The organism is Acinetobacter sp. CY73 (assembly GCF_059515865.1).
Window position 1 is genome coordinate 1 of sequence record NZ_JCAKMZ010000010.1, and the last position, 57,671, is coordinate 57,671.

A 57,671-nucleotide genomic window follows, 5' to 3' on the forward strand; every position below is an offset into this window, starting at 1 on the left:
GGTAGTCAACATGACATTAAATTGGCAAGAAAAACGATTGCAAAATTCAAGCATTGTGAATATGTGGTTACTGATTTAGGGTATCATGGACTAGAGGAGCGTGGATTTAAGCTATTGACTCCTATTAAGAAAAAGAAGAATTCTGCCTTATCTGATATTGAGAAAAAGTACAATAAAATCATTGGAGAAATACGAATTGTGATTGAACACATCAATCGTCAATTAAAAACATTTAGAATATTGAGTGAACGCTACCGAAATAGACGCAAGCGATTCGGTTTACGCATTAGCTTAATCGCTGCACTGGTAAACCGGATAAACTTGCAATAACGACTTTCGCAAGAGGTCTATTGTTGTTCCCATAACAAAATTCAAAATAATATTCTGAATCCTTGATTAATCTCCATTTGTTGTGAATGAGTTTTGATTTTATTTTATTCATATCACCGACACTCATTTCAGATTTTTTAATTGAAATTTCCATTGATTTAGCTTCTGCTTTTTTAAAACCATTCTCTACTAAAGGATGGTATTCACTAAAATAAAGTGTTGGGATAGATTCATGAGTATTGATGTGGTTATTATCGGGTTCTGGCCGAGGCAAAAACACAAAGTAAATAATTCCAATAGAACTCAAAAGATAAGGTAGTAAATTAAATATTTTTTTTCAGATCATAGCTAAGAGAATTTTAAATTAAATTTTAAATGTTATATTTTAACTTAATATTGATTTAAAAAGTTTTACACATCAAATTATGGAATCCGATCTCACCGAATCCGAATTACACCTTTATTCCCGCCAAATTTTACTTGATGGTTGGAATATTGAAGCTCAAGAGAAGCTAAAACTTGCCAATGTTTTGATTGTCGGGTGTGGCGGTATTGGTTGTACGACCGCAGAACTGCTTGCACGTGCAGGTGTGGGGCAAATTACCCTGATTGATGCTGATACCATCGAGATGAGTAATTTACAACGTCAAATAGCCTATGCAGAAAATGATATTGGATTTTATAAAGCTGAAATATTGGCTAAAAGATTACAGCATATTAATCCACATATTCGCTTACACAGCATAACAATAAAACTCGATGCTCAAAATGCTGAACAACTGATCGCAGAGCAAGATTTAGTTTTAGATGGATGTGATAACTTTGAAACGCGCTACTTGGTCAATCAAGTTTGTAAATTTGAAAATGTACCTTTGATTAGTGCTTCAGCCATTGGTTTCCAAGGCCAGTTGTTTATGGTTGAAGGGGATTCAGCATGTTATGAGTGCTTATTTCCTAAAGAGCAACATGCCAATGAAAGTTTACGTTGTGCTGATTCAGGTGTACTCGCCACAACACCCAATGTGATGGCGAGTTTACAAGCACATCATGCACTGATTTATTTAGGTTTAAATCTCACACCATTAAAGCAAAAACTATTGCTGTGGGATGGTTTAAGCATGAAACAACGTCTACTTGCTTACGAAACAGATAGAGATTGTCCAATCTGTCAGGCAAGACAATCCGCAAATGCAGATTAATTTGCTACACTCGAACGAATTTATTTCTATTCAGACATTATGAAAAACAATATTTGGCTAGATGGACTGCGCTCAGTTGCCCGAGTTGGGGAAACTGCAGTAATCGCGGCAAAAGCGGGTATAAAATACGCGACAGAAAAACCAAGTAACGCAAAACTCATGCGTGAAACCTTTGAGTCTTTAGGTTCAACTTATATTAAACTCGGGCAGTTTATTGCCAGTACACCGTCACTTTTTCCACGTGAATACGTTGAAGAGTTTCAGGGGTGTTTAGATCAAACGCCAAAGTTGCCTTTTAGCTATATCGAAAGTGTTTTAGCTTCAGAGTTTGCGGGTCGTGATCTCGGTGAGATTTTTGCATCGATTGATGAAACGCCGTTAGCTTCAGCTTCAATTGCACAAGTCCATGCAGCCAAATTGGTGAGTGGCGAAGATGTTGTTATTAAAGTTCAAAAACCAGGTGTAGAGACTATTCTTTATACCGATTTGAATGTTCTGCATTGGTCAACCAAAATTCTTGAAAAAGCTGTACCTAAAGTGAAGTTTGCTTCACTGGCTGATATTGTTGAAGAAATTAAAAATCGTATGGTACGTGAAGTCGATTTTATTGAAGAAGCCAAAAATATTGATGATTTCGTCAATTATTTGAATGTGACTCAAAACAATAAAGCGACTGCACCTAAGGTTTATCATCAGTATTCAACCCGTCGTGTACTGACCATGCAACGTTTTTATGGTGTGCCACTGACAGACTTTGAAGTCGTTAAAAAGCTTTCTAAAGATCCCTCCCAAGTACTGATTACAGCCATGAACACATGGTTCGGTAGCTTGATGATGTGTGAGAGCTTCCATGCAGATCTACATGCGGGCAATCTGATGTTGCTTGAAGATGGTCGAGTTGGTTTTATTGATTTTGGTATTGTGGGTCAATTAAATCCTGAGGTTTGGACGGCATGCATGGCATTTATGGATGCTTTACAAACCACGAATTATCCATTGATGGCTGAAAATATGCTGAAAATGGGCATGACTGATCAACAGGTGGATATTCAAGTCCTGGCGAAGGATATAGAACGTTTATTTAGTGGCGTGATCATGGCTGATCCACAGCAAATTCTATCAACCAATCCTGCTGATTTGAATGACATCATGATGGATGTTGTTGCAGTCGGTGAGCGTCATGGCATTCGTTTTCCGCGTGATTTTGCATTACTGTTTAAGCAAATGTTGTATTTCGATCGATTCATGCGAGTCTTAGCACCTTATACAGATATTTATGCAGATCAACGTTTGCAAATGGTTCAGACTTTAGATCCAAATACGTTACTGAAAAGTTAATCATCGTTTTAAATTTAGCCTGATTTTATAGATTGTTAGATTGAATAAAAAGCTTTCGAGTTGTATTCAATTTCGAAAGCTGATGTTTAATTTTTAAAATGAATTCTATTTTATTAGGTTTGAGTTTTTTGTAAGAGTAAAAATATGGATGCCATCATTATTGAGGGTTTGAAGGTTGAAACAGTTGTTGGCTGTTTCAATTGGGAACGCCAAATCATTCAACCCTTAATGTTGGATCTCACGATCAATACAGATTTGGAACAGGCTGCAAGCTCAGATTTATTAGCAGATACCATGAACTATGCTGAAATTTGTGAAATATCAGCAAAAGTGATTCAAGAAGCCAAGCCTGAGTTGATCGAACACGCAGCAAAACTGGTGTTAAATGCGCTTTTTGCTACCTTTCCAGCGATAGAATCTATTATGATTACCATCCGGAAGCCTGCCATTATCGCGCAAGCAAATTCAGTAGGAATTCGTCTTGAACGACACCGCAATGATGTTCGCCCTAGCACTGGCGAGTAATCAAAATCCTGAGCAACATTTTGAACGTGCTTTTCAGCAAATCAGTGGTTTAGGTGAGACACAGTTTTCACCCATTTATCAAATTCCATGTCGTGATGGTGTGGGTGCAGACTATTGGAATGCTGCGTGTATCGTAAAAAGTAATTTGACAGTCGAACAGCTACTCAAATTCCTAAACAATATGGAATTCGAATCGGGTAGAATCAGACCGTCACATCAAATTACTTTAGATGTCGATTTGATTGCATGGGGAGAGGGTTTAAGCTCAATGCAGTTTAATGCGAAAAAACTACCACTTGCAGTTGATGTCAAAATTCCACTTTATGATATTTGGGCTCATGATCAGTTCAAAGTTTCTTTGAGTTATCCTGTTGTTGAGCAATGGGTCTGAGTTTAAAATGTATGTGAATGTTTGAATCCAATAAGCAGTTTTGAGCTGTGAATTCATGATTTCACCTATTTAACTCTTTTGTTAATTGGGTTTATGATGGAGCTTAATAGTTCTTTGATATTTTGATTGTATCGGATGATACTTTTAAAATTCGTTATACTTATTTAAAGTTACTCAAGGCATTGTGTTTCACAATGTCTTTTTGCGTTGAGGTTGGATATAAATTTTGGGAAATCTGTGTGATTGAAATAGATATTAAGATTTTAAAAGTTTTCTTTTATGTCTATAAGTTTAAAAACGTGTCACTTGCAGCCAGACAAATTGACATGAGTCAGCCTGCTGTCAGTAATTTGTTAAATAAGCTCAGAAAGTACTATTCAGATCCGTTATTTATTCGCGTTGAAAATGAGATGCGACCGACAGAATTGTCGATTCAGTTGTTTCCATTGATCTCTAATCTACTTAACAATTATGAAGCGATTTGTTTGCATAAAGAAGAATTCAATCATTTTGAATCGGAAAAAATTTATAACATTGCCATGACAGATGTGGCGCATTTGGTGTTATTGCCCCAAATTTCGGCATATCTAAAAGATCATGCACCAAAAGTTCAACTGAATGTTCATTCGATTAAACCAAACAGTTTGGAACTGTTAAAAAGCGGAACGTTGGATCTGATCGTAGGTTATTACGAAAACCTAGATGATCATTTCTATCAACAAAAGTTATTTGAACAGCATTTTGTGGTGATTGCTGCGAAAGACCATCCACGATTAAAAGATTCTAAAATCACGCTCGAAGATTATTTAAATGAAAAACATATCGATGTCGAGGTCGGCGTCGGGCATTTTTCATTTGAAACGCATATCAGCAAACTCGGTTATAAGCGTAATAAAGTGATGACTTTACCGAGTTATCTTGGCGTTGGCTTAGTGGTTCAGCAGTCGGATGCGATTGCGACAGTTCCCTATTATCTGAGTGAAGTTTTGCTTGCTCGTGGCAATTTGGAAATCTATGAACTTCCTCAAGGATTTCCAACCTATTCCATTAAACAATTCTGGTATATTGCCAATCATCATAAGAAAAGCCATCAATGGATTCGTCAAGTGTTCTATGAGAACTTAAAAGATAAAGATATTCATCTTTGATTTACAGAAACCAAAAAAGACCTGAATGATTCAGATCTTTTTTATCAAGCGTTATACAAATTTAAAGTACTTAACGAATAGTATTCAAACGCATAACATTTAAATCGAGTAACAACTAAATGAATATATCGATTCTGTGATTTAAATGAAATAACTGGTTTTGGTCATCAGTTTAGAAATCGCAGTCATAGTGATTTTAATTGGGATAGGTAAATCAACACCACCGGCATTTAAGGCTGTATCACGATGATGCAATTCATCTTCATTCATCTGTACTAAAATTCGACGTGAGCGTTCATCTTGCTCAGGCAACTGACTGATATGATGTTGTAAATGCAAACTCACTTGACGCTCTGTTTCTGCAACAAAACCAAGGCTATATTTATCACCTGCAATTCCTGCGATTGCACCCATACCAAAAGATAAGCCATACCAAACAGGATTAAATAGGCTTGTATGACTGTCTAATTCTTTTAAACGTTGTTCACACCATGCCAAATGATCTTGTTCTTCGATTGCTGCAAATTCCATTTCACGACGCACATTGGGAAGTTTAGCCGTGAGTGCTTGTCCATGATAGAGCGCTTGAGCACAGACTTCACCACTATGATTGACACGCATTAAACCTGCGACATGTCGTGCCTCACTGACACCGAGTTTAGCCTCAGCTTCATTACCTGGATTTTCACGCTGGGCGGACGTCGTGCCGGGCACAAGACTGCGTAGGGCTTGATCAAATGAATGAATAAATTTGTCGAGTCCAGTGTATTGACGCATGAATTAATCCTCCAACGCGATTTTTTCAGTTTTAAGCATAGGTTTTAAACGCAATAACAGCCAAGTGGTGAATAAAGCGCTTAGGATAGCTGTGATACTAAACAATATTTTGATATCAATTTTAAGGATGCTTAAAATTAAAATTGAGAATATTGCAGAGGATACCATGAATACGGCATTCAAAATGTTATTCGCAGCGACCACTCGCGCACGGTGTGAACGAGGGGAATAGGCTTGCATCATGGCATATAAAGGAACAATGTAAAAACCTCCACTGATTCCCAAAAGTGTGACTGCAATCATGACATGATAATAGCTCATACCTGAACTAAACATATCTGTAATACCAATAAAATCCCCGGTTCGTTCAGGAACGAAATTCAAGCTGACTGCTAAGTAGAAAGCAAATAAGGTTAAGCCTACAGCACCAATCGGCACCATTTTGATATTAACTTCAGAACCACCAATCTTACGGCACAGCAGAGAACCAACCCCAATCCCGACTGAGAAGAACGTCAGCAATAAACTTACGACATTTTCATTACCATGTAGGTTCTGTTGAGTGAGTTGCGGAATCTGAGTTAAGTAGGTTGCACCATAGAACCAATACCAAGAGTTACCCAGTAAAATGGTAAAGACGAGCGGTAAGGATTTGGCATAACGAATGGTTTGAAAGCTGGTACGAAAGAAGTTCCAATCCACATTGATTTCATTTTTATTGGTTTCTTGTTTGAGAATAAAACGACTACAGATATAACCAATCACGGCAATAGTCACGACAGTAAGGCTGATCCAGAGCAGATTACCAGCTGAGCTTGAAATCACCACACCACCTAGAATCATACCGACCAAAATGGCAATGGATGTGCCAGACTGGAATAAAGCATTACCAGACATTAACTCATTCGGTTTTAAAATTTCAGGCAAAATTGCGTATTTAATCGGACCGAAGAAAGTACTATGTGTCCCCATCAGGAAGAGCGCGACGAGGAGTAACCATAAGTTACCCAGCATGAAGCCAGCACTACCAATTAACATGATCACGATTTCAAGTAATTTAATATTTCGAATCAGAAAGGAACGTTCATACTTATCCGCGATTTGTCCTGCCGTTGCAGAGAAGATAAAGTAGGGCAAGATAAACAATAGTGCAGCAAGGTTGTTTAGCGTACTGACGCTTACTGTTTGCTGTTGAATAAATCCATAGGTAATGACCAGTAACAATGATTGCTTATAAACATTGTCATTGAGTGCTCCGAAAAACTGGGTCAAAAACATTGGTAAAAAACGTCGTGATCCTAATAGGTGCTCTTTCTTTTCCATGATGGGTCATCTTATTAAAAAATTATTAAGAAATGTGATGATTTGGTAACAGTATCTGAAAATCATGTATCATACTTTTATTCTAAAAAGTTCTGAAAATTATGATAATTTGGATCAATCTAAGACCATTTTATCTCAGAATTTTCACTATAAAATATAATGTGTTCAGAGCGTGGTATGCCAGAAAAAACTCAGTTTAAAAAATCTATGCTTGCACGTTGTATGCATCATATATCTCAGACGCATGATATCAATAAAATATTATGTACTAGTGTTTTTTTAAGTGTCTTTTCTTCATCGTTGGCAATGGCTGCTGATCCTGCGACTCAGCCGAAAGAATATATTCAATTACCAACGCATCCTGACATTGAAAAGCAAAATATCGAAAGTCTGGAAAATGCAGCTCAGATCCAAGGTGTTGAACCTGATAAAATTAAGCAACTGGATGAAAAACTAGAAACGATAGATCAGATGAATCAAGTTGATAGTTTGACGATGTTGCAGCAGCAGGAACAAAATCAAATTGATCCGACGGTGTTTAATCCAATCGAATTTGAAAATTTAGAAGATTTGCCGAACGAAACCGTCGATCAGTCGATGGCAGATGAAATATTACGGGTTGCTGAAGAAGCGAAAGTTGAAGCGCAGAACTTTAGAACTGGGGTAACGAAAGCGCCTGAAGTGGAAATGCCTGTTACAACACAAACAGAACTTGCTGAAATTGCCCAAGCACCTGTTGATATAGATCAACTCATGAATAATATTGAGTCAGATAGTAAAATCTCAGTGGGTGAAAATGAATCAGGTATTTCACTTGAACAACAAAGCGTTGAAGCGAAACCTGAAATCGAAAAGCCAAACTTTTTTAAACGCATTATCTATAAAATTAGACCGCCTCGTTTAAATCAGGCAGAAAAAGTTCCTCGAATTACGGCAGAAGTCGATGGCGCGCCAAAAGAATTGGCAGACAATATTAAAGCCAAATTATCTGCCTTTACCGTTGAGTCTTTTGAAGATTTTAATTCTGCCGTACCACAACTCAGAAATTTAACCCTACAAGCCTCTCAAGCGGTTGGTTATTATGATGCTGAGTTTAAATTTGAAAAAGTGAGCACGGGTCGAGTGCGGGTAGTCGTTACGCCAAATGAGCCTGTCAAAGTGCGCGAACAGAATATTCAGTTTTCAGGCGATGGTTCAAGATTGGCACAGTTACAAGTGATTAAAGTTCTACCTGAGTTAGAGTCTGGGGATATTTTTAATCATGGTAAATATGAAGCCACTAAGTTACGAATCACTGATGCAGCTATGAATAATGGTTTCTTCGATGCTTACTGGCGTATGCATGATGTAATGTTGGCTCGACCACAAAATCTTGCCGATATTAATTTAATGTATGAAACAGGGTCACGTTATAAATTGGATGATGTTGTATTCAGAATGAGTGACCCTAGTAAACCTTTACCGATTCGTGAAGAGATACTGCGTACACTTGCCCCATGGAAAGAGGGTGCAGATTACACCGCTTGGCGCGTGAATGCCCTGGCGAATAATTTAACCAATACACGTTATTTTAACTATACCTTGGTTGATGCTGTTAAGCCTGAACCGATTGTGAAACCTTTGGAGTTAGGCCCAGATTTACAGGCTTTGGTGGATCAACAAAAAATTGAGGCTTCAGCTTTAACCCCTGTCACTCAACAAAAACCCGTATCAGCAGAATCTGCAACATCCAAAAAACAAAATGTCGCAGATGAGAATCAATTTGCGGGTGTGCAGGAAAAACAGTTAAATCGTAGTGTGTCGGATGCAGAATCTCGTGCTAAAGCCAAAGAGGAAGAAACCTTAGCTTTACAGCAACAAGCGCGTGAAACAAAACATATCCCCGTGATTGTGACTCTAAATGCTGACAAGCTAAATAGTTTGGAAGCAGGTATTGGTTATGGTACAGATACAGGCGTACGTTTACGGAGTCAGTACCGCCGTGCCATCGTCAATGATCTTGGGCATTCATTTGATGCGAACTTAGAATTATCCAGAATACGTCAATCCATCGATGGCCGTTATAACATTCCCTATAAGCATCCTCTTAATGATTATATTAGTATCGTGGGGGGGTATGAACGGGAGTTGGATGACAAAATTGGTAATGGTTTGGAAGCCGTAACTGAGTCGGCTGTGGCAGGTGTAGATCGAATTATTCGAGGGGCTCGCCGTGATTGGCAGCATGTATTTGGTCTTCGTTATCGTCTAGATCGTATGACGATTCAAGGGGATTTAAATAATGATTTTGATGAAGACTTTAATTTTGATGATATTCCAGATGCCTTCTTAGCCCCGGGTGCAAGTGATGAACAGCAATCACTATTGCTCGGCTATGAAGCAACCAAAACGATCAGTGATACTCGCGTCAACCCATCTAAAGGTTTTAGACAGAACTATAAAATTCAGTTGGGTTCAAAAAATGCTTTGTCAGATGCGGATATGGCAATCGTGAATGCGAGCTGGAAAGGTTTATATTCGCTAGGCAGCAATAATGATCATCAATTGATTGGTGGTTTAAGTTTAGGTTATATCTTTACCAATGATTTTGAACGTGTCCCATATAACTTAAGATTCTTTGCGGGTGGTGATCAAAGTATCCGTGGTTTTGACTATAAGAGTCTCTCGCCAATGCAATACGATTTCAAAGTGGGTGGTCAGGCTTCTGGTGTCGCGTCATTAGAATATAATTATCAATTTAAAGACGGTTGGCGAGCTGCAGTCTTTGGAGACTACGGTAATGCCTATGACGAAAAGTTTAGTAATGATTCTGAATATAGCTTAGGTTTAGGTATTCGTTGGGCATCACCGATTGGTCCGATTCGTTTAGATGTGGCGTCAGGGATTTCTGATCCAGGACACCCCATTCGACTGCATTTCTTTATTGGGTCTCAGCTTTAATACATGATTTTTAAAATTGAGTTTTTGATGAAATGATTTTTATCAAGTAGCTTTAAATATGTCGTTTCCTACTTTAAAAGGTTGAAACAACATAAGTTATTTGAATGATGCATGATTTTTAAATTAATGGGATATTTATGGCTGAAGAAATAGAACAGCAACAACAACCTACACCACAAGCACCTTTACCCAAAAAGCCCCGTGTACTCCGCAGTGTTTTTTTAACGCTTGTGACCTTGTTGGTTTTTTTAGTTGCTGCTTTAGCTGTGATGTTCTCAACCGATAAAGGCAGTAAATTCCTGCTTGATCGTGCTTTATCAGCGCAGAAAATGATTAAATATGAATATGAAGGTGGCAGTTTACTTCGCGGTATTATTCTTAAAAATGTTTTGGTCACACTTAAAACAGTGGATGTAAAAATCGACCGTGCAGATGTTTCATTGGGTTGGCGTGCAATATTAGACAAAGAAGTGCATTTGAGCCATGCCAATGTCAATAATGTGGTGGTGATTAACAAATCTCCTCCGAGTAATGAACCTTTCAAGTTTAGTGAAATTAAACTGCCTTTTGTTTTACGGATTGATGAAGCAAACCTTGATCAATTACAAATTAAAACCGCGACCAGCAAAGTTGATTTCAGTGATATTTATCTAAAAGATGGTTTGTGGTCAGGCACAGAGCTTCAATTTAAAGATACGCGTATGGATATGGGGTATCTCTCTGTGAGAGATGCGGCTGGAACTATGAAATTTGAAGGCAAATATCCTTTAAATGCGACAGCAATTGTACGTCTACCTTCACTTAAAGCACTAAATGTTGAAGATATACATCTGAACGCACGTGGTTCACTAGATACGATTCAGGCAGGTGTTGCAACATTGACACCAGATCTACTGACAGGTTGGGCAGTGGTTCATCCAATGCGACCAAATGTACCGATGCAAGGGGCGCTGAATTTTAAAGATTATCATTGGCCGTTGATGCTTGATCAAGAACTGCTTTCTAAACAAGGTATTGCTAAATTTAACGGTGATATTAAGCGTCTAGATTTGGATATCAACACCGATATTAGTGGTAAAAACATTCCTCAAGGTCAATATACTGCATTGGCCAATACTGACTTAGTCAATCAATTGAATATCAGTAATTTAAATGGTCAATTGATGAAAGGTGCAGTGAATGTTGCAGGCATAGTGAGCTGGAAAGACCATGTACATTGGGATGTAAAAGGTCGATTAGATAAGATCAATCCAAAAGATGACATTATTCCGCAAGTGGTGAAAGATTTTCTTCCGCCAAGTCTAGATGCCAATATTGCATCTACCGGCGCTTTAAAAGATGGCATGGCTGTCAAAGCAAATGTTGATTTTGATCAATATGAAACTTGGAATGTAGACCTTAAACAAGCTGAACAAAAAAATAAACAACCCAACCCAATGCTCATGGATGTGGCTTGGAATAATATTGATCGAGCGATGCCTTATGTGGGCTGGCTGAGTAGTGAATCTGGTCAGGTTAAATTGGCATTGGTTGAAGGCAAACAAGACATTCATGTGGCGACCGTAGTCCGTACACATGAGAAAGGAGCTTTGCCAGCAGGTCAATATCAAGCTCAGTTAAATCTTAAAGCTAATCATCTCAATGTCCCTTCGTTTAGCTATATGGCGTCCAAAGGGAGTTTGACCGGACAAGCTGTGGTTGAACTCCCTGATGAGAAGCGTCAGTTGAAATGGAGTGCGTTGGTCAATGCCAAAGATTTCAATCCGCAATCCGTTTCAGCGGCAGCGCCGATCAATTTGTTGAATGGACAAATTAAGGCAAATGGCTATGCCAAACCGAATCAGCAAATTATTCAACTCGATGCAATTAATTTAACAGGTCAATTGGCGAATCAAACTCAGCCTGAAACCGTTAAATTGACGGGCAAAAGTACTGCTGCATTATTATTTAATGATGAAAAATCAGGCGGTGGCTTTAAAGGCTTTGCTGTGAATTACGACGGATTTTTACATGCCAGTCAATTGCCACAAGGCGATGGCTCGCTCAAAATTCGGGTTGCAGGGACACCAAGCCGTATTAATATCACAGAATTTAAACACAATGGTGTTGCTGGTCAGATCACAGCGAATGGCTTAGTCAATTTAAATAATGGTATTGGATGGGATGTCAATGCATCTCTGATTCGTTTTAAACCGCACTATTTTGTATCGAGTGTGCGTGGTGAAATTTCAGGAAATGTGAAATCGCAAGGGGTTTGGTCTGATCAACTGAAGCGCGTTAATGTAGAACGGCTGAACCTTGCAGGAATGATTAATAACAAAGCTTTGCGTGCCAAAGGTAATTTGGCTTTGATCATTAATTCAAATCAGAAAGGTTTTATACCGCAACAGTTTGAAGCCAATAATTTATTTGTTTCCTACGCGCAAAACCAGATTCAAGCCTCAGGCAATGCACAGAACTTACGTATCAAAGTTAATGCACCTGCGTTGTATGAAGTCTATCCAGGCTTACGTGGTCGCGCACAAGGCTTTGTCAATTTCCAATCACAGCCACGGCTTTCTGCAACAGCCAATCTTGCGATCGATAATTTTGGGTTTAATCATCTAGTCAGTGTTAAGAAGATTACCATCAAAGGTGAATTACCTACCTCTGAAACTGTAGCAAGCGCGATGTCTGCAAAAATGGAAAATTTACGCAGTGGTAATCGTGAAATTCAACATGGTGAAATCGCGATTGCAGGCACACGTAAAGCACATATTTTAAAACTTCAAGCATGGAACTATTATTCAAAATTCTACGTTCAGTTAGCGGGTGGTTTTAATCCACAAAATGATTGGTTAGGACAAATTCAACGAGGTGAATTTGACTCTGTTCGTGTTCACCTTAAACAAGAACAAAATGCACCCATTATTTATTCGACGGCAAAAACTGAGGTCTATGTGGGGCAACATTGTTGGTCGAGTCAACAAACCAAGCTGTGTTTTGATCAACCGATTCGTGCCAGTAAAACCAAAGGGAATGTCTCTTTTGTATCAAATAACTTAGATCTCAAAGATTTTGCAGCCTTTATGCCAGAAGGTTTGGCGATTACAGGGAAGCTCAATGGTTATGCAAAAGCAGCATGGGCGCAAGGAACAGAACCAAAAATTGATGCACGTTTAGTGACACGGAATGGCGTGATTGGTCTAAGTGCTGTAGACGGTGAAGACAGCTCCACCACGATGAATTACGATGAAGCCAGCGTCATTGTTAAAAGTATCAAGGAAGGTTTGATGTTACGTACGGATCTGAAAGCGCCAACCATTGGTACAGGCTATGCGAATGTCATTATTAATCCTTATGTAGATGCTAAACCGATGCGCGGTGAAGTTGCATTCAATCAGGTGCAATTACGTGTATTGAAGCCTTTCATTGCGGATGTCCGTAAATTAGATGGCACTTTGTCTTTAGCAGGAAAAATTGGTGGGACATTAACCAAGCCTTTGTTCAATGGAGAGTTACGCGTTAAAAACGGCCAGATCAGTATGATCTCATTGCCCGTCAATTTAACGAACTTACAACTCCATTCTTCTATTCGTCAGAATGAAGCCACCATCAATGGTGCGTTTAACAGCGGACGTGGCGTTGGTAAGTTGGTCGGTGGGATCGACTGGAAGGATGACTTACAGATTAAGTTGAATCTTAAAGGCAATGATTTACTGATTCGTCAAGCACCGTTGATCACTGCAATTGTAGATACAGATATCAGTTTAGATGCACGTCCACTGTCGAAAGCGATTACGGTGAAAGGAAAGGTTGATGTGCCTCGTGCACTGATTTCAATGCCGGAATCGAGTGCTTCGGTCGTGCCATTATCCGCCGATGTTCGAGTTGTACGTGAAGGCGATAATCAACTTGCGATTTTGAAAGCTGCCAAGCCTTGGGATATTCGTGCTGACTTGGAAGTGAATCTGGGACAACAGGTCATTTTCCAAGGCTTCAATAGCCGTATTCCTTTGCTAGGTCGAATTTATCTGTCTCAACAAGGCTTAGAGACAGCGATGCGTGCTTCAGGTGCAATTGGTGTGTCTAAGAAAGTCATCATTGAAGCCTATGGGCAAAGTCTAGATCTCAATCGTGCGATTGCTCGATTTAGTGGTGCATTGTCCAATCCGACTTTGGATGTCGATGCCAACAAAACCATTTCAGGCAGTATTGTGGGCTTACGCGTGACAGGTACAGCCTCCAGCCCAAATATTCAAGTTTATAATGATGCAGGCTTGTCCGATCAAGAAGCCATGAATGCCTTAATTACTGGACGTATCAATGATGGTTCAGGGAGTTTAAGTAATGCGGAAGGGTTTAAATCGGATGTGAGTAATACCATTGCTGCGGCTGGGATCAGTTTAGGTCTGGGGGGGACGCGTGCCTTTACCAATCAGATCGGACAAACTTTCGGTTTAAGTGGTTTAGCCTTAGATGCACAAGGGACAGGTGATGATACACAAGTGAGTTTGACGGGTTATCTAACACCTGACTTATATATCCGTTACGGTGTGGGTGTATTTACGCCAATCAATAAACTGACTTTGCGTTATCAAATGAATCAACGTATGTATCTAGAGGCGAGTCAATCATTAGAACGAGCAATTGATTTGTTCTATAACTGGCGATTCTAATATTTCTAATGGAAATATGGATCAAACTCTTACTTGATCTATATTTTCAATACAGATTAGTTAATGCTGATTAAAAGCTTACTTTTTTGTATAGATGGATTAGAACTCAATATTTCTAGGAAGGATATCGCTATGAAAAGAATGATCGCGATAGCAGGTTTAAGTATTTTAATGAGCGCTTGTGCGACAAGCTCTCAAATAACTGCCGAGACACCAAAAATTGGACTTGCAAACCCAGCCAGTACCCACTGTGTCAATAAAGGCGGAAGAATAGAACTGCGTACTGAAAGTGCAGGTCAAGTGGGGTATTGTCATTTACCTGATGGTCAAGTGATTGAAGAGTGGACGTTGATGCGTTCTGAACAATTAGAATGTATTGCTGAAGAAGCCAAAAAACTGATTGGGCAAGCTGATTTGACCGATGAACAAATCAAACAATTAACTCAATCATCAACTGTTAGAACAGTGTTGCCAAATCAAGCTGTGACTCAAGATTATCGATCTGATCGTATTACGATAGTTATTGATCCAACCAGCAAAGTGATTCGTTCAGCAAACTGTGGTTAATTTTTGCAAGGTGGATCACGACTGTGATGATGATATTTCTTATTTGTACTCAGTTTGATTATGATATGCAAATGAGGAGATTTTTATGAACAAATTTTTAGTGTTAAGTGGTGTATTGGGGACAGCAATGATGATCAGTGCTTGTGCTGAAAAGAAACCACTTACGCCAGAAGAGCAGTGGCAAGGTTACTGTAAAAGTATTGGTAATGCTGCACGTTCGATTATTCTTGATCGTCAAAATGGTATTTTGCATAAAGAAGCTTTGGAATATGCCAATAAAGTGACAGATCCCACCACTAAAAAGTTTGTTTTAGAGCAAGTGGCTAAAGCTTACGCATATCCAGCGGATCAGTTAGAAGTGGATAGTAATGGTCTACAAGTTCAGTTTAGAGACGAAGCCGAAAGGCAGTGTTTAGAAACGCCATTTGATGCCAAGGCATTGCCTGACTATAAACCGTTCTAAGGAACGGTTTTTTTATGTATTTAAAGACTGAACAAACAAAGGTTGTTCAAATTTAATTATAAATATATATTTGTATTGTTAATAAAAAATCAAATGTAGATATTAAGGTTAATATGAAATTTAAAAATATAAAACGATGTTGTTATGCGCTTGGATTTGCTTTTATTTGTACCTTAAGCCATTCAAGCTTTGCGGAAGAAAAATTAACGACTAAAGATATTAAAGTACTGAATCAAAAGGCAGATCAAGGGGATTTACAAGCAATTCAAGCCTTAATCATGATGTATGGAGAAGGTAAGCAAGTTACGCAAGATAGTAAAATGGCAATGGAATATGCGCAGAAAGGCATGGCATTGGGGGATTTAAAATCTAAATATACTGCTAGTATGATGTATTTACATGGTGTTGGTAATATACAAAAAGATTCGATAAAAGCAGAAAAATTGTTAACTGAGCTTGCAGAAATAGGTAATGTGCAAGCCCAGATTGCTCTGGGGAGTCATTATTTGACAGGTGATCTTTTACCTAAAAATCAAGTGTTGGGTCTGAAGTGGACGGAAGCTGCGGCCAAGCAAAATAATGGTTTGGCACTCAATAACTTAGGCTGGTTATATTATAAGGGTACAGGTGTAAAGCAGGATTATAAGAAGGCGGTTGCTTATCTTGAACAAGGTACTCAACAAAATAATGCTTTGGCCTACGGTAATCTAGCGACTTTATATGGTCGTGGGCATGGTGTAAAACAAAGTGATCAGAAGGCTTTTGAATTACTTAAAAAATCTGCCGAGCTTGGTCAAGCGAGTGCTAAATTTAATTTGGCATTGGCATACTACCAAGGTACAGGCACGAAAGTTGATCAGCAAAAAGCTTATGAATTGATGCAAGAAGCCGCGCAAGCTGGTGTGCCACAAGCGATTGAAGCTTTGCAAAATCAAGCATCTGATCAGCAAGGATGCAGAGAGGTTCAGAGTGTGGTGAACGGAGAAACATATACAGCGATTGAGTGTCCGATTATTTAAATCGATAGAATTAATATATTTAGAAAGCCAATGTGTATTTACATATTGGCTTTATTATTTTGAGTCTATTATTTGAGTAATCATTTCAGAAAAAATAATTAGCATAAAAACAGAAAAGCATATATACATAAATGATAAAGAGTAAAAAATCAGGAGCGAAACGATGGAAGTGGTCGCGTATATGAACAATGCCGATTTATTGCTTGAAGATGAGCAAGGCGTTGCTGTGATTAATGGGAGTCATTATGTGCTGAGTTTGGGAGATCGCGTTATCATTAAAGAAGTGATCAATCAACACGCCAAAATTTATCGAGTACAAATCAGTTTTGCCTATGCAGATCACAGTATGTTACACGATGATGAGATTTTAATCCGATTTGAAGGAACTCGTGACACATTAAAAGAATATTTGCTTAAAACCACTGTACACTAAGGTGTAATGTTCAAATTCAGATAAAAAGAGCAACATACAGTTGCTTTTTTTTCGGCTTTAGAGCCTTAAGTTCAGTTTCGAATGATTTGTTGTGCAAATAGACCGAAGAATTCATTTTTAAATCTAATCATTAAGAATTCTGATATTTATCTATGAAATAATGGTCATCACGAATAAATACGGGACTTGCATTAACTTTTGGCCCGAATTTTAGTAAAATTTGATAGTCCATATTATCTTTGATGCTTTAAATAAGCAGGAATTCAAAGATAATTTTTTAAAAAGAGGAATTACACCGTGCTAGAAGCTTACCGCCAACACGTTGCAGAACGTGCCGCACTCGGAGTCCCACCGAAGCCACTTGATGATGCTCAAACAGCTGCATTAGTTGAATTATTAAAAAATCCACCAGCTGGCGAAGAAGCGTTTCTAGTTGATTTACTAGAAAACCGTGTTCCAGCGGGTGTTGACCAAGCTGCTTACGTTAAAGCTGCTTTCTTGGCTGCTTTGGCAAATGGCGAAGCGACTTCACCATTAGTAACTAAAGAACGTGCGGTTTATTTACTAGGTACTATGCTTGGTGGTTACAACGTAGCGCCTTTAGTTGCACTTCTTGATAACGCTGAACTTGCTGAATTAGCGGCTGAAGCATTGAAGAAAACTCTTCTTGTATTTGATGCGTTCCATGACGTTGCTGATAAAGCACGTGCGGGCAATGCAAATGCAAAAGCTGTTATGCAATCTTGGGCTGATGCTGAATGGTTCACATCACGTCCAGACGTTCCATCTGAAATCAAATTGACTGTTTTCAAAGTCACTGGCGAAACAAACACAGACGACTTGTCACCTGCACAAGACGCTTGGAGCCGTCCAGATATTCCATTGCATGCAAATGCAATGTTGAAAAACGTTCGTGATGGTATCAACCCAGAAGTTCCGGGTGAAGTTGGTCCATTAAACCAAATTAAAGATTTAATCGCGAAGGGTAACCAAGTTGCTTACGTGGGTGACGTTGTTGGTACAGGTTCATCTCGTAAATCTGCAACGAACTCTGTTCTTTGGTTCTTTGGTGATGACATCGCTCACATCCCGAACAAAAAAGACGGTGGTTACTGCTTAGGTTCTAAAATCGCTCCGATTTTCTTCAACACAATGGAAGATGCTGGTGCATTGCCAATCGAAATTGATGTTGCAAACATGAACATGGGCGATGAAATCGTTCTGAACATCGATCACGCTGCTGCAAAAGTAACTGCATCTAAAGATGGCGCTGTTATTGCTGAAGCTGAACTTAAAACGCCTGTACTTCTTGATGAAGTTCGTGCGGGTGGTCGTATCAACTTAATCGTTGGTCGTGGTTTAACTACTAAAGCGCGTGAAGAATTAGGTCTTGCTCCATCGACTTTATTCCGTGTTCCAGTTCAGCCTGCTGCTACTGGTAAAGGCTTCACTCAAGCTCAAAAAATGGTGGGTCGCGCTTGTGGTCTTCCTGAAGGTCAAGGTGTACTTCCAGGTACTTACTGCGAACCTAAGATGACAACTGTTGGTTCTCAAGATACAACAGGTCCAATGACTCGTGACGAATTGAAAGACTTGGCTTGCCTAGGTTTCTCTGCTGACCTCGTTATGCAATCTTTCTGTCATACCGCTGCGTATCCAAAACCAGTTGACGTTCAAATGCAACATACGCTTCCTGATTTCATCATGAACCGTGGTGGTGTGTCTTTACGCCCAGGTGACGGTATTATTCACTCTTGGTTAAACCGTATGCTTCTTCCAGATACTGTTGGTACTGGTGGTGACTCGCATACTCGTTTCCCAATTGGTATTTCGTTCCCAGCGGGTTCTGGTCTTGTAGCGTTTGCTGCAGCAACAGGTGTTATGCCACTGGATATGCCTGAGTCTGTACTTGTTAAGTTCAAAGGTAAAATGCAACCTGGTATCACACTACGTGACCTCGTACATGCCATTCCTTACGTTGCGATTCAGCAAGGTGACTTAACTGTAGAGAAGAAAGGTAAGAAAAACATCTTCTCTGGTCGTATCCTTGAAATCGACTTAACAGAAATGGAAACTGACTTAACTGTTGAGCAAGCGTTCGAACTTTCTGATGCTTCTGCTGAACGTTCAGCTGCTGGTTGTTCGATCACGCTTTCTGAAGAGAAAGTTGCTGAATACCTTCGTTCAAACATCACTATGCTTAAGTGGATGATTTCTGAAGGTTATGGCGATGCGCGTACGATGGCTCGTCGTGTTGAGAACATGGAAAAATGGTTGGCTAACCCATCACTTCTTAAAGCGGATCCAGATGCTGAATACACGAAAGTGTATGAAATTGACCTTGCTACAATCACTGAGCCAGTGCTTTGCTGTCCAAACGATCCAGATGATGCGAAATTGTTATCTGACGTTCAAGGTGTGAAAATTGACGAAGTATTCGTTGGTTCATGTATGACGAACATCGGTCATTTCCGTGCAACTGGTAAGTTACTTGAAAAAGTTCCTGGTGGCGTTTTGAATACTCGTTTGTGGATTGCTCCTCCAACGCGTATGGATGAACATCAGTTGATGGAAGAAGGTTTCTATAACATCTATGGTAAAGCTGGCGCGCGTACTGAAATGCCAGGTTGTTCATTATGTATGGGTAACCAAGCACGTGTAGCTCCGAACACGACTTGTGTATCGACTTCTACTCGTAACTTCCCGAACCGTTTAGGTCAAGGCGCGAACGTTTACTTAGCTTCTGCTGAACTTGCTTCTGTTGCTGCTGTACTTGGTAAATTACCAACTCCAGAAGAATACCAACAATATGCGGCTCAAATTGATAGCATGTCTGCTGACATCTACCAATACTTAAGCTTCGACAAAATGAGCGACTATACAGACGCTGCTAAAGACGTTGATACGAAGAAAATTGCTGCTGCTCAATTAACTTAATTGTTGATTAAAAAGTAGTTTACAATAAGGGCTGATTAATCAGCCCTTATTTTTTGAATGTAGTTTGAGTTTGTATAAATATGAAACAAAAGTGGGACTTTGAAGAATCCATAGAGTGTTTTAAAACTATTGATACGTGTTTACGTTGTATTTATAGCGGTGAAAAGCATATGTATCGACCCTTATCTGTACAATTGAGAATATTGTTATGCGATAAAAGTAATAATTCTAAACCTTTATTGTTACGCTTAATGTCTAATTTTGAACTTCAAGAGTTAAGAGCAGTACGGAAATTTTGTAGCAAGGAATCTGTAAATGACTGGAATAATAAACTATCAATGCCGTTTGAGATAAGAAGATATTCTAATGGTATAGAGGATTGTTTTCCTTTATTAGGAAACAATTTAATTTCTTTGGAAGAGTGGGTGAATCAGATTATCACCTTATATCCAGAAGAAATAACTGTAGATAAACTAATTAAAAAGGTTGCTAATCGTGGAGGTGGTGCGCATGTGCATACTTCAGCTGATCCATTTATTAGTAATTTGAGAAAAATAATTTTATTTGATTCTAGTTTGGATGAATTGTTATTACTTGCTATTGCTAAAGTAATGCAACAAATAGGCTTTTCTATTGTACAAATGTATGAAAAAGAAGAATATTCTCTGCCCTTAAAAAACTATGATCATTCGCATCCTACAATTGTTAATGCAATTAGAATTCAAGAAAGATTTTTAAGTTATCCATATCAGGTGGCAAACCTTTTAATATGACATTCTTATTTAATAGCTGACAACTTTAACACTCCAATAAATAAGTCGGTTTAATCCCTACATTAAAAGATGATTTAGCATGTTGATGTAAGAAGGGCAAAGTAATCCCGATTCCTGTGTATTGGCGGTTTGCTTAATGGAACACAGGTGAAAGACCAAGGCGATAATTTTGTCTGTGTTGAAAGTAGAGTTATTTTATTTAGTTTTAGACTTACAAAAATTTAAGTTTGAAAGTGATTTTCTAACATCTCATTAGATTCAAATTTTATAAAATCATTTCAATAATAGAGGTGATTTTTATGAAACTAATGTTTGGATTGCTATGCGTAGTACTTATTCTCTCAGCATGTTCAGGTGTCGAAATCAGAAAATATGATGAAGGCAAGGATCCTTATCTAAAGACAAAGCGAGATACCGTTAATATGTCTGAGTATGACCGACAACGCTATTACGATCAAAATGGCATGGGTTTAATTAAGCCTTATGATCAAAAGATACCAAGAAGATAGGTAGAGTCTGAATACTACTTTACAGTTCATTCAATGCATCGTTTAATCCACGCATTGATAAGTGAAGATAAGTTGAAGTAAACGAAATGGCAAAACAATCCCGATTCCTCTGTATTGGTGGTTTCCTCAACGGAACTCAAGTCAAAGACCAAGGCGATAGCTTTGTCTGTGTCGAAAAAGGTAAGAATGTGAATTACATCAAGAAGGAAATTTTCCATCCAGATGCTTGGGATCATGACTACTATGTCTGTGAAACCACTACAGATAAACAAGCTTATAATTGGGTGTACGACATCAAAAAATAAGTTGTTTCTATGAATTAAAAATGAGCCATGACGTAGAACGTGATGGCTTTTTTTTATGCATACATATATTTCAAAATAAAAATATAGAATAAGGGTTACACTTTTCTAGCTGAAGAAAATCCATAATCTTGCTAAAAAGTGAACAAAATAATATGGATAGCAAACTATGCATTTCGAAGTAGACGCTTTTGGCACTATCGTCATTGCTGTATTTTTTCTATTTATTGGACGTTATTTGGTCAATAGAATACAATTTTTTAAGAACTACAATTTACCTGAACCTGTCATTGGTGGTTTGGTTGCGGCTATTACAGCATTTGTACTTTATAAGTTTTTTAATATCAGTACCACTTTTGACGCACAAATCCAAACCATCTTAATGCTGATGTTCTTCACCTCGGTGGGTCTAGGTGCGGATTTTGTCAAACTCAAAGAAGGTGGAAAATCACTTTTAGTCTTTCTCCTCTGTGTGATCATGTTTGTACTGGTGCAAAATGCAGTCGGCATGAGTTTAGCTTCGGTACTGGGGCTTGACCCACTGATCGGCTTAATTGTGGGTTCAATTACACTGACAGGTGGTCATGGCACAGCAGGGGCTTGGGGTGCAGTCTTAGAAAACCAACATGGTATACAAGGTGCAATCGTACTCGGTATGGCCAGTGCCACGTTTGGCTTAATTATTGGTGGTGTAGTGGGGGGTCCAGTCGCTAAATTTTTAATTAAGCGTCATCAACTCGCTGAAAAATCTACAGAGGATTTAAACCAGCAACAACTTGATGAGACAAGCAACACAGCTCCTTTTGAACATCCAAAGAAAACCCGACTCATTACAGCAACCGATGCAGTCACTACACTTGGCATGTTTGCTCTGTGTATTTATTTTGCCAACGTAATGACTGATTTTAGTCAGGGTCAATGGTTTGAGTTGCCTACATTTGTATGGGCATTAGGGGCAGGTGTAGTGGTTAGAAATATGCTGGAGCATGTATTTAAAGTCAATATCTTTGACCGAGCGATTGATGTTTTTGGAAATGCATCTCTATCCTTATATTTATCCATGGCATTGCTCTCACTGCAACTTTGGCTACTCGCAGATTTGGCAGGACCACTCATTACGATTTTAATTGTTCAAACATTAGTTCTGATTCTATTTACTGCATTTGTTACTTTTAAAATTATGGGTAAAAATTACGATGCAGCCGTATTGGCAGCAGGGCACTGTGGCTTTGGTATGGGGGCGACTCCCACAGCAATTGCCAATATTCAAGCCGTGACCAATACCTATGGACCATCACATAAAGCATTCTTAATCATTCCACTTTGTGGAGCTTTCTTTATTGATATAGTCAATGCTGTGGTGATTCAAACCATCATTGGTTTTTTTGGATAATATCGTATTTAATCTTCTATTGTGAATACAGCTGATCTATTTACTTGTATATGATTAATTTTTAGAGCGATCATCAAGCACCTTAGGGTGCTTTTTTATTTTTAGGCAATAAAAAGCCCCATGGTTAGGGGCTAGTCGTATATGAGTCAAGCTCACATACTGTAAGAGGCTCATCTCACACTGAGGGTATTAAAACATATTTAATAAGATTTAGGTAAAAATAAAGAATATAAGTCAAAAGCTGAATCTAACTGATTTGAATGTTAATATATCGATAGCTATATGATTTATAAAAGTAAAAATTTTCTTATTAACAATTAATATTTGAAGTGACTGTTTAAACAATGAAATTTATAAAACTTACCATTTTTACGACACTATTGTGTTTACAAACAATATCAAATGCACAATCAATTGATCAGAAGATAATTGAATTAGATCAAAGGGCACAATCTGGAGATGATCAAGCTCAGTTACAGTTGGCAGCAATGTACTGGTCAGGAAAAGATATTCCAAGAGATGCAAATAAAATGCTTAATTATATGCAGATGGCTGCGAGTTCGGGCAATGCTTCTGCATACTATAACTTGGGGAAGCTTTATTCTGAAGGACTTGATGTCCCAAAAAATATAGCATTAGCAATAGAAAATTATTCTAAAGCAATTGAATTAGAGCACCCTAAAGCAGCTTACAATTTAGGATTAATTTATCTTAGGCATCCAGAGTTGGATAACAGTCATGACCAAGCTTTTAGGTATTTCAACAAAGCAGAGGAAATGAAAGATGAGAGTGCTCAAATTTATTTGGCTTATATGTACCGTGAGGGCTTGGGCGTACAGGTGAATTTAGAAAAATCGCGTAAATATGCGAGCCTACTCGCTAAAAAAGGGAACCCTCATGCAATCTTAGAGTTAGCGAAAATAGAATATAAAGACGAAAACTATATAAAAGCCACTCAATTATTTGAGTCTTTAGGTAAAGACTTTGATCAGGAGAAAGCGCCCTATCTAGCATATATCTATATGGGTGGATATGGAATTCCTGAAAATTTACAGATTGCAAAAAAGTGGCTGAGCATTGGTGCTGAAGAAAATAACGACGCTTTTGCTCAGTATTATTTGGCTCAACTATATGAAAAAAACGATAACCATAAAGACTTAGAAAAGGCCTATCAGTGGTATTTAAAATCAGCAGAACAAGATCATGCTGAGTCAATTATTGCATTAGCAAAATTTTATAGTGAAGGAATATATGTTGAAAAAGATCAAACTAAAGCTTTGCAATGGTTGGAAAAAGGTCTAAGTAAAAATGACCCTGATGTTCAATTTGAAATGGGATGGTGGTATTTCATTGGTCATGTGGTTGAAGAAGATCGGATTAAAGCAAAGGAATGGTATGAAAAAGCAGCGGATCAAAATCATATCAATGCAATGCTTAATCTCGCCGAATACTATAATGGAGGGCTCCTTGAAGCACCTTATTATAAACAATCATATAAAATTTATCAGAAAGCTGCAGAATTAGATAATGCAGTAGCTCAACATTCTTTGGGGGTATTGTACGAAAAAGGATTGGGAGTCGAGTCAAATTTAGAAAATGCAATTTCTTGGTATAAAAAAGCGATTCACAATGGTAATACAAACTCTGAAGTAAATTTAGCTTTGGTTTATATCAAATTGGAGCAATATGATTTGGCTAAAGCATTATTAGAAAATGCCTTAAAGTCCAATCACGCACATGCATATTTAAATTATGGAATATTATATTTCCATGGTTGGGGTGTCGTGCAAAATCAAGAAAAAGCACTTGAATATTTCAAAATTGCTGCGAAGTCAGATATTGCAGAGGCACAATTTAATATCGCAATGATTCTCATTAGTCAGAGCTGCGCTTGTGGACAAGAAGATGAGGAGAAACCGGTTTTCCATTGGATGCATAAAGCAGCGCAAAACAATTTCCCATTGGCACAATACCATTTAGGTTTAATGTACAGTAATGGTGACTTTGTAAAACAAAATAAGGAGTTGGCTGGATATTGGCTGAAATTGGCAGGTGATCAAGGGGTAAAAGAAGCTGTCGATTTTTTGCATAATATAGAGCAATAGTGCTTCATTACGGTCTAATAAGTAGCATAGTCCAATCACATTTTACCAATAAGTAGGGAGAGAATACCTGCTGCAATCAGCGGTCCTACTGGTACTCCACGTAGGATCGCAACACCAGCCACCGTACCAATCAATAAACCTGCGACAATATTAGGCTGATTTGCCATTAAAGCCACACCGCGACCACCTAGCCATGCGACGAGTAAACCAATACCAATGGCAAGAATGGAGTTTAAGCTCATAAATGATTTTAAAATGTCTTTACCTGGAATAGCACCACTGGCAATCGGCGTTAATACACCAATCGTAAGGATAATAATCCCGATATTTAAACCGTGCTGTTGAAGCAGGGGGAAATATTCATTGAGCGGTGTGATTCTAAATACAATTAAAACGGCGACAGCGATAGTCACAGCAGTATTTTGGCTAAAGATGCCACAAGCCAAAAGAATGATCAGAACGATTAAATTAAGATCTAATTGCGACATATATCGTGTCCGAGGCTTATCAGTTAAATGCGAGAAAGTTATAATAGTTTAACTGATTCGCTGATGAAGTGCTGTACACAAAAAAGATGTGCAATATTTTGGAAGTTTTCTAAGTTCACACAGGTTTTAGGTAAATATCATGATTTTAGAAAAAATGTTGCAATCACAAGGTTTTGGTTCGCGTAAACACTGTCAAAATCTCATTAAAAATGGTGCAGTTCAAATTCAAGGTGAAATTGTTTCAGATCCAAAATTAAAATTAAAGCTCGATCAGTTAAAGTTCAGCGTATCTGGGCAAAGTTATCAATATCGTGAAAAAGTCTATATTGCACTCAATAAACCAGTGGACTATGAGTGTTCGCACCAGGCCACGCATCATTTTAGTGTATTCGATTTATTTGATTCTATGCTGTTAGAGCGAGGGCTACAGTGTGTTGGTCGTCTCGATCAAGATACGACAGGCTTACTTTTATTGACAGACGATGGTCATTTTTTACAATCACTGACGCATCCTAAAAAGCATGTACCTAAAGTCTACCGAATGCAGACTGCTGATCCTGTAACAGATGAGCAATTGTTGCAATTAAAACATGGTGTAGAACTGCGAAATGAAAAAGCGGTATTTGCAGCGACGGATGTTAAGCGAATTAATCAACATGAAATGCAAATGGCCATTCATCAAGGGGTTTATCATCAAGTAAAACGCATGTTGGCAGCAGTCGGCAACAAGGTCGAACAGCTACATCGTCAACAAATCGGCTTGCTTAAACTGCAAGATTTGGCAGAAGGTGAGTGGGTTTATCTAACTGAAAGCCAAATTCAAGCCGCAAAAAATCAAGTTTCAGATGCCAATGAGACCGTGTTGAACATCTAAATTAAATATATAAGGTGATATTTACTTTGATCTTACATAATTAAAGCTTATAGGAAGCAGTGGTAAGTTTGAAACTCATCATCCTTCACAAATCCCATTTCTTCGTAAAGTTGATGGGATTGATAGTTGTTTTTTTGAGTTTCAAGGCTGATACGAATCGCTTTCTCGTGGCGTGCAAATAAGATCGCAGTATCAATCAGTTGTTTTGCAGAACCTTGACGTCTGAAACGTGGACTGACATAGACATCATCTAAAATGTAATAGCTTGAACAAGCCACTGAATTGAAGCCTAAATACAAAATCACAAAGCCTGTGATCACATCATCTTTAATATGAATGAAGATGACACTTTGTTGATTGCTAAAGCGCTGGGTCAAAAAATTTAAAGATTGTTGAAGGTTGGAAGAAGTTCCATAGAACTGACGATATTCATCAAAAAGTACAGCAAGTTTCTCTAAATCTTCAGAAGTGGCACGTCTAACAATCACTGTCTAGCTCCTTACACATAAACTTATGCACATGAGCTAATCATAAATTGAAGAATAGAAGGAAAATAAATTGTTTAAAAATACGACACTGTTAAGTTTTGTCTTTGTAGTCTAGTGAAATTGATAAATTAAAAAATATATTTCATGCACAATTTCAAATCTATTTTTGATCACTTTCACCTAAGATTGCGTTTAGTTCAGCAAAGAAATCATCTTCATCCAGATCAGATGTAGACGTTGTCGCTGTACCATCCTGATCTTGCTTTAATTTTTTAAGCTTAAGTAGTTGATCCATATTGATACTTTGATTTTCAATCGCGAAGGGGATTGATTTAGTGAGTACAACCTGTTTAAAAAACAAACGAACGGCTTGAGCCGGTGTAATCCCCAATTGCTTAAATACAGCAAAAGCATGTTTCTTTTCTAGAGAGTCAAGTCGAACTTGATAAACTTCTGTTTTTCTCATGAATACAACCAATCGACTTAAATGCTTAAGATGCTATTTTAATCAAAGTTTTCTGAATTTCAATGTTTTATCATAAAAAAGTGATGAATTGTCATTACAATGAAATTATAACGTCAGTACCAAGCCAGAGAAAAAGTGCATCGCTGTAGAATTCACAGGATCTATAAAGTAAACTTCTTTGGCTAATAGTTGTAAAGGTTGTGAAAAATCATCTTCTGCTTTATGTGCAACTTCGGGATAAAATGAATCGTTTTTGATTGGTATGCCTACATGGTTCAGGTGAACACGAAGTTGATGTTGCTTACCGGTTAAAGGCTTCAACTGATACAGTGCCCATTTTTGATCATATTCTAGTAGTTCAATCGTCGTTTCACTGTTTGGCGTACCTTGTACAACGTGCATGGTATAAAATGGTTCGCCTTTATCCATTCGCAATTGGATCGTTTGAGGGAACTGTAAATCCTCTCGGAAAGGTGCAATGGCATGATAAATTTTTTGTACTTTTTTATCCGCGAATAATTGTTGGTAAAGTCCGCGCGTTTCAATTCTTTTTGAAAAAAGAACTACACCTGCAGTTTCACGATCTAAACGATGAATTGGCGTCAGATCAGGGTTACCAGTGGTTTTTTTTAAACGCACCAAGAGCGTTTCTTGAACATATTGTCCAGTGGGGCTGATGGTGAGAAAGTGAGGTTTATCGACAACCAAGAGATCTTCATTTTCAAATAGAATTTTTTCAGTAAAAGGAACACGTGTTTCATTTGCCAAAAAACGATAATAATAAATATGTTGTCCTGATAAATAGGGCGTATCTAAATTCAGTGCATGTCCTTGGCTATCGATAATTAAATGATCTTCAAATCTTTGTCTCCATTCTTCTTTATTGATGTGTTGAAAATGTTCACATAAATAATCAAAGAGGGACTTAAGTGGCTCAGCAGATTTAGGAATAAAAACTTTGCTCGCAGTTACTCCATCGATCATGGGTGGTTTGTAGATATTTAAACTGTTCAAAAGAGGATGCTTTGAATGGATTGGAGTAGACATGAGCAAATGTTTCAAAAGAAGAGTGAGACTTAAACAGAATTTAAGTTTGGATGATATTTCAGTGAATAGTAAACATGATGCAATGAGCACATAGGCTTTAAACGCACGAAATGTTATTATACGCGATCAATTGAATTATGTTGTGAACGTGATGCCGTATTCATTTAAATTAGACCTAAATAGTGAACTCGATACCCAGAAGCTTGCGGTTTTCTTGGGGCAAAATATTGCACAAGGTGTGGTTTATTTGATTGGTGATTTAGGTGCAGGAAAAACGACACTAACGCGCTATTGGCTACAGAATTTAGGTCATCAAGGTGCTGTCAAAAGTCCAACCTATACCTTGGTTGAGCCGTATAAAATTAATCAAAAAGACGTATTTCATTTCGACTTATATCGCCTCAATGATCCCTACGAGCTTGAACTCATGGGTATTCGTGATTATTTAGACATCGATGGGGCATTATTTTTATTTGAATGGCCATCTAAAGGTGGTGACGAAATTCCTAAAGCGGATGTCATTATCAATATTCAACGCTCAGGCGAAGACGATCTTCGCAAAGTGACGATTGAAATGAATTCTATGGAGTTCTTTGAAGCATTAGAAGCTTACTACGCAGGTTGATTGTATGCAGGATGAGCAACTCAGTTTAAGGCGCATTCATCACTTAGATCCAGCACTCGCTAACCAAATTGCTGCGGGTGAAGTGATTGAGCGTCCGTCATCTGTCGTTAAAGAATTAATGGAAAATTCGATTGATGCAGGCTCGACAGAGCTGATTATTCGTGTTGAACAGGGTGGTAGCACCCTAATTGAAATTATTGATAATGGTCGTGGCATACATGCAGAAGATTTGCCTCTTGCGGTTATGCGACATGCGACCAGTAAGATTAAAACCTCTGAAGATTTGCACTCGATTGTCAGTTTAGGCTTTCGTGGTGAAGCTTTAGCATCCATCGCTGCTGTATCACGTCTCACCTTGACCAGCAGTCGCGATGACTCAGGTGTGGGGTATCAAGTAGAAGTCAATGGCACGGCATTTGATCATCAAGAGATTCAACCTGTCGCGATGCAACAAGGAACACATATACGCGTACAAGATCTGTTCTTTAATGTTCCTGCACGACGTAAATTTTTAAAAAAGCCCACCACAGAATTTGGTCATATTGAAGAAATTGTTCGTCGCTTGGCTCTCACACATTTTGATATTCGTTTTGTGCTTGAGCATAATGGCAATATTCGGCTGAATTTACCTGTTGCCGATAGTGGTGAACTACGATTCCAACGTGTACAGCAATTATTGGGTCGTTCTTTTACTGAAAATGCGTATTGGATGGATGCTGACAGTATCAATATGCGTTTGTCGGGATGGTTAGGTCATCCATCCGATGCACGTGGGCAGAGCGATTTACAGTATGTCTATGTGAATGGCCGAATTGTTAAAGATAAAACGATTTCGCATGCCTTGCGTATGGCTTATGACGGCATTTTGCATGGACATCAGCATGCAGCATATTTATTGTTTTTGGAAGTTGATCCTGAAAATATTGATGTCAACGTGCATCCCACGAAACATGAAATTCGTTTTTTGAATCAACGCGAAGTGCATGAGTTTGTACGTCATTTTGCAAAGGAGACTTTGTCTCAATTTCAGACGGCTTCAGCAGATTTAGCAGATGCAATGAAACTGGATATGCAAAATGCTGAAACTGGTACTGTGATTGCTCAACCACGTTACCAAGAACAATTCCAACTGCATAAGAACAATCAGCAACGGGGTGTAAATGAAGACTTAAGTCAGCGAATAACAGGGCAAGGATCATTTCAACCGACTTCAAAAAATGGTGATGCGCTTCTTACAGACTTTGGTTCTTCAGAGCCTCAATCGATTCAATATCGTTCGCCATCTTCAGCGTCGGGCTATCAAGGCTCAGCGCAACTGAATAATGCCTTAAAAACATATTTATCACCCTTAAAAACCCATCAAAATAATGAACAAAGTGAAGATGATCAAACTGAGCAAAAATCTGACTATGTCGTTAAGGTCGATGAATTCCCTTTAGGAATTGCAATCGCGCAATTACATGGGATTTACATTCTAGCTCAAAATACTGAAGGCTTGATCATTGTTGATATGCATGCTGCACATGAGCGTATTTTATTACAGCAAATGAAACAGGCATGGGATAAACCTGACTTTTGGATTTCTCAACAATTATTGATTCCAAAAGTTATTTCTATTACACGTATGCAAGCCACGCGTATTGAAGACTTAAAACCACAACTGGAACGGTTAGGTTTGGATATTGATCAATATGGGGATGATCAGGTGATTGTTCGCGGGGTACCTGCAATTCTACTCAAAGCAGATTTAAATGCTTTAGTTGCCGATTTGCTCAATGATTTAGATCCAAATGATCAAGCTCAAGCTTTGCAACAGAAGCGAGACCAAATCTTGGCAGGTATGGCGTGCCATGGTGCAGTAAGAGCTCATCGCTTGCTCGGGCTGTCTGAAATGAACGCTTTACTCCGCCAAATGGAACAAACTGAGTTTGCCAGTCAATGTAATCACGGTCGACCAACTTGGCGTGCATTTCCATTGTCACAATTAGATAAATTATTTGCTCGAGGAGAGTAGTTGTACATGTCGAACCATCAGCCTGTTATCAATTTAATGGGACCTACAGCCAGTGGGAAAACAGCTTTGGCATGTGAGCTTTACGAACGTGGTGGATTTGAAATCATTTCCGTGGATTCTGCCTTAATTTATCAAGAGATGGATATTGGTTCTGCAAAACCAACGAAACAAGAGCAAGCACTCTATCCGCATCATTTGATTGATATTATTACGCCTTTGGAAGTCTATTCTGCTGCACAATTTGTAGAAGATTCAACACGACTCATTGATCAAATTCATGAAAATAGCAAAACCCCAATTTTAGTTGGTGGTACGATGTTGTATTTTAAAGCTCTACTTGAAGGTCTAGCGAATAACCTACCTACTGCCGATGAGTCGATCCGACAAGAAATAGAACAGCAGGCAGCCCGAAATGGGTGGGAATCGGTCTATGAAGAGCTCAAAAGCGTTGATCCTCTAGCGGGTGAGCGATTTAAAATTTCAGATCGGCAACGTATTATCCGTGCACTTGAAGTTTATCGATTAACGGGTCGTCCAATTACACAATTACAAGCAGAACAGCCAAAACAAACAGCATATCGTTACAATTTTCATAACTATGCATTGATGCCAGATCGGTTAGAATTGCATAAACGAATTGAACTTCGTTTGCAAAAAATGTGGGAAATCGGTTTTTTAAATGAAGTTGAGTATTTAATAGGAAAATACAATTTAAGTGATAATTTGCCGTCAGGAAGATCAGTCGGTTATCGTCAAGCTTTAGAATTTCTTAAAAATAGTGATAAAGGTCACAATAATAAACTCGAAATGGAGGACAAATGCTTGTTTGCAACACGACAACTTGCAAAACGTCAATACACATGGTTACGTTCTTTGCAAGAAGCGCACAGTTTTAAAACTTATTTATCAATTAAGCAAGCTCAAGAAGACTTGCGAAACTTATATGGATAAAGCAAAATTTACGCACTGTCTTTTTTATAAATTTTAATTGAAAAATAAAGATAGTTTTTGCGCTGATTTTAAATTTTTTGGAGTATAAAATGTCTAAAGGTCAAACTTTACAAGATCCGTTCTTAAATTCTCTCCGTAAAGAACGTATTCCTGTTTCTATTTTCTTAGTTAACGGTATTAAATTACAAGGTCATATTGAATCTTTTGACCAATATGTTGTTCTTTTGAAAAATACTGTAAGCCAAATGGTTTACAAACATGCGATTTCTACAGTTGTGCCTGCACGTAACCCACGTCCTGCTGGTGCTCCTGCTGGCGCTCCTGCTGCTGGCCAAGGTGGCTTCGGTGGTCAAGGTGGCTTTGGTGGTCAAGGTGGCTTCGGTCAAGGTGGCTTCGGCGGTCAAGGCGGTGGTTTCGGTGGTCAACCAGGTGGCTTCGGCGGTCAAGGTGGCTTCGGTGGTCAAGGCGGCTTCGGTGGTCAAGGTGGCTTCGGCGGTCAACAAGGTGGCTTTGGTGGTCAACAAGGTGGTTTCGGTGCACCTGCAACCCCTGGTTTCGATGCAGAAACTAAATTCGATGACACTCAAGAAGATGACAATAATCGTTAATTGATTGTTATAAAAAAAGAAGACGCCTTTATGGCGTCTTTTTTTATGAAGATTAAATGATGAAACGATATGTAAATAGCCCGAAATTATCGGGCTTTTTTAAATACTCAAAGAGCAATATTTAAACCAATCAAACCAGCTAATTTAAAATTTAATATGGTCTATAAATTAATCTAGTTTTGCTGAGTACCTTTAATTTCAACATAGGTATTACTGCGTAGTTCACGTAACCAGCTATCTAGTTCAGCATCAAATTGACGCTCACCTAAAATTTGTCGTGCCATACGTGATTGTGTTTCTTTCGTCATGTCTTGTTGACGTTTGTCAGTGACTAGCAGAATATGCCATCCAAACTGGGTTTGGAAAGGTTGGCTTACTTTACCTACCTCAGCACTTTGCATTATTTTGTCAAATTCAGGAACCATCATGCCTGGGCTAACCCAACCTAAACTACCACCATCACGTGCCGAACCAGGGTCATTCGAATAAGTGGATGCAAGGGTCGCAAAATCATTTCCAGATTGAATACGGCTATAAATACTATCAATCATTTGCTTCGCATTTTCAGGGCTCACCACTTCTGATGTTTTAATCAGAATATGACGAGTTTGAAACTGTGGCACAATGATTTTTTGATCATTTGATTTGCGATCGATGAGCTTTAGCACATGTAAGCCGTCTTTGGCTTGAATAATTTCAGTGGTTTGACCATCGTTAAGTGGGGTTACACGTGCAGCAAGTTCAGATGGAATATCTGAAAATGAACGGTAACCCATATCAGCACCATTCACCTTGATAGTCGCGGTACCGTATTTCTTTTCAACAGCTTTTACGTCATTAGTATTCGCTAGATCTGCTTTAAGCTGGTTGGCAACTTGCGTAATTTCTTCTGCAGAACCTGTCCCTGAAACTCTGAAGTGGAGCACATGGGCTTGACCACCAACAGCAGCTTGCCCTTCTGGCGATTTCAAGAAATTCTCTACATCTTGATCGCTGATCTTAATTCGAGACATGACTTGTTGCTGACGTAAACGTTGGATTAACAAGTCATCAGCTACACGTTCACGTAAGGTCTCATATGTGCCCGGTGCAACTTTATCAAGCTTTTGCTGGAATTCTTCTAGGTTCTTCGAGCCAGATTGAGCAGCGACTTTCATAACTGCTTCATTTAAACTTTTTTCATCTGCTTGAATCGCATAACGCTTGACTTGCTCGAGTTGAGCTTGGTGCATAATCAATTGATTCAGGATTTGTGCCTCAAGAACATTGCGCGGTGGTACTTCTTTTTTTTGCGCCTGAAGTTGATGTTGTGCTTCAGCAATACCTTGATTCAAATCGCTTTGCAAAATAGCACTTTTACCCACAATCGCGATAACTTGATCGCTAGGTGCGGCAAATGTTTGCATTGATGAAGAAATAATAAGTGCCAATGCTGTTGTCTTAAAAATTTGTTTTAAATTTTGCATCTTCATTAATGGTTCCAATTTTGTTTAACTTTATCAAAACCTAAAATACGGTTTTCAAGTAAAGAGCTTAATTTACTATTTAAGCCACCAAGTCCTTTGAGTGTGAACTCCGCCATAATAGCGCGTTTTTCTTTGGTTGTTGAAAGAGAAACATCGTCTAAGTCATTGAAATAAGAACGACCATAGACAGAAACACCCCAACAGCATGATTCATAATTGACACCGAGTAAATATTCACGAGCCACACTATTATCTAGATCATATTGTACATGACCCATAATTCGCCAATTGTCTTTCACGGGTTGAATAAATGATGCAGTCACCTGATCGTATTTCTCTTGACGATCTAAGAGCTTACTACGATTGAAGTATCCAAAGTTATAAAGATTACCTTTATTACCTGTGTAATACACTTGGAAATCACGTTGCGCATTGTCACCATTCGACATCCACATCGAATTCGCGTTCACACTGAAATTTTGTGAAAGTTGACTGGCAATGCTGATCACAGGGCCTGTTTGACGTTCTGTGTTAAATGGATCGTCTTGGCTGTTATTGAGGGTAACTTTACGGTCATCGAAATAAAAACTTTGACCAATGCTGGTTCTGAGTTTTTCCAACCCCGTTGTACTAAAGAGACTATAGCTTAGGCCGAGTGACAAGAAGTTATTGTCTTCTAAGCGATCGTGACCATAAAAACGTTTTGGATTAAACAATTGATCGTAGTTTAATGAGGCAGCAGTTGAATCAAAGTTAGGATAATCATCTTGATTTTGATGTGGAGCATAAGCATAGAAAGCGCGAGGAGAGAGCGTTTGTAGGTATTTACCTTCACGCTCAAATGTTAAACCTGTGTCTAAAGTAAATTGTGGCACAACAACAGATTTATCTTCTGAGTTCGATCTAAAGTTCGCATTTTCAACAGTATCTTGATCATAGAAATTATTTAAGCTACGCACAGACACTTCAGGGACAACAAAGCCCCAAGGTTGTTTTAGATTATATCGAAGCGCCATTTCATTATAAATACGGGTACCATTAGGCTCTGCTTGATCTTCAAAATTACGGATATTCTTTTTAAAATAAGCGGTGTCGTTATTAAATTCGAATTCTAGCCCCTGAACGTCACCCTTAGTGTAATTGACTAAAAGTTGCGGTAATCTCGCATAAGGGCGATCAATATCGGCTAAATTAGGATCAAGTGTCTGGAAATCTTCGACACGCAATTGAGCTTGGAGTCCCGGAATACCATTGCCATAATTGAGCTGCCATGCCCGTCTTTGGTTGAGTTCAGTTCGGGTATTGGGGTCGTTATCCAAATCTGCAAAAAAGTCTTTATCAGAGACATAGTTGTATTCAAGATTTGTAGACCACTGATCATCAATCTTCCAACTATGGAGGTAGTGTAGATCTTTACGATCCTCATTATTGTAGTCTTTGTCAGAAGGTAAATATCCACCCCAAATTCGACCACCACCAAAGTCTTGTGTTAAATATCTAAATTCGCCTTCGGCCATCAAGCCACGACTACCAATATAGCGTGGGGTAATAGTTGCATCGTAGTTCGGTGCAAGGTTTAAATAAACGGGTGCAGCAAGCTCAACGCCACCATCATTCGTGAAACCAAAGCTTGGGGTTAAAAGACCTGTGGTTCTTCGATCATCAATCGGGAAGTTAAAATAGGGCACTGCCAGTACAGGGGTGTTTTTAATATAAAGTTTAGTGCCTTTGGTTACGCCACGCCCAGTATCTTGATTAATTTCAATCTGATTGGCTTGTAATTTCCAAGTCGGGTTTTGTTCAGGTGGACAAGTGCTATAGGTTGCATTTTGCATCACCATTACATTGGGAGAAGTGCGTTCTATATGCTCTGCATGACCATGTCCGTGGGTTGCTTCTGAAATATAGAAGCTATTGTTGAGCTCGCCAGTTTGATCTTTAAGGTTGTAGTCAATCTGATCACTTTGAGCAAGAAGGCCAGATTGTGCCATTTGCACATTGCCTTTGGCTTGAGCAAAAGTTTGTGTTTTATCAATGGTAATAGAGTCGGCACGAATCATGCGACCTTGCTGATCAATAACAACATTCCCATCTAGTGTTGAGTCACCGTTTGGATTGTAATAACCGTGATCAGCTGTAATGACTGAAGTAGCTTCAGCGGCATCAACAGCTTTGGTCTCTGGACTAATCGGGGTGAGCCAAGTGTTGTTACAGAATTTTGCAGATGTCGCAAGTGTACTTCTAGCCTGAGCTTCAGGAGAGTCTTTACTGACATAATATTGTTCAAAGAAATTTTGCCCAGGATACGTTTCCTTAATCGCTGAATTAAGTTTTTGATTGTCTATCTCTGAAGCTAAATCATTGGATTCAGCATAACTTGATACATTGCTTCCGCAAAGTAAGGTCAATATAGCAGTCGCTAAAGGATTGAATTTAAACTGATGCTTCATTTGTCTCATTAACCAAGTATGCTAATCGCAATTAATTATTGTCGCATCATAGAGAAAAATCTGATAAGTGGCTACACTTAGCACTTCAAATATTCAGCCTGTACTAGAATTTATAGCAAATGAATACACAACGTGAACAATTGATACAAACATGGATTTCAACCGTTCTACAATCAGATCAAGCAGAAATCAATTTTTTAGCAGGCGATGCAAGTTTTCGTCGTTATGCACGAATTACTTTGAATAATAAAACATTTATGTTGATGGATGCACCTCCTGAAAAAGAAGATTGTGTGCCTTTTGTGACCATTGACGAATTCTTTGACCAAAATGGTGTTCGTGTTCCACATATTATTGCCAAAGATTTAGAGAATGGTTTTTTATTACTTGAAGATTTTGGTGATGTCGTACTTTCAACATTACTGAATGAAGAAACTGTTGATGAACACTATGCACAAAGCTTTAAACAGCTTGTTCATTTGCAATCGATCAATGGTGAAGGGTTTTTACCGACGTATTCTTATGAAAAACTCATCAGTGAAATGGAGTTGCTCACAGATTGGTTATTGCCCTCATTGGATATTCAACTGACCAAAGAAGAATCGGCATTAATTAAACGCACTTTTGCAATTTTAGCCAATGCAGCAGTAGCGCAGCCTCAAGTGATTGTACATCGTGATTTTCACAGTCGTAATCTCATGCAAATTGCAGGTGAAACTGAGCAAGGTGTAATTGATTTTCAGGATGCAGTCATCGGTGCGGACACCTATGATTTGATCTCGATCACACGTGATGCCTATGTGCAGTGGAATGCAGATCGTGTCTATGGTTGGTTTAAGACTTTCTATGATCTATTACCTGAAACAGCGAAAGTAGACCGTGATTTTGAACAATTCAAGCGTGATGCGGACCTTATGGCGATTCAACGTCATATTAAGATCTTAGGTATATTTGTTCGTTTGTTTGAGCGCGATGGTAAGTCGGGCTATTTAAAAGATTTACCCCGTGTGATGTGGTATTTACTTGAAGAAAGTAAGCCATACCCAGAATTACAACCATTTATGCAGTTTATTGAAACACGAGTATTGGCTAAATTTGAGCAAAAATTTGGTCAATATGAGGTGGTTGCATAATGAAAGCGATGATTCTAGCCGCAGGATTGGGGAGTCGTATGCGTCCCTTGACACTGTATACGCCAAAACCTCTGCTGGAAGTGGGAGGCAAACCTCTCATCGTTTGGCATATCGAAAAGCTCAAAAAAATGGGTGTGACTGAAATTGTGATTAACTCTGCTTGGTTGGCAGATAAACTCATTGGCACACTGGGTGATGGCGCTCAGTTTGGTGTTCGAATTTTGTGGACGCGTGAAGATGAGGGTTTAGAAACTGCGGGCGGTATCATCAATGCTTTGCCATTATTAGGTGATAAGCCCTTTATCTTGGTCAATGGTGATGTTTGGACGACCATGGACTTTGAGCCACTTCGGCATGTAAAGCTGGGTGCTGATCTTGCACATTTGGTTTTTGTAGATAATCCGAAGCAACATCTTGAAGGTGATTTCACGTTATTGAATGGTCGTGCGTTTAGCTTTGATCAAAAAATCGAAGGTGAGAATCTCACGTTTAGTGGCATTTCAGTGATTCATCCGCAATTGTTTCAAGGTTTAGAGGTAGATAAGCGTCCATTAGCACCACTGCTCAAGCAAGCAATGTTAGATGGGCAGGTTTCAGCTGAAAAGTTGCAAGGGGCCTGGGTAGATGTAGGAACGCCAGAACGTTTAATGGAACTCGATTTGCAAATTCGTGATGGCTTCTATGCTTAACTGTGTAATCCCTAATCGTTAAATAGTGTTCCACGATGCATAAATGGGTATACTTTGTTTTAAATTTTACTTAGATGTTATCTGTTTATGCATCCTTTTTTTCAAGAGTTACAGCAGGGTAGTCAAAAATTAGGTTTGTCGTTAAGCGATGAAGCTTTGGCATTGTTGTTGAAGTATCAAGACGCATTGGTGCTTTGGAATAAGGCTTATAATTTAACTGCGATTCGTGATCCTAAAGAAATGCTGGTGAAGCATTTATTGGATAGTTTAAGTATTTTGAATGATTTACCTGAGGGTCGCTTGTTGGATGTTGGAACAGGTGGAGGTATGCCGGGGATGATCATTGCCCTTTGTCAGCCAGAACGCCAATGTGTCCTGTTAGATTCAAATGGTAAAAAAATTCGGTTTCTTAAACAGTTTATTGCAGACTTAAAATTAAAAAATGTAGTTGCAGTTCAAACGCGTGTTGAAAATGAAGAGAGCATTAACGAGTTAGGTCAATTCGATGTGATTACCAGTCGCGCATTTGCATCTTTAACTGATTTTATTACTGCATCACGTCCGTTTATGCATGAAAAAAGTATCATTGCTTCGATGAAGGGTTTAATTCCTGTCGATGAAATTGAATTGCATAAAAACGAGTTTAGTTGTGACATCATCGAATTAAAAGTTCCACGATTAGATGAACAGCGCCATTTACTTTTATTAAAACAGATTTAAAAAATTCTAGGGATTGGGGTTAACATGGCTCAAATTATTGCTATTGCGAACCAAAAAGGTGGCGTAGGTAAAACGACAACTGCGGTGAATTTAGCTGCTTCATTGGCCGTATTAAAAAAACGTGTGTTATTGGTGGACATGGATTCTCAAGGGAATGCCACCATGGGCTCAGGCATTCAAAAGAACGACATGCTTTACTCAATAACCGATGTGTTATTGGGGGAAGTGCCTATTGAAACTGCCATCATCAAAGCGGATGTGGGTTATCGTGTTTTAGGTGCAAACCGTGATTTGGCTGGTGTTGAGCTTGCGATTGCTGATCAAGAGGGTCGCGAGTTTATTTTACGTGAAGCCTTAAAATCCATTCAACAAAACTATGATTATATTGTCGTAGATTGTGCGCCAAGTTTAAGTTTAATCACGATTAATGCCTTGGCGGCAGTGGATGGTGTCATGATTCCGATGCAGTGTGAATATTATGCGTTGGAAGGTTTAGCTGACTTAACTCAAACCATTGATCGTATTCAACAAGCGCTCAATCCTGATCTGCAAATCGTGGGTGTTCTACGGACCATGTATGATGCGCGAAATGCATTAACACGTGATGTATCGGATGAATTAGAACAATATTTTGGTAAAAAATTATACGATACGGTGATTCCACGTAACGTTCGTTTAGCCGAAGCTCCAGCACATGGCTTGCCGATTATTTATTTTGAAAAAAGTTCAAAGGGTGCGGTTGCTTACTTAAATTTAGCAGCTGAAATGTTAAAAAAAAGCAAAGTGAAAAAAGGAAGTAAAGCATGACCGTAAAAAAAAGAGGCTTGGCTAAAGGTCGTGGTTTAGATGCGTTACTCGGTTCTATTCAAAAAGAAAAATTACAATTAGAAGTCCAAGCGCTCGACCATGGTCAACTCAAACAAATTCATGTCAAAGATTTAAAACGGGGTAATTATCAGCCACGCCGTTTTATTCATGAAGAAGATTTACAAGAGTTAGCGGCTTCGATTAAAAAACATGGTGTCATGCAACCGATTGTGATTCGTCCCATCGAGGATGATGTTCATCAATACGAAATTATCGCAGGTGAACGTCGCTGGCGTGCGGCACAAATTGCGGGATTAACTGAAGTTCCTGCAATTGTACGTGACTTATCGGATCAAGTTGCGATTGCGTTGGCATTGATTGAAAACATTCAGCGTCAAGATTTAAACCCTATTGATCAAGCAATGGCACTTCAGCGTTTCCATGAAGAGTTTGGTTTGAGTCATCAAGAAATTGCAGAAACTGTCGGTAAAGCGCGTACTACAGTCAGTAACTTACTTCGTTTACTGAGTTTGGCTGATCCAATTAAAGATCATATTCAACGTGGTCAATTGGATATGGGGCATGCGCGTGCAATTTTGACCTTGAAAGAAAAAGATCAAATTCAAATTGCGAAAATCGTGATTGAAAAAAGTTTATCTGTACGTCAAACCGAACAATTGGTGCGCGATTTGAATGCACCGAAGCAAGATAAACCGAAGCCTCGAGTATCTTCTGATCTAGAACAATTGACCCAAAAACTCTCAGAACGTTTTAGTGCGGATGTGAAAATTGATCATAATCAGCAAGGTAAAGGGAAGTTGGTTATTCACTATCATTCTTTAGATGAGTTAGATGGAATCTTAAATATTTGCTTATCTGACAAGGCTTAAAAATATTCACTTTTTTTTAATTTTGGGGAATTAAAAATGTGGGAATTAGTAAAAGCGGGTGGTTGGCTCATGCTACCACTCATTCTTTGTTCTATTTTTATGGTCGCTATTGCGATTGAGCGCTTTATTCGTTTAAAGCGTAATTTGGTTTTACCAGAACATTTGATGATGTCTAAAGCGACTGATTTAAATCTGGTGACTAAAGATTTAGATAATCCACATATGGCGCGCACCAGTTTATCGACTATTTTAAAGGCTGGGTTAGATTCTGCCCCTCAAGGAGAGGCATATGCTCGCGCACAAATGGAAGCAACAGCATCTAAAGAAGTGATGTATCTCGAAAAAAATGTCAATTTTCTGGGTACGATTAGTGCTGTAGCCCCTTTGCTTGGGTTACTTGGAACTGTGGTCGGTATCATTGAGTCATTTCTAATGCTTGACGTCAATGTTGGATCCAATCCAACAATGATGATTCCAGGTCTGTCAAAAGCATTGATTACAACGGCTGCGGGGATGGTGGTTGCAATTCCAGCATTATTCGCATTCCGTTATTTTCAAAGACTAGTGCAAGAATATATTGCAGAGTTGGAGCAGCAATCGACGTTATTTCATGCCGCTTTATTTTATCAAAATCATACTGAAGCCGATCAGCAAAAGTAGGATAATGTAAAGGGAAGTGCGATGAAATTTAAACGTCGTGAAGTTGAAGATATTACGATCAATTTGACACCGATGATTGACTGTATTCTGTTCATCTTGGTAATTTTATTATTAACAACGACTTTTCAACAGCAAAGTCGATTAAATTTAAGCTTACCAGATGCACAAGGTGTACCACCTAAAGACTTTAATCATAAGGTTGAGGTGATGGTGGATTCATCTGGACATTATTCTGTCAATGGTCAGGCAATTTCTTCAAAAGAAGTTCCTGATTTGAGCGCTGCGATTCGTCAAGCATCGAATGATCGTAAAGATATGATGTTTGTCATTGCGGCTGACTCTGCTGCAACACATCAAGACGTGATCCGAGTGATGGATGTTGCAGGACAACTTGGCTTTGTAAATATTAATATTAGTACTAAAGTACCCACTAGAGGCTATTAGTGAATCAAGATTTTAAAGTATATTTGCGTCTACTTAGTTACTTAAAACAGTACTGGGGAATTGCATTAATTGTGGTATTTGGTTTTATACTCAATGCTGCTACAGAAGTGTCAGTTGCCAAGCTTCTTGAGCACATCATTAATGCCATTCAAAATAAAGATCAAAGCTTTACAAATCTGTTTCCGTTTCTAGTAGTGCTGCTCATGTTCTTTCGAGGACTGGGCTTGTTTTTAGGTGGATATTACACTTCTGTCATTTCCAGAAATCTGATTTTTAATATTCGCCAAGAAGTCTTCGCTAAACTGATGCGTTTGCCTTCGCAGTATTATCTGGACAATACCAGTGGTCATATCACTGCAAAGATTATGTATAACGTTGAGCAGCTCACTGCTGCAACGACAGAATCGCTCAGAACATTGTTACAACAAGGCTTGATCACCATTGGTCTGTTGGGCTATTTGTTTTACTCAAACTGGCGTTTAACGCTGTGTATTTTGATCTTTACCCCTTTAATTGGGTTGCTGATTCGAAAAGCGGCGACTCGTATGCGTAAGCTTTCCAATCAAGTACAAGACACCATGGGGGATGTGAACCATGTGGTTCAGGAAACTGTAAATGGACACTTGGTTGTTAAAGGTTTTGGTGGTCAGGAACATGAGCAAGCCCGCTTTCGTGAAAGCTCTTTAGAGAACTTGAAGCGCGGTTTGAAAATGGTGGCGGTGCAACAATTAAACAGCCCAATTGTACAGTTCATCATGTCATTGGCATTGAGTATTGTAATTTGGATTGCGTTGCGTCCAGAAATTATGCAAGACACTTCAGCAGGGCAATTCGTGGCGTATATTACGGCTGCGGGTATGTTAAGTAAGCCGATTAAAGCGTTGACTGATATTAATGAAAAATTACAGCGCGGGATGGCGGCAGCTCACTCAGTATTTGAATTACTGGATTTACCTGAAGAGCTGAACGCAGGCACTTTAAAGCCGACTCTTCAGGGTAATATTGAGCTCAAAAATGTTGATCTCATCTATTCAGATGGTTTTCATGCCATTCAGAACTTTAACTTAAAAGTAAATGCCGGTGAAACCGTTGCATTAGTTGGACGTTCTGGAGCAGGTAAGTCTTCACTGGTCAATCTGTTGGTGCGCTATCAAGAATCAAGTTCAGGTTCGATTCTATTTGATGATATTGATATTCGTGAGATTGAGGCAACAGCGTTGAGGTCTCAAATATCAATGGTCAATCAACAAGTTGTACTCTTTAATCGTACTGTGCGTGAAAATATTGCGTATGGTCAGCTTGAGGGTTCAAGTGATGAGCAAATCATTGCAGCGGCCAAAGCTGCCTATGCACATGATTTTATTATGTCATTACCTCAAGGTTATGACACGCCATTGGGCGCACAAGGTTTAAATTTATCGGGTGGACAGCGTCAACGTATTGCAATTGCTCGCGCCATTTTGAAAAATGCACCGATTTTGATTTTAGATGAAGCAACCAGCGCTTTAGATAACGAATCTGAATATTTCATTCAGCGCGCTTTTGATGCTGCAATGCAAGGTCGAACCACGATTGTGATTGCACATCGTTTATCGACAATTGAAAATGCAGATCGAATCGTGGTAATGGATCAAGGGAAAATTGTAGAGCAAGGAACTCATGCAGAACTATTGGCGATGCATGGCGCTTATCATCAATTACATCAAAGAAATTTTGAGGAATAAGCCCGATGTCACTTGCGCAAAACATTCAAAATGCTTGGAATAAACAGGCGAAATGGTTGGTTGTGTTGCGCCCATTGTCATGGCTTTATCATTCGGGTTTTACTTTAAATAAGAAAATGTTTAAAGCGGGTCTAAAAGAGGTTTATACCGCACCGATCCCTCTGATGGTGATTGGAAATATTACGGTGGGTGGTAGTGGTAAAACCCCTTTATTGATTCAATTGGTCAAATATCTTCAGCTTAAGAATGTACGTGTTGGTGTCATTAGTCGAGGTTATGGCGCTAAAGGTCCTTTTCCAGCTCAAGTGAATCTTCATTCGATTCCTTCAGAAGTCGGTGATGAACCTTGTCTGATTGTTCAGTCCACTGAGGTGCCGATGGTGGTCGGTTCAAATCGCAAAGAAAGTATTGAGTTACTATTGGCACATCATCAATTGGACTTAATCATTAGTGATGATGGCTTGCAGCATTGGGCGCTAGATCGCCAAATTGAGTGGATTGTTTTAGATCAAAATCGTGGATTAGGAAACCAAAAATTATTGCCTGAAGGTTTTTTACGTGAACCAGTGGAACGCTTGAATGAAGGGACTGTGATCGAACACGCTCAAAATTCGACAAGTCCATTGAATATGTATTTGGAAGTGGCACAACCTTATTTATTGAATGGAAGTTCAGACCAGGCTGAATTGTTTGATATTCATCAAGATTTTTATGCGGTGGTGGGTATCGGTTTCCCTCAACGCTTTTATCAAACCCTTAAATCGATTGGTTTGACCCGTTTTCAGTGTCATGAGTTTCCTGATCATCACGATTATGAAATTGAAGATTTACAATTTGAAGATTCAAATCCGATTATTACCACGGAAAAAGATGCAGTAAAGCTATTACCTTTGCTTAAACAGCACCCTGATTTTAATCGTGAAATATGGGTAGTGCCCGTTGAGGCTGTACTTTCACAAGCATGTTATGATTTATTGGATGAGCAACTGATAGCGCTCGGTATTGATATTTCTTAGGATTATTCATGAAGCACATTGTTATCCCTGCGCGTTTCTCAAGTTCTCGTTTACCCGGTAAACCTCTATTGAAAATTCATGACCGCGAAATGATTTTGCGTGTTGTCGATCAAGCTCGAAAAGTGGATGGCTTTGATAGTTTATGTGTGGCGACAGATGATAAACGTATTGCACAGATTTGTCATGATGCTGGGGTAGATGTGGTGATCACAGATCCCAATCATCCATCTGGAACTGATCGTTTGAGCGAAGTTGCTCGAATTAAAGGTTGGGCGGCAGACGATATTATTGTCAATGTGCAAGGTGATGAGCCACTTTTACCTGCTCAATTGGTTCAACAAGTGGCGGATCTATTGATTCAAAAACCACAATGTTCAATGTCAACTTTGTGCGAGCCGATTCATCAGTTGGATGAATTTCAACGAGACAGTATTGTCAAAGTGGTGATGACCCAATTCAATGAGGCACTCTATTTTAGTCGTGCCACGATCCCTTATGATCGTGATGGGGCAAAGCTTGAAACACCTCAATTACATCAACATGCATTCAGACATTTGGGGTTATACGCATATCGTGTTCAATTGCTTCAAGAATATGTGAAGTGGGATATGGGGCAACTCGAACAGCTAGAGAGTCTGGAGCAGCTTCGTGTACTTGAAAATGGTCATCGCATTGCCATTGATATTGCTCAAGTTAATTTACCGCCGGGTGTAGATACTCAAGATGATTTAGATCGTTTAAATGCGCTCGATATTAGTCATTTTGCGACAGTGGATTGATTTGATTGATGTCTAAACAATTTGAGTCACAGATTTTTCCTTGGCAAAATCAAGTTTGGAAAACCTTAACACAACGATTTCCTCAAATTGGTCATGGATTATTGTTCTATGGCAAAAATGGCAGTGGGAAACAGCAGTTTACACAGCATTTTGTGGCTTGGTTGCTGTGCTTAAATAAGCAATCACATGCAGCATGTGGTGAATGTAGCAGTTGTTTGTGGTTGAAATCGGATACACATCCGAACTATGTTCGAATCACCACAGATGAAGACAATAAAAAACAAAACGCTAAAATTAAAATTGAAAAAATTCGTGATTTACAGCCTTTTGTGCAACAAACTGTAGATGGTTGGCGAGTGATTGTCATTGAGCCCGCTGAAGCATTAAATATTGCTTCGTCTAATGCGTTGCTTAAAACATTGGAAGAGCCGGGCGATCGCGTTATTATTATTCTCTTGGCTGATCACTATTTGAAATTGCCTGCGACGATTCGTAGTCGTTTGCAACATTACGCTTTAGATCGGGTGAGTTTGGGACAATCTCAAATTTATCTCGAAAGTCATTTAGAGAAAGAGTTTCACGCTAAAATTCCCTTATTAATGTCATTGTCGAATGATATGCCATTGCAGGCTATTGCGGTGTCTCAATCTGAGTGGTTTAAAAAACGTCATGATTTTTTACAAGATTGGCAAAAGGTGGTGATACACAAAAGTATGCCTATACAGCATGCAACGAAATGGAATAAGGAGTTAGCATTTTCAGATCTCATCACCTTATTTGAGTATTTGTTGTCTGATATTATTTGTGTCAAACTCAATCAAAATGTGAAAAATAGCGATCTCGATTTCGAGCAGATTTCACAACAATATAGTTTGGAACAATTGTTTGATTTAAATAGTGATATTCAAAACTTTAAACAGTTGGTTGAGCAAAACGTGCAAACGAATCTAGTCATAGATCAGCTTTTCATAAAATTAATGAATGTTATATAACCAAACACTGCATTAGCAAAAAGAATTAGGGGAATTCATTATGCAACCACCACGTATGGGCGGACTTATCCAAGCCAATATTAGCGATAGAGCAACACTTCAAGCCAGTTATATGCCTTATATTCAAGGTGGCGGATTATTTGTTGCTTCAAAACAAGAAGTAAAAATGGGTGAAGAAGTATTCGTTTTAGCATCGCTACCGAATCAATCGCAAAAGATTCCATTAACGGGTAAAGTGATTTGGATTTCTTATAAACATACTGGTCTAAAGCCACAAGGCTTTGCAATTCAGTTGTCTGGTGAAAAAGGCGTCTATTATCGTATGGAAGCTGAGAAGTTTTTAGCTGGAAGTATGTCTGCTGACCTTCCTAGCTTTACAATGTAAATTCTGATTTAAAATAAAAGGTGTTGTTGTGTTTGTAGATACACATTGTCATTTGACTATGCTCAATCTGGAACCTTATGACGGGGATCTGGATGCAGCGATTCAACAAGCACGCGATGCTGGCGTATCGAAAATGATGGGCATTTCAGTGGATCTGGATGACCATATTGCATTGTCTAAAATCGCTGAACGTCATGCAGATGTAGGTTATAGCGTTGGTGTTCATCCCTGTGAAGATCAAGCCGTGATGCAACGAGCAACTGTAGACACTTTGGTTGATTTGGCACAGTCCGATAAGGTTTGGGCGATTGGTGAAACAGGCTTAGATTATTTTCATAGTACAGAGTTTGTCACGGAACAAAAAGCTTGCTTTGCGCGTCATATTCAGGCCTCTCAAATCGTTAAGAAACCTGTGGTTGTACATACCCGATCATCTAAAACAGATACGATTGATATTATTCGTGCTGAGAATTCAACACATGGTATTTTGCACTGTTTTACTGAAGATTGGGAAACGGCAAAAGCTGTCCTCGATTGTGGTTACTACATCTCATTTTCAGGTATTGTGTCGTTTAAAAATGCACAAGATTTGAGGGATGTGGCGAAGCAAGTGCCTCTTGATCGTTTGTTGATAGAAACTGATAGTCCCTATTTGGCACCAATGCCCTATAGAGGAAAGTCTAATGAGCCAAAGTATGTTCCCTATGTAGCCAAAGCCTTGAGTGATGTATATCATAAGTCACTTGAGGAGATTGCGATGATTACAACGCAAAATTTTGAAAATCTCCTTAAAATGAAATAGTTGTTTTATAACGAATAGAATAGTAAGAAGAGAGTTTATAGCGTGAAGATGGATCGTCAGGCTCAGTTTCGAGCAAGAGAAGCATTAATATTTCAAGTGGCCGAGCAACTCCTTTTAGAAAATGGAGAAGCAGGCATGACCTTGGATGCACTTGCTGCAGAATTAGATCTAGCCAAAGGAACGCTATATAAGCATTTTCAAAGTAAAGATGAATTGTATATGTTGCTCATTATTCGTAATGAGCACATGCTGCTTGAAATGATTCAAGATGCGGACAAGGTCTTTGCAGAGCATTTAGCTTTTTTTATGTTGCATCATTTGCATCATCCTGAAAGAACAGTGTTATTTCATCAAATTGAAGAACGTTTATCGACCACAGGTCAGGGTATTAACCATCTTTTCAATGAGCTCTATCAAGTCCGAAAAAGCCGTTTGCGTGTGATCATTCGTATGACTGAAAACTATTTAATGGAAATCGGAAGTAGCATGTCTTCTCGTGATTATTTGGCTTCCATTTGGTCGATCACGTATGGTGGAGCAGCGATCCTCAATTCGAGTTTTTATCAGCGATATTTGGGGAGTCGAGATACATTACGCGTTGCATTGATTGATCAAGCGCTCATGCTACCTAAGCAATCCACTCCATCAGCGCAAGTTGCATAGCAAGCTGATATGAAATTCCCATCATCGAAACAAAAGGGCTTTACCCTCATTGAATTGATGGTGGTGATTGTGATCATTGGTATTATTGCATCACTGATCGTTTTCAATATTGATGGTGTTGATCAGCGCAAAGCCATGCAGGCGCGAGAGTTACTGATTTTAGATTTGAAGAAAATGAATCGCGAGTCTGTGGATCAATCACGGATTTATGCACTTGTGATTCAGCCTCAAACAGATGTTACACGTTTTAGCTACAGATTTGATGAATACCTGCCTCAAGGTTCACAAAATCAAGATTCAATCAATCGAATGAATCATTCCAATACTTTAAATAAGACCAATAATAGTCAGAAAAAATGGTTAGAAGCCGATGTACGTTCTGTACGTGAACTTCCAAATCGGGTGTCTTTCACTGTGGAGAGTCAAGATCACGAATTTAAACAAGCTCAGAATACAGATTTACTAGGTAATAACGCGCCAAAACTGATTTGGCTCGGAAATGGCGAAGTTAAACCAGTCAGTATTCAAATTTATTATGATCATAAGCCTGTGGGAAATCTGATTCAAATTGATTATTTGGGGAAGATTGATGACGCGTCCTAAAGGTTTTACATTGATTGAGGTGGTTGTCGCCTTAGCCATTTTTGCAGTTGCAGCAATGGCACTCACCAAAATTGCGATGCAATATACCCAATCGACAGCCAATTCTATACTTCGAACCAAAGCTCAATTTGTTTCTCAAAATGAAATTGCCCAAATGGAAATCAATAGTGAATGGTTAGAGGGGACTCAATCGAAACAGGTGACATCGCAGGGTGAAACATGGCAGATTGATAAACGCTCGGAATCGACCATTAGCCCAAAAGTACAGAAAATAGAAGTGCAAGTCAGTTTATATAATACAAGTTTGGGAAAAGTAGAAGCAGGAGTCAATCATACCGTTTTCTATAACTATCCTAATCAGATCCAGCAGAATCAGCCATGATGAAGCTTTCAATGAGTTTTCCATTTAAGCAAAAAGCGTTCACTTTAGTGGAGCTATTGGTTTCGATTGCAATTTTTGCAGTGTTATCAGCATTAGGTTGGAAGGTGTTTGATTATTTGATTAAAGTTAAAGACCGAAATATGATGCATGAGCAAAACTTAGGTCAACTGCAAGATGCTTATTTGCAAATGCACCGAGATACGTTGCAAATCGTTCCATTGACATCGAATATCTCAGGCAAGCTACAACCGTCATTGATTTTGAATAACCAAAGTTTAAGCTTTAATAAAGCAGGTGTGACTGATCCGCTAAAACAAGGCTTATCGCCTTATGAGCGAATTGAAATACAATACAATCCACAAGATAAAAAAATTTACCGACTCAAATATGCCAATCTGAATGTCAATCAAACGGCGCAACCACTGTCGAGTGTGATATTAACTGATGTCGACCAATTTAAGGTGGTGGTGCTGAATCCAAACGAATTAGAACAATGGCCTGAAAATGGTGTAGATCTTGCTGATCCAAAAGCCATTCGTGTATTGCCTAAAGGTTTACGAATGACTTTTATGATTAAGGATGTCGAATATGAATGGATTTTTAGTCTGTTAAATACGGCTTCTTTGCTTGAAAAGAAAGATGGGATTTAATTTATGCATAATGATCATCAGCAGAATCCACAAAAGCTGAACATGGCTGAAAAGGGATTATCCTCTTGAAAAAGCATCAGCAGGGTATCGCTCTGATTACAATTTTGATGTTGGTCGCGCTAGCAACGATTATTGCGGCGACCATTGCAAAGCGTCAATCCTATACCAATGACTCAACGGCATATATGATGAGACAGAGTCAGTCTTTGTATTATGCAAAAAGTGCAGAAGCTTTCTTTTCAGAAATATTGGTGCAAGATGCAGAGTCAGACTCTAAAGCTGATTATTTGCAGGAGACATGGGCAAAACCGATGCCTGCTTTTCCCATCGATGGGGGGTATGTATCAGGAACGATTATTGATGAATCAGGGAAATTTAATCTCAATGCTTTGCTGAAAGATGATGGAACCCCAAACGAACAAGCACAACAATTTTTTCAAGGTTTACTCAAGCGTGTTGGATTACCTGCTGAAATCAGTCAAGCGGTGATTGATTGGCAAGATCCAGATGATTTAACCATTGGCGCAATGGGTGCGGAAAGTAATTATTACAGTGGTTTATCAAACCCACATCTCGCTGCTAATGCATTATTTCAAAGTGCTGAAGAACTAAAACAGGTTAGGGGGTTTGAAGGTCAAAACTATGACTTGATCGCACCTTACGTGACAGCAGCACCGAATAATATCTCCAAGATTAATATCAATACTGCTTCCGCGGTTGTGCTCGCTTCGTTAGATGAAAAAATAGATATCAATACCATTGATCAGCTTTTAAAACAAAAAAATGCCAGCATGGAATATTTTTCGAATATTGATGAGTTATGGCAGTTAGCACCATTTGCACAAGTTGACCCTCAAAAACGTGCGATTGCAGTTCAAGTCTTTGATGTGAATTCAAATTTCTTTAAGGCTCAAATTGAAGTGGTGCTGTCTGAACGTAAAAGACAATTCAGTAGTTATTTGTGGCGTAAAGATAAGCATGTTTCTGTGTTTTCGAGAAGCCTTGCACCATTTTAAACGAGCTGTTTTGAGTCTTTGATTTTTATTTATAACGTTATACCTTTTGCCTATTGTCAATAACGTTAAAATTAATGAAGTGTTGATCATATTTGAACTATAATCAGAATTCTCAAGATTTTGTTTACAGCTTTAGCATATGTTAATTCGTAAATTATTTAAGTTTGAAAATGCGCATATTGTGCGTAACTGTACCTCAGATCGTTGTAAACGCTCTATTCATGGTCACAGCTATAAAGTGGAATTATTGCTCAAAGCATCAAAACTTGATCATGGTCAAATGGTTTATGATTTTGGCTTGTTGAAAGGGGTCATTAAAGACCTTTATGACAGTTTTGATCATGCGATTTGTTTTTGGCAAGATGACAGTCCTGAATATATTCAAGCATGTAAAACCTTTAGTGCACGTTGGGTTTCATTGCCTGTTTCGCCATCTGCAGAACAGTTTTCACGTATTTTCTTCTATTTGGCTCAACAGGTATTGCAGTCGACTGTTACCCAAAATGGTGAAGGTGATGTAGAGGTGTATTCTGTGATTGTGCATGAAACTGATACAGGCTATGCGCAAAGCTTTGCGGAAGATATTAGCAACGAGCAGATGGGACTTTTATCTTTGGATCAAATTGTATTTTCAGAGCAAGTGATTTCTGAATGGAGTGATCCACAAATGTATCAAAATTTGAAACAAGGCTTTAAGTTCCAAAACCCTGAAGTGGCATTACAAGTTCAGGTTTAATATATGCAATGATCAATTCCATATTGGTCATGCTTTAAATGACATTAGATTTTAGGAAGAAACGCAATGCAATTATCTGAACAGGACATGACGAAGTTAAATCAAGTTCGGTTAGAAGAAGGCTGGAAATATAGCTTAGCTGAGTTTTTGTTGTGTCAGCGTATGGATGAATTGCGTGATTTTCTAAAGTCTGAAATGCAACAAGATAAAATCATTTATCCACCGAGTTCGCACATTTTTAATGCGTTCAATACTACGCCCTTATCACAAGTAAAAGCGGTTATTTTGGGTCAAGATCCATATCATGGACCCAATCAAGCCAATGGTTTAAGCTTTTCGGTGCAAAAGGGACTTGCATTACCTCCATCTTTGCGTAATATCTTTCACGAGCTCAACACAGATTTAAATATTCCGCCATCGAAACATGGAGACTTGAGTCAGTGGGCGCAAGAAGGTGTTTTACTTTTAAATAGTGTACTGACTGTTGAAGCAGGACAACCCACTTCCCATCAAAAACGTGGCTGGGAAGATTTTACTGATGCTGTGATCGATGTTTTAAATGAACAGCGAGAACATGTGGTATTTATCTTGTGGGGCGCTTATGCGCAACGTAAAGGACAACGTATCGATCAGAATAAACATTTGGTTCTTAAGGCTGCGCATCCATCTCCTTTAGCAGCGAACAGAGGCGGTTTTTTTGGTTGTAAAGTTTTTTCAAAAACTAATAATTATCTTAAACAAAATGGCATTGAGCCTATTAATTGGCAGCTGGACGCATGACATCAACTGAGAGCAATACATATCATCCTGACCTAATTGTTGAAGAAGCTAAAAATGGCTGGCGTATCATTCGCCTAAATCGACCTAAATCTTTACATGCATTAGATGAGTCTATCGTGACTGCCTTGCTGCAAGTATTTCAAGATTTTCATCAATATGATGCAGTTCGAGCAATTTGGTTAGACTCAACAACACCTAAGGCATTCTGTGCGGGTGGAGATGTACGTAAACTACGTCAATTGGTCATCAACAATGAAGTGGATCAAGCCAATGAATTCTTTGAACAAGAATATGCGTTAGATTTACTACTTCATGATTATGCTAAACCGATTGTGGTTTGGGGTGAAGGCTATGTGATGGGTGGTGGTCTTGGTTTGTTTATGGCTGCGCCGTTTAGATTGGTCACGCCATACTCACGCTTAGCGATGCCTGAAGTGAACATCGGTCTTTATCCAGACGTCGGCGCAAGTCGCTTCCTCGCAGATCGAGGACCGGTGGGATTATTCACAGGGTTAACCGGTTCGATTATGACTGCTGCAGGTGCCTACGGTATTGGTTGGGCGACACATATTTGTGATGCGCAGAGAGATGTTGTACTTCAGAAATTAGTGGACATAGATTGGGATCATTATCCAGCAGGCGACTTCCGCGCATTGGACGATACCCTTAATAGTTTGCATCGTCCTGTCTCTCCAGGTCCACTTCAGATTTCATTAGATGTGATCCATAGCGTGTGTCGTGGTTCGAATTTTGAACATGATTATGAGGCGATTATAGGCTTAAGCGATGCACGTAGTGATTGGTTGCGTCAAGCCAGTGAAAATTTAGCTAAAGGTTCGCCAAGTACCGCTGCAATCACATGGTTGTTATGGCAGTGGGGTCGTCAAGTCCATCCTTGGCAAGAAGTTTTTGCACTTGAGACGCAGATTTCGGATTGGAAAATTCGTCATCCTGATTTTGTAGAAGGTGTACGTGCGCGTTTAGTGGATAAAGATTTATCACCTGAATGGCAAATGGTCGAATCCATGTCACTCAAGAATATTTTGGGCACTAATCCTCCTGTGACCAATATTGAAAGTTGGAATAATTTATTGAAACAATATGGAATTATTTAATTTTTAATGACTTTTGTGAAAAATGCATTTGATTTAGATGATTTAAATCAAGTTAAAGATGAAAAATGGATGCAGCTTGCCTATGAGCAGGCTGCGCTTGCGGCTGAAATCGGTGAAATACCCGTGGGTGCGGTGATTGTGAGTCAGGGAAAGTTAATCGGACAGGGTTATAATCACCCGATTACGCTCAATGATCCTACCGCACATGCAGAAATTATTGCGATTCGTCAAGCTTGCCAAAATATTAATAATTATCGATTGCCTGATGATGCTACGCTTTATGTGACGCTTGAGCCTTGTACGATGTGTGTCGGAGCTCTCATTCATTCTAGAATTAAACGCGTCGTGTTTTCAGCAACTGAACCCAAGGCAGGTTCACTCATCAGTGCACGACAATTGCTCGATAATGACGGTTATTACAATCATCGTTTTGAATTTATGGGTGGTTGCTTGCAAGAACAATGCTCAAAACAGTTATCGGATTTTTTTAAAATGCGCCGAGAGCAAAAAAGGCAATTGCGATTACAACAAAAATTAGAAAATGGTTAAAGCTGAAATAAATAAGTGTAAAATGGTTTGACATGAACTATTGTCAGTTCGAAACTTGTTCTTTAAGGCTTAATATTAAAAACAAAAGGAATTAAAAATGAATTCAATCACGATCACCCAAGAGTTTAATACTTCATTAAGTTCTATCTTTGAATTGCTTTCTAAACATGCGACCTATAACCAAGTATTTGCACCCGTTCAAGTGGTTCGTATTAAGGATTCAGCAGACCTACAACGTCCAGATGGTGTTGGTTCTGTACGTAAAATGGGTTTAGGCCCAATTCAACCGATTCAAGAAGAAATCACTGTCGTTGAAGTGAATCAACGTATTGAATATAAAATTATTAAGAACCCTTTAATTAAACATCATTTAGGTATCATTCAATTTAAAGAATTGAGTGCCAATAAAACACAAGTGACTTATACGATCGAATTGCAGGCAAGAGCTCCATTTGTGAGTAAACTTATACTTGCACAGCTTAAACTAGCCATTACACTGGGCTTTAAGAAATTGGCAAAGACCTTCGTTTAACTTTGGAAATATGATGACAGTTCAAATTATTACTATTGATGGGCCAAGCGGTTCGGGTAAAGGAACATTGGCAGCAAAACTCGCTGCACACTATCAGTTTCATTTATTGGATTCAGGTGCAATCTATCGACTGTTAGGATTGTCATTATTTAAACAAAATTTATTAGATCAAATCGATCAGCAAAATATCCTCTTACAATGTCAACAGATTGCTACAAAATTGGATATTCGGTTTGAAACTGGGTTGAATGGGATTCAGATTTATCTGGATAACGAAGATGTATCAGAGATCATTCGTACCGAGCAGGTCGGTGAATATGCATCAAAAGTCGCTGCAATTCCTGTACTTAGAACAGCACTTTTTCAAAGGCAACGTGATTTTGCTCAATTGCCAGGTCTCGTTGCCGATGGGCGAGATATGGCAACGACGGTGTTTCCAGAGGCTCAGGCGAAGATATATTTGACGGCATCTGCTGAATCTCGCGCTGAACGACGAGTAAAGCAGTTGCAGGGTATGGGGCTAGATGCTAAAATAAACGACATTTTAGCCAATATCCAAGCACGTGATAAGCGTGATATGGAGAGAACTGTCGCGCCGTTGAAGCCAGCAGAAGATGCTTATGTAATTGATAGTTCAGATTTGAACATCGAAAACGTATTCAAGTTGATGACTGACTACATTGATGCACAATTGACTAAATAACCTTATATCAGTGGAAGCATAGCCTGATCAGTTTATATGGACTATGCGGAAACTTAATTAAACCGGCCTTGTCTGATCCAAGACCGCTGACTTTTCTAGGTATATCATGACCGAATCTTTTGCAGCCCTCTTTGAAGCAAGCGAATTAAACTTAAACGTTGAGAAGGGTGCAGTCATCCAAGGTATCGTTGTTAGCATCGATTCTGATTGGGTAACTGTAGATACTGGCCTTAAATCTGAAGGTGTTGTATCTCGTTCTGAATTTTTAAACGAACAACGCGAGCTTGAAGTAAACGTTGGCGATACAGTTGACGTTGTTGTTGAAGCGCTTGACAACGGTATGGGCCAAACAGTTCTTTCTCGTGAAAAAGCGAAACGTGCTGAAACTTGGACTAAACTTGAAAAAATCTTTGAAGACGGCGAAATCGTTACTGGTGTTATCTCTGGTAAGGTTAAAGGCGGTTTCACTGTTGACATCGGTCCAGTACGTGCGTTCCTTCCAGGTTCATTGGTAGACACTCGTCCTATCCGTGATACAACTCACCTTGAAGGTAAAGAGTTAGAATTCAAAGTTATCAAACTTGATGCTAAACGTAATAACGTTGTTGTATCTCGTCGTGCTGTTATGGAAGCTGAATCTTCAGCTGACCGTGAAGCTCTTCTTTCTCAATTGGAAGAAGGTCAAACAGTTACTGGTACGATCAAGAATCTTACTGACTACGGCGCATTCGTTGACCTTGGTGGTATTGATGGTCTTCTTCACATTACTGACATGGCTTGGAAACGCATCAAGCACCCATCAGAAGTGGTTGAAGTTGGTCAAGAAGTTACTGTTAAAGTACTTAAATTTGACAAAGAACGTAACCGCGTATCTTTAGGTCTTAAGCAATTAGGCGAAGATCCATGGTTAGCGATTATGAACCGTTACCCTAAAGGTTCTATCGTTAAAGCTCGCGTAACTAACTTAACTGACTACGGCTGTTTCGCAGAAATCGCTGAAGGCGTTGAAGGTTTAGTACACGTATCAGAAATGGACCACACGAACAAAAACATCCACCCATCTAAAGTAGTTCAGATTGGTGACGAAGTTGATGTTATGGTTCTTGAAGTTGATGAAGAGCGTCGTCGTATTTCTTTGGGTATCAAACAAACTCGTGCTAATCCATGGGAAGAGTTTGCTAAGGATCACGACAAAGGTGAAAAAGTTTCTGGTACGATCAAATCTATCACTGACTTCGGTATCTTCATCGGTTTACCAGGTGGTATCGACGGTTTAGTTCACTTGTCTGATATTTCTTGGAACGAACAAGGCGAAGAAGCGATTCGTCGTTATAAGAAAGGCGACACTGTAGAAGCTGTTATCCTTTCTGTTGACGCTGAAGGCAACCGTATCAGCCTTGGTATCAAACAAATGAACAACGATCCGTTCAATGATTTCTTAGCTGCGAACGAACGTGGTGCTTTGGTTAAAGGTACTGTAACTGCTGTTGATGCTCGTGGCGCAACTGTTAAGTTAGCTGACGAAGTTGAAGCTTCTTTGAAAGCTTCAGAAATCAACCGCGATCGCGTTGAAGATGCAACTAAATTCTTAGAAGTTGGTCAAGAAGTTGAAGCGAAGATCATCAACGTTGATCGTAAATCACGCGCAATCAACTTGTCTATCAAAGCGAAAGACGAGGCTGAAGAGAAAGAAGCTGTTGCTACTTTGAATAAAACTGCAACTCCTGGTCAAGACAATGGTCCAAAAACTATTGGTGATTTGATCAAAGCTCAAATGGGTAGCTAAGATCTCTGTGTGAATGTATTGTTAATGTAATTTAACTAATACTTTTTACACAAATACTGTAAACGGTAGCGTAGTATTAACTTATTACGCTACCGTTTTGTATTTAAACAGGTTATTATCTTGCTATCTACTAAAGTAGCTTGATAATTAAAGAGGTCGTAGATGACTACTGAAGCACTTAATAAGTCTGACTTAATAGAGCGAATTTCTATTAAAAATCCACATTTGGCTGAACCATTAGTCGAAGAAGCTGTTAAAATTATGATTGATCAGATGATTGCTGCATTATCTTCTGATGATCGTATTGAAATTCGTGGATTTGGCAGTTTTGCACTACATCATCGTGAACCGCGTGTTGGTCGTAATCCTAAAACAGGTAAATCTGTAGAAGTTGCAGCGAAAGCTGTACCGCATTTTAAACCTGGTAAAGCATTACGTGATGCAGTGAACGAAACAGCTAAATAATAAAAATATGGGGTGTTTATGCGTTACGTTCTCGTTGCTATAT

At 38.9% G+C, this 57,671-nt stretch carries 58 protein-coding genes (1 of these 58 running past the window's edge); 49 read left to right on the forward strand and 9 right to left on the reverse strand.

Annotated features, from left to right (window positions below; genetic code table 11):
- The coding region (locus AC5YD2_RS06590; protein WP_496125492.1) for a transposase family protein at positions 1–330 on the forward strand (330 nt) is incomplete at its 5' end.
- Here AC5YD2_RS06590 and AC5YD2_RS06595 read toward each other — a convergent pair.
- Entirely contained in the window at positions 287–610 is a 324-nt protein-coding gene (locus tag AC5YD2_RS06595; protein ID WP_496125564.1) for a hypothetical protein, read from the reverse strand. The genes AC5YD2_RS06590 and AC5YD2_RS06595 overlap by 44 nt on opposite strands.
- Before the next feature lie 145 nt (positions 611–755).
- Here AC5YD2_RS06595 and AC5YD2_RS06600 point away from each other — a divergent pair, with 145 nt between their 5' ends.
- The 5 genes from AC5YD2_RS06600 (at position 756) to AC5YD2_RS06620 (ending at position 4,931) form a co-directional block, all read left to right on the forward strand.
- On the forward strand, positions 756–1,529 hold the full coding sequence (locus AC5YD2_RS06600) for a HesA/MoeB/ThiF family protein (protein WP_496125565.1): 774 nt from the start codon (positions 756–758) through the stop codon (positions 1,527–1,529).
- Positions 1,530–1,568: 39 nt separating this feature from the next.
- On the forward strand, positions 1,569–2,867 hold the full coding sequence (locus tag AC5YD2_RS06605) for an ABC1 kinase family protein (RefSeq protein WP_496125566.1): 1,299 nt from the start codon (positions 1,569–1,571) through the stop codon (positions 2,865–2,867).
- Between the two features lie 144 nt (positions 2,868–3,011).
- Entirely contained in the window at positions 3,012–3,392 is a 381-nt protein-coding gene (gene folB / locus AC5YD2_RS06610) for a dihydroneopterin aldolase (RefSeq protein WP_496125567.1), read from the forward strand.
- Entirely contained in the window at positions 3,349–3,783 is a 435-nt protein-coding gene (locus AC5YD2_RS06615; RefSeq protein WP_496125568.1) for a 2-amino-4-hydroxy-6-hydroxymethyldihydropteridine diphosphokinase, read from the forward strand. The genes folB and AC5YD2_RS06615 overlap by 44 nt, the downstream gene beginning before the upstream one ends.
- A 239-nt stretch (positions 3,784–4,022) precedes the next feature.
- Positions 4,023–4,931, forward strand: coding sequence for a LysR family transcriptional regulator (locus tag AC5YD2_RS06620; protein WP_496125639.1), 909 nt, complete (start codon positions 4,023–4,025; stop codon positions 4,929–4,931).
- 141 nt (positions 4,932–5,072) lie between these two features.
- On the opposite strand, the gene coq7 is transcribed toward AC5YD2_RS06620, so the two are convergent.
- Together coq7 and AC5YD2_RS06630 are read right to left on the reverse strand one after the other, a co-directional pair.
- Positions 5,073–5,708, reverse strand: coding sequence for a 2-polyprenyl-3-methyl-6-methoxy-1,4-benzoquinone monooxygenase (gene coq7 / locus AC5YD2_RS06625; protein ID WP_496125569.1), 636 nt, complete (start codon positions 5,706–5,708; stop codon positions 5,073–5,075).
- Positions 5,709–5,711: 3 nt separating this feature from the next.
- Positions 5,712–7,034: an MFS transporter gene (locus AC5YD2_RS06630; RefSeq protein WP_496125640.1), complete on the reverse strand. Its 1,323-nt coding sequence runs from the start codon at positions 7,032–7,034 to the stop codon at positions 5,712–5,714.
- Between the two features lie 174 nt (positions 7,035–7,208).
- On the opposite strand from AC5YD2_RS06630, the gene AC5YD2_RS06635 reads away from it, so the two are divergent.
- The 11 genes from AC5YD2_RS06635 to AC5YD2_RS06685 all read left to right on the forward strand — a co-directional run bounded on the left by AC5YD2_RS06635 (position 7,209) and on the right by AC5YD2_RS06685 (position 25,130).
- Entirely contained in the window at positions 7,209–9,971 is a 2,763-nt protein-coding gene (locus AC5YD2_RS06635) for an autotransporter assembly complex protein TamA (protein ID WP_496125570.1), read from the forward strand.
- A gap of 137 nt (positions 9,972–10,108) precedes the next feature.
- Positions 10,109–14,629 (forward strand): translocation/assembly module TamB domain-containing protein, encoded by a 4,521-nt coding sequence (locus AC5YD2_RS06640; protein WP_496125571.1) that lies wholly within the window; start codon positions 10,109–10,111, stop codon positions 14,627–14,629.
- 132 nt (positions 14,630–14,761) lie between these two features.
- Positions 14,762–15,196, forward strand: a complete 435-nt coding sequence (locus tag AC5YD2_RS06645; protein WP_496125572.1) for a putative hemolysin — start codon at positions 14,762–14,764, stop codon at positions 15,194–15,196.
- A gap of 85 nt (positions 15,197–15,281) precedes the next feature.
- Positions 15,282–15,659: a hypothetical protein gene (locus tag AC5YD2_RS06650; protein WP_496125573.1), complete on the forward strand. Its 378-nt coding sequence runs from the start codon at positions 15,282–15,284 to the stop codon at positions 15,657–15,659.
- A 113-nt stretch (positions 15,660–15,772) separates the two neighbouring features.
- Positions 15,773–16,678: a tetratricopeptide repeat protein gene (locus tag AC5YD2_RS06655; protein WP_496125574.1), complete on the forward strand. Its 906-nt coding sequence runs from the start codon at positions 15,773–15,775 to the stop codon at positions 16,676–16,678.
- Positions 16,679–16,841: 163 nt separating this feature from the next.
- Positions 16,842–17,111 carry a hypothetical protein gene (locus tag AC5YD2_RS06660; RefSeq protein ID WP_496125575.1) on the forward strand — a complete coding sequence of 90 codons (270 nt, stop codon included), beginning with the start codon at positions 16,842–16,844 and terminating at the stop codon, positions 17,109–17,111.
- A gap of 297 nt (positions 17,112–17,408) precedes the next feature.
- On the forward strand, positions 17,409–20,048 hold the full coding sequence (locus AC5YD2_RS06665; RefSeq protein WP_496125576.1) for a bifunctional aconitate hydratase 2/2-methylisocitrate dehydratase: 2,640 nt from the start codon (positions 17,409–17,411) through the stop codon (positions 20,046–20,048).
- Between the two features lie 80 nt (positions 20,049–20,128).
- Complete coding sequence (locus AC5YD2_RS06670; protein ID WP_496125577.1) at positions 20,129–20,821, forward strand: hypothetical protein; 693 nt, start codon at positions 20,129–20,131, stop codon at positions 20,819–20,821.
- 595 nt (positions 20,822–21,416) lie between these two features.
- A complete protein-coding gene (locus AC5YD2_RS06675; RefSeq protein WP_496125578.1) occupies positions 21,417–21,635 on the forward strand; it encodes a hypothetical protein in 219 nt (72 codons plus the stop codon).
- 166 nt (positions 21,636–21,801) lie between these two features.
- Positions 21,802–23,025 carry a sodium/glutamate symporter gene (gene gltS, locus AC5YD2_RS06680; protein ID WP_496125579.1) on the forward strand — a complete coding sequence of 408 codons (1,224 nt, stop codon included), beginning with the start codon at positions 21,802–21,804 and terminating at the stop codon, positions 23,023–23,025.
- 344 nt (positions 23,026–23,369) lie between these two features.
- Positions 23,370–25,130 carry an SEL1-like repeat protein gene (locus AC5YD2_RS06685; RefSeq protein WP_496125580.1) on the forward strand — a complete coding sequence of 587 codons (1,761 nt, stop codon included), beginning with the start codon at positions 23,370–23,372 and terminating at the stop codon, positions 25,128–25,130.
- A gap of 35 nt (positions 25,131–25,165) precedes the next feature.
- Here AC5YD2_RS06685 and AC5YD2_RS06690 read toward each other — a convergent pair whose 3' ends face one another.
- On the reverse strand, positions 25,166–25,618 hold the full coding sequence (locus AC5YD2_RS06690; RefSeq protein WP_496125581.1) for a DUF441 domain-containing protein: 453 nt from the start codon (positions 25,616–25,618) through the stop codon (positions 25,166–25,168).
- A gap of 139 nt (positions 25,619–25,757) precedes the next feature.
- On the opposite strand from AC5YD2_RS06690, the gene AC5YD2_RS06695 reads away from it, so the two are divergent.
- Positions 25,758–26,492 carry a pseudouridine synthase gene (locus AC5YD2_RS06695; RefSeq protein ID WP_496125582.1) on the forward strand — a complete coding sequence of 245 codons (735 nt, stop codon included), beginning with the start codon at positions 25,758–25,760 and terminating at the stop codon, positions 26,490–26,492.
- 47 nt (positions 26,493–26,539) lie between these two features.
- On the opposite strand, the gene AC5YD2_RS06700 is transcribed toward AC5YD2_RS06695, so the two are convergent.
- The 3 genes from AC5YD2_RS06700 to AC5YD2_RS06710 all read right to left on the reverse strand — a co-directional run bounded on the left by AC5YD2_RS06700 (position 26,540) and on the right by AC5YD2_RS06710 (position 28,493).
- Positions 26,540–26,980 carry a GNAT family N-acetyltransferase gene (locus AC5YD2_RS06700; protein ID WP_496125583.1) on the reverse strand — a complete coding sequence of 147 codons (441 nt, stop codon included), beginning with the start codon at positions 26,978–26,980 and terminating at the stop codon, positions 26,540–26,542.
- 160 nt (positions 26,981–27,140) lie between these two features.
- Entirely contained in the window at positions 27,141–27,446 is a 306-nt protein-coding gene (locus tag AC5YD2_RS06705) for a type II toxin-antitoxin system RelB/DinJ family antitoxin (protein WP_496125584.1), read from the reverse strand.
- A 105-nt stretch (positions 27,447–27,551) separates the two neighbouring features.
- Positions 27,552–28,493, reverse strand: a complete 942-nt coding sequence (locus tag AC5YD2_RS06710) for a pseudouridine synthase (RefSeq protein WP_496125585.1) — start codon at positions 28,491–28,493, stop codon at positions 27,552–27,554.
- 151 nt (positions 28,494–28,644) lie between these two features.
- On the opposite strand from AC5YD2_RS06710, the gene tsaE reads away from it, so the two are divergent.
- The 4 genes from tsaE to hfq all read left to right on the forward strand — a co-directional run bounded on the left by tsaE (position 28,645) and on the right by hfq (position 32,691).
- A complete protein-coding gene (gene tsaE, locus AC5YD2_RS06715; RefSeq protein WP_496125641.1) occupies positions 28,645–29,118 on the forward strand; it encodes a tRNA (adenosine(37)-N6)-threonylcarbamoyltransferase complex ATPase subunit type 1 TsaE in 474 nt (157 codons plus the stop codon).
- A gap of 4 nt (positions 29,119–29,122) precedes the next feature.
- The gene (mutL, locus tag AC5YD2_RS06720; RefSeq protein WP_496125586.1) at positions 29,123–31,132 is read left to right on the forward strand and encodes a DNA mismatch repair endonuclease MutL; all 2,010 of its coding nucleotides are present in this window, start codon (positions 29,123–29,125) and stop codon (positions 31,130–31,132) included.
- Positions 31,133–31,138: 6 nt separating this feature from the next.
- Entirely contained in the window at positions 31,139–32,083 is a 945-nt protein-coding gene (gene miaA / locus AC5YD2_RS06725) for a tRNA (adenosine(37)-N6)-dimethylallyltransferase MiaA (RefSeq protein ID WP_496125587.1), read from the forward strand.
- An 89-nt stretch (positions 32,084–32,172) separates the two neighbouring features.
- The gene (gene hfq, locus AC5YD2_RS06730) at positions 32,173–32,691 is read left to right on the forward strand and encodes an RNA chaperone Hfq (protein ID WP_496125588.1); all 519 of its coding nucleotides are present in this window, start codon (positions 32,173–32,175) and stop codon (positions 32,689–32,691) included.
- Positions 32,692–32,864: 173 nt separating this feature from the next.
- On the opposite strand, the gene AC5YD2_RS06735 is transcribed toward hfq, so the two are convergent.
- Both AC5YD2_RS06735 and AC5YD2_RS06740 read right to left on the reverse strand, forming a co-directional pair.
- Complete coding sequence (locus AC5YD2_RS06735) at positions 32,865–34,163, reverse strand: peptidylprolyl isomerase (protein ID WP_496125589.1); 1,299 nt, start codon at positions 34,161–34,163, stop codon at positions 32,865–32,867.
- Positions 34,163–36,607 (reverse strand): LPS-assembly protein LptD, encoded by a 2,445-nt coding sequence (locus AC5YD2_RS06740; RefSeq protein ID WP_496125590.1) that lies wholly within the window; start codon positions 36,605–36,607, stop codon positions 34,163–34,165. Before AC5YD2_RS06740 ends, AC5YD2_RS06735 begins: the two co-directional genes overlap by 1 nt.
- A 119-nt stretch (positions 36,608–36,726) precedes the next feature.
- On the opposite strand from AC5YD2_RS06740, the gene AC5YD2_RS06745 reads away from it, so the two are divergent.
- The 27 genes from AC5YD2_RS06745 to AC5YD2_RS06875 all read left to right on the forward strand — a co-directional run.
- Positions 36,727–37,740 carry an aminoglycoside phosphotransferase family protein gene (locus AC5YD2_RS06745; RefSeq protein ID WP_496125591.1) on the forward strand — a complete coding sequence of 338 codons (1,014 nt, stop codon included), beginning with the start codon at positions 36,727–36,729 and terminating at the stop codon, positions 37,738–37,740.
- Positions 37,740–38,429 carry an N-acetylmuramate alpha-1-phosphate uridylyltransferase MurU gene (murU, locus tag AC5YD2_RS06750; protein WP_496125592.1) on the forward strand — a complete coding sequence of 230 codons (690 nt, stop codon included), beginning with the start codon at positions 37,740–37,742 and terminating at the stop codon, positions 38,427–38,429. The genes AC5YD2_RS06745 and murU overlap by 1 nt, the downstream gene beginning before the upstream one ends.
- 87 nt (positions 38,430–38,516) lie before the next feature.
- The gene (gene rsmG, locus AC5YD2_RS06755; protein ID WP_496125593.1) at positions 38,517–39,149 is read left to right on the forward strand and encodes a 16S rRNA (guanine(527)-N(7))-methyltransferase RsmG; all 633 of its coding nucleotides are present in this window, start codon (positions 38,517–38,519) and stop codon (positions 39,147–39,149) included.
- 24 nt (positions 39,150–39,173) lie between these two features.
- A complete protein-coding gene (locus tag AC5YD2_RS06760; protein ID WP_496125594.1) occupies positions 39,174–39,956 on the forward strand; it encodes a ParA family protein in 783 nt (260 codons plus the stop codon).
- Positions 39,953–40,846: a ParB/RepB/Spo0J family partition protein gene (locus AC5YD2_RS06765; RefSeq protein ID WP_496125595.1), complete on the forward strand. Its 894-nt coding sequence runs from the start codon at positions 39,953–39,955 to the stop codon at positions 40,844–40,846. Before AC5YD2_RS06760 ends, AC5YD2_RS06765 begins: the two co-directional genes overlap by 4 nt.
- 36 nt (positions 40,847–40,882) lie before the next feature.
- On the forward strand, positions 40,883–41,506 hold the full coding sequence (locus AC5YD2_RS06770; protein ID WP_496125596.1) for a MotA/TolQ/ExbB proton channel family protein: 624 nt from the start codon (positions 40,883–40,885) through the stop codon (positions 41,504–41,506).
- A 21-nt stretch (positions 41,507–41,527) separates the two neighbouring features.
- Complete coding sequence (locus AC5YD2_RS06775; RefSeq protein WP_496125597.1) at positions 41,528–41,950, forward strand: ExbD/TolR family protein; 423 nt, start codon at positions 41,528–41,530, stop codon at positions 41,948–41,950.
- Positions 41,950–43,674 carry a lipid A export permease/ATP-binding protein MsbA gene (gene msbA / locus AC5YD2_RS06780; RefSeq protein WP_496125598.1) on the forward strand — a complete coding sequence of 575 codons (1,725 nt, stop codon included), beginning with the start codon at positions 41,950–41,952 and terminating at the stop codon, positions 43,672–43,674. The genes AC5YD2_RS06775 and msbA overlap by 1 nt, the downstream gene beginning before the upstream one ends.
- A 5-nt stretch (positions 43,675–43,679) precedes the next feature.
- Positions 43,680–44,690, forward strand: coding sequence for a tetraacyldisaccharide 4'-kinase (gene lpxK, locus AC5YD2_RS06785; protein ID WP_496125599.1), 1,011 nt, complete (start codon positions 43,680–43,682; stop codon positions 44,688–44,690).
- 8 nt (positions 44,691–44,698) lie between these two features.
- Positions 44,699–45,469 (forward strand): 3-deoxy-manno-octulosonate cytidylyltransferase, encoded by a 771-nt coding sequence (gene kdsB, locus AC5YD2_RS06790; protein ID WP_496125600.1) that lies wholly within the window; start codon positions 44,699–44,701, stop codon positions 45,467–45,469.
- A gap of 8 nt (positions 45,470–45,477) precedes the next feature.
- Positions 45,478–46,461, forward strand: a complete 984-nt coding sequence (locus tag AC5YD2_RS06795) for a DNA polymerase III delta subunit-related protein (RefSeq protein ID WP_496125601.1) — start codon at positions 45,478–45,480, stop codon at positions 46,459–46,461.
- Between the two features lie 40 nt (positions 46,462–46,501).
- Positions 46,502–46,846 carry a PilZ domain-containing protein gene (locus tag AC5YD2_RS06800; RefSeq protein WP_496125602.1) on the forward strand — a complete coding sequence of 115 codons (345 nt, stop codon included), beginning with the start codon at positions 46,502–46,504 and terminating at the stop codon, positions 46,844–46,846.
- A gap of 28 nt (positions 46,847–46,874) precedes the next feature.
- A complete protein-coding gene (locus AC5YD2_RS06805) occupies positions 46,875–47,648 on the forward strand; it encodes a TatD family hydrolase (protein ID WP_496125603.1) in 774 nt (257 codons plus the stop codon).
- Between the two features lie 48 nt (positions 47,649–47,696).
- Positions 47,697–48,311, forward strand: coding sequence for a TetR/AcrR family transcriptional regulator (locus AC5YD2_RS06810; RefSeq protein WP_496125642.1), 615 nt, complete (start codon positions 47,697–47,699; stop codon positions 48,309–48,311).
- A gap of 9 nt (positions 48,312–48,320) precedes the next feature.
- The gene (locus tag AC5YD2_RS06815; protein WP_496125604.1) at positions 48,321–48,914 is read left to right on the forward strand and encodes a pilus assembly FimT family protein; all 594 of its coding nucleotides are present in this window, start codon (positions 48,321–48,323) and stop codon (positions 48,912–48,914) included.
- On the forward strand, positions 48,901–49,296 hold the full coding sequence (gene gspI / locus AC5YD2_RS06820) for a type II secretion system minor pseudopilin GspI (protein ID WP_496125605.1): 396 nt from the start codon (positions 48,901–48,903) through the stop codon (positions 49,294–49,296). The genes AC5YD2_RS06815 and gspI overlap by 14 nt, the downstream gene beginning before the upstream one ends.
- 11 nt (positions 49,297–49,307) lie before the next feature.
- Complete coding sequence (gspJ, locus tag AC5YD2_RS06825; RefSeq protein WP_496125606.1) at positions 49,308–49,946, forward strand: type II secretion system minor pseudopilin GspJ; 639 nt, start codon at positions 49,308–49,310, stop codon at positions 49,944–49,946.
- Between the two features lie 59 nt (positions 49,947–50,005).
- Positions 50,006–50,962: a type II secretion system minor pseudopilin GspK gene (gspK, locus tag AC5YD2_RS06830; RefSeq protein ID WP_496125643.1), complete on the forward strand. Its 957-nt coding sequence runs from the start codon at positions 50,006–50,008 to the stop codon at positions 50,960–50,962.
- Between the two features lie 139 nt (positions 50,963–51,101).
- Positions 51,102–51,698: a 6-pyruvoyl trahydropterin synthase family protein gene (locus tag AC5YD2_RS06835; protein WP_496125607.1), complete on the forward strand. Its 597-nt coding sequence runs from the start codon at positions 51,102–51,104 to the stop codon at positions 51,696–51,698.
- A 66-nt stretch (positions 51,699–51,764) separates the two neighbouring features.
- Positions 51,765–52,478, forward strand: coding sequence for a uracil-DNA glycosylase (gene ung / locus AC5YD2_RS06840; protein ID WP_496125608.1), 714 nt, complete (start codon positions 51,765–51,767; stop codon positions 52,476–52,478).
- On the forward strand, positions 52,475–53,593 hold the full coding sequence (locus AC5YD2_RS06845; RefSeq protein ID WP_496125609.1) for an enoyl-CoA hydratase/isomerase family protein: 1,119 nt from the start codon (positions 52,475–52,477) through the stop codon (positions 53,591–53,593). The genes ung and AC5YD2_RS06845 overlap by 4 nt, the downstream gene beginning before the upstream one ends.
- Before the next feature lie 15 nt (positions 53,594–53,608).
- On the forward strand, positions 53,609–54,142 hold the full coding sequence (gene tadA / locus AC5YD2_RS06850; protein WP_496125610.1) for a tRNA adenosine(34) deaminase TadA: 534 nt from the start codon (positions 53,609–53,611) through the stop codon (positions 54,140–54,142).
- Positions 54,143–54,239: 97 nt separating this feature from the next.
- Entirely contained in the window at positions 54,240–54,674 is a 435-nt protein-coding gene (locus AC5YD2_RS06855; protein ID WP_496125611.1) for an SRPBCC family protein, read from the forward strand.
- 13 nt (positions 54,675–54,687) lie between these two features.
- Positions 54,688–55,377 carry a (d)CMP kinase gene (cmk, locus tag AC5YD2_RS06860; RefSeq protein ID WP_496125612.1) on the forward strand — a complete coding sequence of 230 codons (690 nt, stop codon included), beginning with the start codon at positions 54,688–54,690 and terminating at the stop codon, positions 55,375–55,377.
- 106 nt (positions 55,378–55,483) lie between these two features.
- Positions 55,484–57,163, forward strand: coding sequence for a 30S ribosomal protein S1 (gene rpsA, locus AC5YD2_RS06865; RefSeq protein WP_496125613.1), 1,680 nt, complete (start codon positions 55,484–55,486; stop codon positions 57,161–57,163).
- Between the two features lie 162 nt (positions 57,164–57,325).
- Positions 57,326–57,628, forward strand: a complete 303-nt coding sequence (locus AC5YD2_RS06870; protein ID WP_496125614.1) for an integration host factor subunit beta — start codon at positions 57,326–57,328, stop codon at positions 57,626–57,628.
- A gap of 18 nt (positions 57,629–57,646) precedes the next feature.
- Positions 57,647–57,671, forward strand: the beginning of a protein-coding gene (locus AC5YD2_RS06875; protein WP_496125615.1) for a lipopolysaccharide assembly protein LapA domain-containing protein. 341 nt of this gene lie beyond the right edge of the window; 25 of the gene's 366 nt are visible here — the first part of the coding sequence; the start codon lies at positions 57,647–57,649; its stop codon lies beyond the right edge, outside the window.

Excerpts from the sequence above, each read along its gene's own strand:
- coq7 (WP_496125569.1), bottom strand. The coding sequence starts at position 5,708 with ATGCGTCAATACACTGGACTCGACAAATTTATTCATTCATTTGATCAA.
- AC5YD2_RS06760 (WP_496125594.1), top strand. The coding sequence starts at position 39,174 with ATGGCTCAAATTATTGCTATTGCGAACCAAAAAGGTGGCGTAGGTAAA.
- AC5YD2_RS06640 (WP_496125571.1), top strand. The coding sequence starts at position 10,109 with ATGGCTGAAGAAATAGAACAGCAACAACAACCTACACCACAAGCACCT.
- kdsB (WP_496125600.1), top strand. The coding sequence starts at position 44,699 with ATGAAGCACATTGTTATCCCTGCGCGTTTCTCAAGTTCTCGTTTACCC.
- AC5YD2_RS06655 (WP_496125574.1), top strand. The coding sequence starts at position 15,773 with ATGAAATTTAAAAATATAAAACGATGTTGTTATGCGCTTGGATTTGCT.
- AC5YD2_RS06765 (WP_496125595.1), top strand. The coding sequence starts at position 39,953 with ATGACCGTAAAAAAAAGAGGCTTGGCTAAAGGTCGTGGTTTAGATGCG.
- AC5YD2_RS06645 (WP_496125572.1), top strand. The coding sequence starts at position 14,762 with ATGAAAAGAATGATCGCGATAGCAGGTTTAAGTATTTTAATGAGCGCT.
- gspI (WP_496125605.1), top strand. The coding sequence starts at position 48,901 with ATGACGCGTCCTAAAGGTTTTACATTGATTGAGGTGGTTGTCGCCTTA.
- AC5YD2_RS06650 (WP_496125573.1), top strand. The coding sequence starts at position 15,282 with ATGAACAAATTTTTAGTGTTAAGTGGTGTATTGGGGACAGCAATGATG.
- hfq (WP_496125588.1), top strand. The coding sequence starts at position 32,173 with ATGTCTAAAGGTCAAACTTTACAAGATCCGTTCTTAAATTCTCTCCGT.
- gltS (WP_496125579.1), top strand. The coding sequence starts at position 21,802 with ATGCATTTCGAAGTAGACGCTTTTGGCACTATCGTCATTGCTGTATTT.
- AC5YD2_RS06635 (WP_496125570.1), top strand. The coding sequence starts at position 7,209 with ATGCCAGAAAAAACTCAGTTTAAAAAATCTATGCTTGCACGTTGTATG.
- AC5YD2_RS06705 (WP_496125584.1), bottom strand. The coding sequence starts at position 27,446 with ATGAGAAAAACAGAAGTTTATCAAGTTCGACTTGACTCTCTAGAAAAG.
- rpsA (WP_496125613.1), top strand. The coding sequence starts at position 55,484 with ATGACCGAATCTTTTGCAGCCCTCTTTGAAGCAAGCGAATTAAACTTA.
- AC5YD2_RS06660 (WP_496125575.1), top strand. The coding sequence starts at position 16,842 with ATGGAAGTGGTCGCGTATATGAACAATGCCGATTTATTGCTTGAAGAT.
- cmk (WP_496125612.1), top strand. The coding sequence starts at position 54,688 with ATGACAGTTCAAATTATTACTATTGATGGGCCAAGCGGTTCGGGTAAA.
- AC5YD2_RS06735 (WP_496125589.1), bottom strand. The coding sequence starts at position 34,163 with ATGAAGATGCAAAATTTAAAACAAATTTTTAAGACAACAGCATTGGCA.
- gspJ (WP_496125606.1), top strand. The coding sequence starts at position 49,308 with ATGAGTTTTCCATTTAAGCAAAAAGCGTTCACTTTAGTGGAGCTATTG.
- AC5YD2_RS06695 (WP_496125582.1), top strand. The coding sequence starts at position 25,758 with ATGATTTTAGAAAAAATGTTGCAATCACAAGGTTTTGGTTCGCGTAAA.
- lpxK (WP_496125599.1), top strand. The coding sequence starts at position 43,680 with ATGTCACTTGCGCAAAACATTCAAAATGCTTGGAATAAACAGGCGAAA.
- AC5YD2_RS06670 (WP_496125577.1), top strand. The coding sequence starts at position 20,129 with ATGAAACAAAAGTGGGACTTTGAAGAATCCATAGAGTGTTTTAAAACT.
- AC5YD2_RS06710 (WP_496125585.1), bottom strand. The coding sequence starts at position 28,493 with ATGTCTACTCCAATCCATTCAAAGCATCCTCTTTTGAACAGTTTAAAT.
- AC5YD2_RS06770 (WP_496125596.1), top strand. The coding sequence starts at position 40,883 with ATGTGGGAATTAGTAAAAGCGGGTGGTTGGCTCATGCTACCACTCATT.
- folB (WP_496125567.1), top strand. The coding sequence starts at position 3,012 with ATGGATGCCATCATTATTGAGGGTTTGAAGGTTGAAACAGTTGTTGGC.
- AC5YD2_RS06870 (WP_496125614.1), top strand. The coding sequence starts at position 57,326 with ATGACTACTGAAGCACTTAATAAGTCTGACTTAATAGAGCGAATTTCT.
- AC5YD2_RS06745 (WP_496125591.1), top strand. The coding sequence starts at position 36,727 with ATGAATACACAACGTGAACAATTGATACAAACATGGATTTCAACCGTT.
- AC5YD2_RS06795 (WP_496125601.1), top strand. The coding sequence starts at position 45,478 with ATGTCTAAACAATTTGAGTCACAGATTTTTCCTTGGCAAAATCAAGTT.
- AC5YD2_RS06845 (WP_496125609.1), top strand. The coding sequence starts at position 52,475 with ATGACATCAACTGAGAGCAATACATATCATCCTGACCTAATTGTTGAA.
- AC5YD2_RS06810 (WP_496125642.1), top strand. The coding sequence starts at position 47,697 with ATGGATCGTCAGGCTCAGTTTCGAGCAAGAGAAGCATTAATATTTCAA.
- AC5YD2_RS06815 (WP_496125604.1), top strand. The coding sequence starts at position 48,321 with ATGAAATTCCCATCATCGAAACAAAAGGGCTTTACCCTCATTGAATTG.
- AC5YD2_RS06600 (WP_496125565.1), top strand. The coding sequence starts at position 756 with ATGGAATCCGATCTCACCGAATCCGAATTACACCTTTATTCCCGCCAA.
- AC5YD2_RS06605 (WP_496125566.1), top strand. The coding sequence starts at position 1,569 with ATGAAAAACAATATTTGGCTAGATGGACTGCGCTCAGTTGCCCGAGTT.
- AC5YD2_RS06775 (WP_496125597.1), top strand. The coding sequence starts at position 41,528 with ATGAAATTTAAACGTCGTGAAGTTGAAGATATTACGATCAATTTGACA.
- ung (WP_496125608.1), top strand. The coding sequence starts at position 51,765 with ATGCAATTATCTGAACAGGACATGACGAAGTTAAATCAAGTTCGGTTA.
- AC5YD2_RS06855 (WP_496125611.1), top strand. The coding sequence starts at position 54,240 with ATGAATTCAATCACGATCACCCAAGAGTTTAATACTTCATTAAGTTCT.
- AC5YD2_RS06740 (WP_496125590.1), bottom strand. The coding sequence starts at position 36,607 with ATGAAGCATCAGTTTAAATTCAATCCTTTAGCGACTGCTATATTGACC.
- tsaE (WP_496125641.1), top strand. The coding sequence starts at position 28,645 with ATGCCGTATTCATTTAAATTAGACCTAAATAGTGAACTCGATACCCAG.
- rsmG (WP_496125593.1), top strand. The coding sequence starts at position 38,517 with ATGCATCCTTTTTTTCAAGAGTTACAGCAGGGTAGTCAAAAATTAGGT.
- murU (WP_496125592.1), top strand. The coding sequence starts at position 37,740 with ATGAAAGCGATGATTCTAGCCGCAGGATTGGGGAGTCGTATGCGTCCC.
- AC5YD2_RS06675 (WP_496125578.1), top strand. The coding sequence starts at position 21,417 with ATGGCAAAACAATCCCGATTCCTCTGTATTGGTGGTTTCCTCAACGGA.
- AC5YD2_RS06835 (WP_496125607.1), top strand. The coding sequence starts at position 51,102 with ATGTTAATTCGTAAATTATTTAAGTTTGAAAATGCGCATATTGTGCGT.
- AC5YD2_RS06690 (WP_496125581.1), bottom strand. The coding sequence starts at position 25,618 with ATGTCGCAATTAGATCTTAATTTAATCGTTCTGATCATTCTTTTGGCT.
- mutL (WP_496125586.1), top strand. The coding sequence starts at position 29,123 with ATGCAGGATGAGCAACTCAGTTTAAGGCGCATTCATCACTTAGATCCA.
- AC5YD2_RS06685 (WP_496125580.1), top strand. The coding sequence starts at position 23,370 with ATGAAATTTATAAAACTTACCATTTTTACGACACTATTGTGTTTACAA.
- miaA (WP_496125587.1), top strand. The coding sequence starts at position 31,139 with ATGTCGAACCATCAGCCTGTTATCAATTTAATGGGACCTACAGCCAGT.
- AC5YD2_RS06800 (WP_496125602.1), top strand. The coding sequence starts at position 46,502 with ATGCAACCACCACGTATGGGCGGACTTATCCAAGCCAATATTAGCGAT.